42 protein-coding genes, 2 tRNA genes and 1 pseudogene (2 of these 45 only partly in view) are annotated in these 57,671 nt (G+C 32.7%); 18 read left to right on the top strand and 27 right to left on the bottom strand.

Features of this window, described 5'->3' with window-relative positions:
• The 4 genes from G5V56_RS00930 to G5V56_RS00915 all read right to left on the bottom strand — a co-directional run.
• Positions 1-513: the start of an ATP-binding protein gene (locus G5V56_RS00930; RefSeq protein WP_166959908.1), read on the bottom strand. Its footprint begins 1,155 nt before the window's first position; the window shows 513 of its 1,668 coding nt (coding positions 1-513); its start codon is at positions 511-513; its stop codon lies beyond the left edge, outside the window.
• Positions 514-545: 32 nt separating this feature from the next.
• Positions 546-1,709 (bottom strand): GNAT family N-acetyltransferase, encoded by a 1,164-nt coding sequence (locus G5V56_RS00925; protein ID WP_166959905.1) that lies wholly within the window; start codon positions 1,707-1,709, stop codon positions 546-548.
• 65 nt (positions 1,710-1,774) lie between these two features.
• Positions 1,775-2,257: a DUF1761 domain-containing protein gene (locus tag G5V56_RS00920; RefSeq protein WP_166959902.1), complete on the bottom strand. Its 483-nt coding sequence runs from the start codon at positions 2,255-2,257 to the stop codon at positions 1,775-1,777.
• A gap of 73 nt (positions 2,258-2,330) precedes the next feature.
• Positions 2,331-4,337 (bottom strand): glutamine--tRNA ligase/YqeY domain fusion protein, encoded by a 2,007-nt coding sequence (locus tag G5V56_RS00915; protein ID WP_166959899.1) that lies wholly within the window; start codon positions 4,335-4,337, stop codon positions 2,331-2,333.
• Between the two features lie 141 nt (positions 4,338-4,478).
• Between G5V56_RS00915 and G5V56_RS00910 the strand changes: the two genes are divergently transcribed.
• The 3 genes from G5V56_RS00910 to G5V56_RS00900 all read left to right on the top strand — a co-directional run bounded on the left by G5V56_RS00910 (position 4,479) and on the right by G5V56_RS00900 (position 5,172).
• Positions 4,479-4,688: a zinc ribbon domain-containing protein gene (locus G5V56_RS00910; RefSeq protein WP_166959895.1), complete on the top strand. Its 210-nt coding sequence runs from the start codon at positions 4,479-4,481 to the stop codon at positions 4,686-4,688.
• Positions 4,688-5,050, top strand: a complete 363-nt coding sequence (gene folB, locus G5V56_RS00905; RefSeq protein WP_166959892.1) for a dihydroneopterin aldolase — start codon at positions 4,688-4,690, stop codon at positions 5,048-5,050. Before G5V56_RS00910 ends, folB begins: the two co-directional genes overlap by 1 nt.
• Positions 5,051-5,101: 51 nt before the next feature.
• Positions 5,102-5,172, top strand: a tRNA-Cys gene (locus tag G5V56_RS00900).
• Between the two features lie 17 nt (positions 5,173-5,189).
• On the opposite strand, the gene G5V56_RS00895 is transcribed toward G5V56_RS00900, so the two are convergent.
• The 3 genes from G5V56_RS00895 to rnr all read right to left on the bottom strand — a co-directional run bounded on the left by G5V56_RS00895 (position 5,190) and on the right by rnr (position 8,955).
• Positions 5,190-5,885 carry a LysE family translocator gene (locus tag G5V56_RS00895; RefSeq protein ID WP_166959888.1) on the bottom strand — a complete coding sequence of 232 codons (696 nt, stop codon included), beginning with the start codon at positions 5,883-5,885 and terminating at the stop codon, positions 5,190-5,192.
• A gap of 166 nt (positions 5,886-6,051) precedes the next feature.
• Complete coding sequence (locus tag G5V56_RS00890; RefSeq protein WP_166959886.1) at positions 6,052-6,726, bottom strand: head GIN domain-containing protein; 675 nt, start codon at positions 6,724-6,726, stop codon at positions 6,052-6,054.
• A gap of 39 nt (positions 6,727-6,765) precedes the next feature.
• Positions 6,766-8,955: a ribonuclease R gene (gene rnr / locus G5V56_RS00885; protein ID WP_166959883.1), complete on the bottom strand. Its 2,190-nt coding sequence runs from the start codon at positions 8,953-8,955 to the stop codon at positions 6,766-6,768.
• A gap of 783 nt (positions 8,956-9,738) precedes the next feature.
• On the opposite strand from rnr, the gene G5V56_RS00880 reads away from it, so the two are divergent.
• The 4 genes from G5V56_RS00880 to G5V56_RS00865 all read left to right on the top strand — a co-directional run bounded on the left by G5V56_RS00880 (position 9,739) and on the right by G5V56_RS00865 (position 12,633).
• The gene (locus tag G5V56_RS00880) at positions 9,739-10,659 is read left to right on the top strand and encodes a leucine-rich repeat domain-containing protein (protein ID WP_166959880.1); all 921 of its coding nucleotides are present in this window, start codon (positions 9,739-9,741) and stop codon (positions 10,657-10,659) included.
• A gap of 125 nt (positions 10,660-10,784) precedes the next feature.
• Complete coding sequence (gene rpiB, locus G5V56_RS00875; RefSeq protein WP_166959877.1) at positions 10,785-11,219, top strand: ribose 5-phosphate isomerase B; 435 nt, start codon at positions 10,785-10,787, stop codon at positions 11,217-11,219.
• Positions 11,220-12,131, top strand: a complete 912-nt coding sequence (locus G5V56_RS00870; protein ID WP_166959874.1) for a cation diffusion facilitator family transporter — start codon at positions 11,220-11,222, stop codon at positions 12,129-12,131. It begins immediately after the preceding gene.
• 58 nt (positions 12,132-12,189) lie between these two features.
• Positions 12,190-12,633 (top strand): GNAT family N-acetyltransferase, encoded by a 444-nt coding sequence (locus tag G5V56_RS00865; RefSeq protein ID WP_166959871.1) that lies wholly within the window; start codon positions 12,190-12,192, stop codon positions 12,631-12,633.
• A gap of 4 nt (positions 12,634-12,637) precedes the next feature.
• Here the strand turns inward: G5V56_RS00865 and G5V56_RS00860 are convergent, their stop codons facing one another.
• The 10 genes from G5V56_RS00860 to G5V56_RS00815 form a co-directional block, all read right to left on the bottom strand.
• Complete coding sequence (locus G5V56_RS00860) at positions 12,638-14,038, bottom strand: T9SS type B sorting domain-containing protein (RefSeq protein ID WP_166959868.1); 1,401 nt, start codon at positions 14,036-14,038, stop codon at positions 12,638-12,640.
• Positions 14,039-14,072: 34 nt separating this feature from the next.
• Positions 14,073-14,921 carry an OmpA family protein gene (locus G5V56_RS00855; RefSeq protein WP_166959865.1) on the bottom strand — a complete coding sequence of 283 codons (849 nt, stop codon included), beginning with the start codon at positions 14,919-14,921 and terminating at the stop codon, positions 14,073-14,075.
• A gap of 68 nt (positions 14,922-14,989) precedes the next feature.
• Positions 14,990-16,624, bottom strand: coding sequence for a S41 family peptidase (locus G5V56_RS00850; RefSeq protein ID WP_166959862.1), 1,635 nt, complete (start codon positions 16,622-16,624; stop codon positions 14,990-14,992).
• Positions 16,625-16,636: 12 nt separating this feature from the next.
• Positions 16,637-17,014: a ribonuclease P protein component gene (gene rnpA, locus G5V56_RS00845; protein WP_166959856.1), complete on the bottom strand. Its 378-nt coding sequence runs from the start codon at positions 17,012-17,014 to the stop codon at positions 16,637-16,639.
• An 80-nt stretch (positions 17,015-17,094) separates the two neighbouring features.
• Positions 17,095-19,611: a beta-mannosidase gene (locus tag G5V56_RS00840; protein ID WP_240911188.1), complete on the bottom strand. Its 2,517-nt coding sequence runs from the start codon at positions 19,609-19,611 to the stop codon at positions 17,095-17,097.
• Positions 19,612-19,724: 113 nt separating this feature from the next.
• Positions 19,725-21,047 carry an aminotransferase class I/II-fold pyridoxal phosphate-dependent enzyme gene (locus G5V56_RS00835; RefSeq protein WP_166959844.1) on the bottom strand — a complete coding sequence of 441 codons (1,323 nt, stop codon included), beginning with the start codon at positions 21,045-21,047 and terminating at the stop codon, positions 19,725-19,727.
• Between the two features lie 241 nt (positions 21,048-21,288).
• The gene (locus tag G5V56_RS00830) at positions 21,289-23,496 is read right to left on the bottom strand and encodes a S41 family peptidase (protein ID WP_166959839.1); all 2,208 of its coding nucleotides are present in this window, start codon (positions 23,494-23,496) and stop codon (positions 21,289-21,291) included.
• 143 nt (positions 23,497-23,639) lie between these two features.
• On the bottom strand, positions 23,640-25,478 hold the full coding sequence (locus tag G5V56_RS00825) for a M1 family metallopeptidase (protein WP_166959832.1): 1,839 nt from the start codon (positions 25,476-25,478) through the stop codon (positions 23,640-23,642).
• A gap of 154 nt (positions 25,479-25,632) precedes the next feature.
• The gene (locus G5V56_RS00820; protein ID WP_166959827.1) at positions 25,633-27,240 is read right to left on the bottom strand and encodes a S8 family peptidase; all 1,608 of its coding nucleotides are present in this window, start codon (positions 27,238-27,240) and stop codon (positions 25,633-25,635) included.
• Positions 27,241-27,253: 13 nt separating this feature from the next.
• Positions 27,254-28,114, bottom strand: coding sequence for an MBL fold metallo-hydrolase (locus G5V56_RS00815; protein ID WP_166959820.1), 861 nt, complete (start codon positions 28,112-28,114; stop codon positions 27,254-27,256).
• A gap of 108 nt (positions 28,115-28,222) precedes the next feature.
• Between G5V56_RS00815 and G5V56_RS00810 the strand changes: the two genes are divergently transcribed.
• Positions 28,223-30,427 carry an amino acid permease gene (locus G5V56_RS00810; protein WP_166959814.1) on the top strand — a complete coding sequence of 735 codons (2,205 nt, stop codon included), beginning with the start codon at positions 28,223-28,225 and terminating at the stop codon, positions 30,425-30,427.
• Positions 30,428-30,481: 54 nt separating this feature from the next.
• Entirely contained in the window at positions 30,482-32,323 is a 1,842-nt protein-coding gene (locus G5V56_RS00805; protein WP_166959811.1) for a cation:proton antiporter, read from the top strand.
• A 24-nt stretch (positions 32,324-32,347) separates the two neighbouring features.
• Here the strand turns inward: G5V56_RS00805 and G5V56_RS00800 are convergent, their stop codons facing one another.
• The 7 genes from G5V56_RS00800 to lepA all read right to left on the bottom strand — a co-directional run bounded on the left by G5V56_RS00800 (position 32,348) and on the right by lepA (position 45,226).
• On the bottom strand, positions 32,348-34,744 hold the full coding sequence (locus G5V56_RS00800; protein ID WP_166959808.1) for a glycoside hydrolase family 31 protein: 2,397 nt from the start codon (positions 34,742-34,744) through the stop codon (positions 32,348-32,350).
• A gap of 137 nt (positions 34,745-34,881) precedes the next feature.
• On the bottom strand, positions 34,882-36,792 hold the full coding sequence (glgB, locus tag G5V56_RS00795) for a 1,4-alpha-glucan branching protein GlgB (protein ID WP_166959805.1): 1,911 nt from the start codon (positions 36,790-36,792) through the stop codon (positions 34,882-34,884).
• A 3-nt stretch (positions 36,793-36,795) separates the two neighbouring features.
• Positions 36,796-38,430, bottom strand: a complete 1,635-nt coding sequence (locus G5V56_RS00790; RefSeq protein ID WP_166959802.1) for a trehalose synthase — start codon at positions 38,428-38,430, stop codon at positions 36,796-36,798.
• A gap of 2 nt (positions 38,431-38,432) precedes the next feature.
• Positions 38,433-40,370: an alpha-1,4-glucan--maltose-1-phosphate maltosyltransferase gene (locus G5V56_RS00785; RefSeq protein WP_166959799.1), complete on the bottom strand. Its 1,938-nt coding sequence runs from the start codon at positions 40,368-40,370 to the stop codon at positions 38,433-38,435.
• 46 nt (positions 40,371-40,416) lie between these two features.
• A complete protein-coding gene (locus G5V56_RS00780; RefSeq protein WP_166959796.1) occupies positions 40,417-41,682 on the bottom strand; it encodes a glucose-1-phosphate adenylyltransferase in 1,266 nt (421 codons plus the stop codon).
• Positions 41,683-41,796: 114 nt separating this feature from the next.
• Positions 41,797-42,999, bottom strand: coding sequence for a glycogen synthase (glgA, locus tag G5V56_RS00775; RefSeq protein ID WP_166959793.1), 1,203 nt, complete (start codon positions 42,997-42,999; stop codon positions 41,797-41,799).
• Positions 43,000-43,429: 430 nt separating this feature from the next.
• Positions 43,430-45,226 carry a translation elongation factor 4 gene (lepA, locus tag G5V56_RS00770; RefSeq protein WP_166959790.1) on the bottom strand — a complete coding sequence of 599 codons (1,797 nt, stop codon included), beginning with the start codon at positions 45,224-45,226 and terminating at the stop codon, positions 43,430-43,432.
• A 122-nt stretch (positions 45,227-45,348) separates the two neighbouring features.
• Here lepA and G5V56_RS00765 point away from each other — a divergent pair, with 122 nt between their 5' ends.
• The 3 genes and pseudogenes from G5V56_RS00765 (at position 45,349) to dusB (ending at position 47,401) form a co-directional block, all read left to right on the top strand.
• The gene (locus G5V56_RS00765; protein WP_166959787.1) at positions 45,349-45,738 is read left to right on the top strand and encodes a DUF4345 domain-containing protein; all 390 of its coding nucleotides are present in this window, start codon (positions 45,349-45,351) and stop codon (positions 45,736-45,738) included.
• Positions 45,739-45,873: 135 nt separating this feature from the next.
• A pseudogene (locus G5V56_RS00760) lies at positions 45,874-46,353 on the top strand (SOUL family heme-binding protein); the annotation flags it as partial.
• Positions 46,354-46,405: 52 nt separating this feature from the next.
• Positions 46,406-47,401, top strand: coding sequence for a tRNA dihydrouridine synthase DusB (gene dusB, locus G5V56_RS00755; RefSeq protein ID WP_166959783.1), 996 nt, complete (start codon positions 46,406-46,408; stop codon positions 47,399-47,401).
• 410 nt (positions 47,402-47,811) lie between these two features.
• Here dusB and G5V56_RS00750 read toward each other — a convergent pair whose 3' ends face one another.
• Together G5V56_RS00750 and rbfA are read right to left on the bottom strand one after the other, a co-directional pair.
• The gene (locus G5V56_RS00750; protein ID WP_166959780.1) at positions 47,812-49,017 is read right to left on the bottom strand and encodes an ABC transporter permease; all 1,206 of its coding nucleotides are present in this window, start codon (positions 49,015-49,017) and stop codon (positions 47,812-47,814) included.
• Between the two features lie 38 nt (positions 49,018-49,055).
• Positions 49,056-49,460 carry a 30S ribosome-binding factor RbfA gene (rbfA, locus tag G5V56_RS00745; protein ID WP_166959777.1) on the bottom strand — a complete coding sequence of 135 codons (405 nt, stop codon included), beginning with the start codon at positions 49,458-49,460 and terminating at the stop codon, positions 49,056-49,058.
• Positions 49,461-49,758: 298 nt separating this feature from the next.
• On the opposite strand from rbfA, the gene G5V56_RS00735 reads away from it, so the two are divergent.
• A tRNA-Ile gene (locus G5V56_RS00735) sits at positions 49,759-49,832 on the top strand.
• A gap of 151 nt (positions 49,833-49,983) precedes the next feature.
• Here the strand turns inward: G5V56_RS00735 and G5V56_RS00730 are convergent.
• Complete coding sequence (locus G5V56_RS00730; RefSeq protein WP_166959774.1) at positions 49,984-50,907, bottom strand: LysR family transcriptional regulator; 924 nt, start codon at positions 50,905-50,907, stop codon at positions 49,984-49,986.
• A 111-nt stretch (positions 50,908-51,018) separates the two neighbouring features.
• On the opposite strand from G5V56_RS00730, the gene G5V56_RS00725 reads away from it, so the two are divergent.
• The 5 genes from G5V56_RS00725 to G5V56_RS00705 all read left to right on the top strand — a co-directional run.
• The gene (locus tag G5V56_RS00725; RefSeq protein ID WP_166959771.1) at positions 51,019-51,327 is read left to right on the top strand and encodes a hypothetical protein; all 309 of its coding nucleotides are present in this window, start codon (positions 51,019-51,021) and stop codon (positions 51,325-51,327) included.
• 60 nt (positions 51,328-51,387) lie between these two features.
• The gene (locus G5V56_RS00720; RefSeq protein ID WP_166959768.1) at positions 51,388-51,558 is read left to right on the top strand and encodes a hypothetical protein; all 171 of its coding nucleotides are present in this window, start codon (positions 51,388-51,390) and stop codon (positions 51,556-51,558) included.
• A 22-nt stretch (positions 51,559-51,580) separates the two neighbouring features.
• Entirely contained in the window at positions 51,581-53,035 is a 1,455-nt protein-coding gene (locus G5V56_RS00715) for a proton-conducting transporter transmembrane domain-containing protein (protein WP_166959766.1), read from the top strand.
• A gap of 12 nt (positions 53,036-53,047) precedes the next feature.
• On the top strand, positions 53,048-55,423 hold the full coding sequence (locus tag G5V56_RS00710) for a DUF2309 domain-containing protein (RefSeq protein WP_166959763.1): 2,376 nt from the start codon (positions 53,048-53,050) through the stop codon (positions 55,421-55,423).
• Positions 55,424-55,711: 288 nt separating this feature from the next.
• Positions 55,712-57,671, top strand: partial view of a M16 family metallopeptidase gene (locus G5V56_RS00705; protein WP_166959760.1) — the 5' portion only. The gene runs 854 nt beyond the window's last position; the window shows 1,960 of its 2,814 coding nt (coding positions 1-1,960); the start codon lies at positions 55,712-55,714; the stop codon falls past the right edge of the window.

Here is a 57,671-nt window from a genome sequence, read left to right as displayed (position 1 = left end):
ACCTTCCGTTTTTACTAATATGCTAAAAGGTGTCTTTTTTGGGAAAAATCGCGATTGCGATCTCATATTATAATCGTCGCCTACCAAATACGATTCACCAGTGTTCCCCATTCCTGTGCGTTCTAATAAAATACTTTTAATTTTATCGTATGGTATTACGTTTAATTTTATTTGGTTACTATCTACCAATACTAACCCAATCGACGTTTTATTTTGTTTATGGTATTTTGTTAAGTCATAAATTCCTGAAACCGGAAATTGTTTTTTTGACATAGAGATGTTCAAACTATCTCCAAAACATGTTGAAGTAGGATTTTCTGAAAAATTATGCCATTCTGTTTGAATTAAATTTTCTATCTGAATTTTTTTGAGCGTTTTAATAGAGTTTAATTGCTGAAGAATTCTGTCGTCTATTACATGAGAAAACTGATTGTAAAATGTAATAGACAAGATTACAACCACTAAAAAAACCAAACCATTTATAATTAATAATATAAGGCTTCTAAGACTCATAAAACACCTATAACTTTAAATTCTGTATAAATTTAATCTTTTTTAAACGGATGTCGTTGTTCCCAATCTTGCGACGGATTCATTAAACTAAAAATGGGTTTTAGTAGTGCATTTACAATTGGGTTTGTGTATTTTAAATACATAAACATAGCTTCTGGTTTAGCGCCTACAGAACTTTTTATTTCCATAGCAGTTCTTGCATATACCACAGTTTTAAAGTTATTTTCAATGGCATAAACTGCCATATCATACAACATGTTTAAATACAACTGATTGCTGTGTTGATGCTCAGCATCATAGCCTAAAAAGTAGGTTTCTAAACTATCGTTATTAAGAATTAATGAATAAAAGCCGATAAGTTCGTTATTTAAATAATATCCAAAAACCTTAAAGTTATGTTGTAAATGTTCTTTGAGACTTAAAAAATGATTTTCAGGCAAAATAAATGTATTAAACGACGCATTATTTGATACGTGCTTGTAAAGATTATAGATGGTATTTGATGATTCTTTTAAGGCGTTTAAGTCTAATTCTTTAGTCACAATACCATTTCTTTTTTTACGGGCGCGTTTGTATCGCGTTCTGTATTTAGTTGTCAAAGCATCCAAATAATCCTGTGGCTTTAACCAAATTTTTTGGGTTAGCATTATCATATTAGGTTGCACGTTTAACTTATGAAACTTGTTAGTATCAAAAAGATGTTTTTCTGAATGGATTATATCACCCTCAAAATAATCCTTGAATAGAATTAAACGGATGGTCTTATTATATTCCTTCTTAATCCTTATTTTAAGGGATTTTATAGCATTAAAAACAACGTTAAGAAATTCCCCTTCAGAAATCATTTCAGTATTAAAATAAATACCATGTTGCCCTGTATGAGTTAAGTTACCAACAACTAAAATATGTCCTTTTAAAACTTTTGAGAGTGCGTTTTGAACAACTTCTTTTATACAAGTTACATCATCGTGCCTAAACATATCTTTTAAATATAATTGCACATGCTGAATCACAGCTACACCAACTAACTGATGGTTTTTAAAAACAGCCACATAGCACATACCAATCGTTTTTGGTAAGGCTTTTGACGCCGCCTCTAAATAGGTTGTTTGTAAAAAAATATCATGACGCGTTAAAGCATTCCAAGACGCTTTTGGAAGTTCTGTGACCGATGTAAATAATTTAAATTCTATCAAGGCAAAAAAATAAAGACTGAAAACCTAATGTCATCAGTCTTTTATTATATTAAAAAATTACAAAATTATTTCCAACCACAAATAATAGCTCCCATAATGGTAAGTGTTACTATCCAATAGCCACTATTTACTAAAATATATTTAGCATTTTTCCTTTCAAACAACGCGTTGGTTCCTAAAATAGGTAATGCTATAAATATACCAGCAATAAAACCATGAAGTGCACCATGTTTAAATGTTCTGTAAGCATTTCCATAATCAGCCATAAAGGTCGCATAAGAAGGCAGTGCTTTTGTAGGATCGCCTCCTGTTAAACTCATAGCCCCCATTTGATGGATCACTATCGTGGGCATTATAAAAGCTAACATAAAGGCAAACAATAACGCTAAACCAAAAATTTTAGCCATATTTCCTCCTTTAATTTGTTCTTCGGTTATACTAGCAGCTTTCATCCAAGCTGTTCCGAATACTTTTGGGTTGTACCAAATAAACCCAACAACAAGTGCAGAAACCGCTGCAACAAGTATTGCTAAAAAATTCATTTCCATAAAATATTAGTTTTAGTTTGAAATTAAATATAACTAAAAATCTAATAGATTATATTTATAATCTAAAAATCAATTAAATAGCACTTGCCTCAGCTATTAAAAGCGGGTGATTATCCTCTAAACCTTTTTCAATAAAAGCATCTACATCTGCATTTTTTTGAAGTCCATTTTTAATTAAAACTCCAAGAGTTATCATCACCGCAATACGTGTTCCCACTTTTTTAGCGGCTGTGCCAAATAAAGGGGCTAACTCTTCATAACTTACATTATTAGCAAGTTCTTGAATCTCTGCTTTTACTTTTATTTGTTTTGCTTCGGGTAAGTTGGTGTATTTTTTTCCAAGCTGTTGAATCACATCAATCGCTTTACGTTGTGACTGCTGTTGTGGTTTTGGAGCTTGTTTTTGTGCTTCTAGTTTGGGTTTTTGTTTTGCCCAAGAATCTCTTAGACCTACCGTTTTATTAAATACTAAATGATTTGGAGAAGAATCATCATCTACATTAAAATAACCTAAGCGTTGAAATTGAAATCTATCTCCTACTCTAGCCTCTTGTAAACTTGGTTCTACAAAAGCCTCTACAAGTTTTAAAGACTCCGGATTTAAAAATTCCATAAAATCTTTATCCTGGTAACTATCTGGTGCTTCATCCATAAATAAGCGATCGTATTCTCTAACTTCAGCTTTTATGGCATGTTTTATAGACACCCAATGCAAGGTGCCTTTTACTTTTTTAGAAGTATCTTCAGAATAGGTACAATGAATTTCTGTAACCTCGCCGTTACTATCCTTAACAACACTTTCAGCCTTAACTATGTAAGCGTTTTTAAGACGCACTTCGCCTCCTAATTTTAATCTAAAAAACTTACTACTCGCCTCTTCTTTAAAGTCGTCTTTTTCAATATATAACTCTCTTGAGAATGGTACTTTTCTAAATCCTGCGCTTTCATCTTCTTGGTTATTTTCTGCTTCTAACCATTCTTCTTTACCTTCAGGATAATTAGTAATCACTAATTTAACCGGATTTAAAACCGCCATAACACGTGGTGCCGTTTTGTTTAAATCTTCACGAATGCAAAACTCTAAAAGCGATACATCAATTACGTTATCGCGTTTGGCAACCCCAGCGGTTTCCACAAATTTTCTAAGTGAATTAGGTGTATAACCTCTTCGGCGTAAGCCTGAAATAGTAGGCATTCGTGGGTCGTCCCAACCTTTTACAATACCATCTTGAACCAATTGAAGCAACTTACGTTTACTCATAATGGTGTAACTAAGATTTAAACGCGCAAACTCACGCTGTTTAGGTATTAAAGGATACGTATTTTTACTATAACTATACACTTGATGCTTAAACCAGTTATAAAGCTCTCTATGAGGCTTAAACTCAAGCGAACAAAGGGAGTGCGATATTTGTTCTATATAATCACTTTCTCCGTGTGTCCAGTCATACATAGGGTAAATACACCAATTATTTCCTGTTCTGTGATGATGTTTTTTTAATATGCGATACATAATCGGGTCGCGCATTAACATGTTGGTATGCCGCATGTCTATTTTAGCACGAAGAATGTGTGCGCCTTCATCAAATTCTCCTTCTTTCATCCGATAGAATAAATCGAGGTTTTCTTCTACACTCCTATTTCTGTAAGGGCCATCCACACCAGGTTGTGTAGGTGTTCCTTTTTGTTCGGCCATCGCATCAGACGATTGAGAATCTACATACGCTTTTCCGTCTTTAATCATTAAAACAGCCCAATCGTATAATTGCTGAAAATAGTCTGAAGAATACAATTCTTTATCCCAAGAATACCCCAGCCATGATACGTCCCTTTTTATAGAATCAACATATTCTTGTTCTTCCTTAGCTGGGTTTGTATCATCAAAACGAAGATTTACAGGCGCCTGATATTTTTCTCCTAAACCAAAACTAATACCAATCGCTTTGGTGTGCCCAATATGTAAATAACCATTGGGTTCTGGAGGAAAACGAAAACGTAAATTGTTTTTATTCATTCCATTAGCTAAATCTTCTTCAATGATTTGCTCTAAAAAATTAAGTGATTTTTTATCTTCAGACATGGTTTGTATTTATTTCGACTAAATAAGCTTCAAAATTACGGAAATTCAAGTTATTTTCGCTTATTCTATTTAAGAAGCGTAACAAATTTTAGTTGGTATTGACAAACCATTATAAAAACTATTAACTTATAATTATTTAAAATGGAAAACATCAATTACAAGTGTCCGAAATGTGGTAATACAGCATATAAATTAGATGAAATGCGAGCAACCGGCGGTACACTCTCTAAAATCTTTGATGTTCAAAATAAAAAATTTACTTCTGTTACTTGTACACGATGTACTTATACAGAATTTTATAAAGCTAAAACAAGTGCTTTGAGTAATATATTTGATTTATTTACAAACTAATGGGAATTATAAAAGTTGAAAACATACGCCTATTTGCGCATCATGGATGTCTTAAAGAAGAAACACAAATTGGAAGTGATTATTTGGTTGACTTAGAGGTAGAAGCTAATTTACAAACCTCTGCTAAAACAGATAAACTAAGTGATACGGTTGATTATGTTTTTTTAAATAAAATTGTAAGAGAAGAAATGAGTAAACCTTCTTACCTACTAGAAACTGTTGGAAAACGCATACTTAAAAGAATTTTTAAGGAAGATGTGCTAGTAAACAAAGCAACGGTTTGGGTAAGTAAATTAAACCCTCCGATTGGCGGCGATGTTGAAAAAGTAACGATTATTATGACCGATGAACGTAAAAAGTAATTTATAGTAAGAAAAAGTGTTATTTTTTTTTACATTTGCAAACAATTAAAAGGCGTTGTGGCCGAGTGGCTAGGCAGAGGTCTGCAAAACCTTCTACAGCGGTTCGAATCCGCTCGACGCCTCAAAAAAAACCTTCAGTTTATACTGAAGGTTTTTCTTTTATAATATTTATTTGTTCGAACTTATCCTTTAGCATTTTCTTTTCTTTTGGAAAAAAGGCCTGCACCAGCAGCAACACGCCAAACCCTAAAATAACTAAGGCAATTATTTTTTTAGTTTTAAAAATTAGTCGTGGTGTTAATTTATTTTTAAGTTTTTTTGAGATAGCAATTTTAATAAGATCTACTAAAAAATAGGTTGCTAGAATGGTAAATAAAAAAACAATAACCCCTTCTTTTGATTCTGATAAAGAATTAGCAATCACAATAAACCCAACCCAACCGAGCAACACGCCAATATTGATAAAATTGAGTAAAAAGCCTTTAAGAAATAGCTTTCCGTATTTTTTTTGAATATCGATTCTGTGATACTCCTTTACAATGTCTCTGAAAGATTTTGATGTTTTTATGAATGATATTAAGCCATACACTATTAACAATACGCCACCAAAGACTAAAAAATTTGGATCATCTTTTATTTTATCAAGTAATTTATTGGTACTATAAAAAGCCACTAAAATAAATAAGATATCTGCTAACATGACACCAAGATCGAATATTAAAGCACTCTTAAAACCTTTAGTTACACTAGTTTCTAGCAGTACAAAAAAAACAGGACCAATAGTAAAAGCAAGTAAAATACCAAACGGAATCGCTCTTAAAATATCTTCAAACATAAAAAAATATGACTTTTTACAAAGTAAAGAAATATTACAAACAATATTAATACAATCTATTTTGAATTAACAATATATAAACAAAAAACCTATGAAATTAGTTTCATAGGTTTTTTGAAATTAGTTATAAACGCAACCTTATTTTAAGATAGCCATATTAATAATATTAGTCCATTCGTTTTACTCGTCCACCAAACACTTTATTCTCGTTAACGGTTTCTGGATTACCATAAATAAATACATCACCACCAGCTCTAATTTTTATATCGACTACTTTTGAAGCGTTTACATACGCTTCGCCAGCAGCATTAATAGACACTTCAGATTTTTCTGTTTTTAAATCTTCACCCTCATAAACCCCACCTGTTAATAACACCACTTTTTGGTTTTTCGAAATTCCTGATGCCTTAATAATTCCTCCAGTAACAGCTTTAATATTTGTATAGGTAACATTGACGTTAGCATCTATTTCACCTCCTTCTTGTGCTTTTAAGTCTATTTCAAACTGCTTAATTTCATCTTTACAAACTATTTTTGCGCCTTCATTAACATCAAGAATATCAAACGATGTATAATACAAAGTTACTTTTGTATCATCTCCGTTAAATATTTTTTCTAGATTCATTTTTATTTTAAGCTTACCATTTTTATTGTTTACAAGAACATCTTCACTATTTTTTCCTGAAATAACTACTTTATTTATATCTGATTTAATTAATTCAACTTGTATTAAATCATACACTTTTAATTCTGTAAACTCCCCTATTGTTTTTTCTATAGGTTTTTGCGCTGAAAGTGTGAATGATATTAAGATTGTTAGTACTGTAAATAACTGTTTCATTTGTTGTATGTTTTTATAATAACGTAAAGTTATCAATAATTATTCCGCTTTTATACCTATTAAATTAAAATCTAAGTGTTTTTTAACCAAATCAGTATTTTTAACTTTTACAACCACTTCATCTCCAAGTTGGTACATATTTTTAGTATTTTTCCCAACTAAAGCATATTGTGCCTCATCAAATACATAATGATCGTCTTTTATATCTCTCACACTTACCATACCTTCACATTTATTATCAATTATCTCTACATAAATACCCCAATCTGTCACACCAGAAATAACACCTACAAATTCTTCGTTTTTATGATCTTCCATAAAACGTATTTGCATATATTTTATTGAGTCTCGTTCTGCTTTTGTGGCTAAATTTTCCATATTACTGGAGTGGTTACATTTATCTTCATAAGCATCTTCATTAACTGATTTTCCTCCATCTAAATATAATTGCAACAAACGATGCGCAATCACATCTGGATAACGACGAATTGGTGATGTAAAATGACTATAATAATCAAACGCTAAGCCATAATGACCAATATTATGTGTTGTATATTCAGCCTTACTCATGGTACGAATGGTTAAGGTATCAACTAAATTTTGCTCCTTTTTACCAACGACTTCCTGTAATAAATTATTTAACGACGCTGTTGTTGTTTTTCTATCTTTAAAATTAAGTTTATACCCAAATTTAGATACAATACCTTGTAAATTAGCTAGTTTACTAACATCTGGCTCATCATGAACACGATATATAAAGGTCTTTTTAGGAGATTGTTTACCAACAAATTCGGCTACTTTTTTATTAGCCAATAACATAAACTCTTCAATTAAATGATTAGCGTCTTTACTGGTTTTAAAAAATACACCTATAGGATTAGCATGTTCATCTAAATTAAACTTCACTTCTACTTTATCAAATGAAATTGCACCATCTCTCATACGCTTTCTACGCATAATTTTAGCTAATTCATCTAACTTTAAAACAGCTTGAGAAATTTCTGGTGTTGTTTCATACGCTTTACCAGTTAGCGATACCTCTTTAGGAATATTATTAGAACCAGATTCGATAATAGCCTGCGCTTCTTCGTAAGCAAAACGAGCATCAGAATACGTGACTGTTCTACCAAACCATTGGTTTTTTACTTCGGCTTTTTCATTAATTTGAAAGACTGCAGAAAACGTATATTTTTCTTCATGTGGCCTTAAAGAACACGCGTTATTTGATAACACTTCTGGTAACATAGGTACCACGCGATCTACTAAATATACAGAAGTAGCTCTTTCGTATGCTTCATCATCTAAAATAGTGCCTTCTTGCACGTAATGCGATACATCTGCAATATGAATTCCTATTTCGAATAATCCATTATTTAAAACTTGAAATGACAGGGCATCATCGAAATCTTTAGCATCTTTTGGATCAATCGTAAAAGTCAACACATCACGCATATCTCTACGCTTTGCAATTTCTTCTTTAGTGATTGAAGTATCTAATTTATTAGCGAATTCTTCAACTTCATGCGGAAATTCATACGGCAATCCATATTCTGCTAAAATAGCATGTATTTCGGTGTTATGTTCTCCTGGTTTTCCTAGAACCTGCAACACTTTTCCGTATGGAGAATCAGCATTTTCAGGCCAGTCTTCTAAAGATACTAATACCTTATCACCGTCTTCGGCTTTGTTAATTTTATTAATAGGAACAAAAATATCTTTGTACATTTTATTACTATCAGGTATTACAAATGCGTAATTACTATGCACTTGAATCACTCCAACATAATCGCTTTTAGCACGTTTTAAAACTTGGGTAATTTCACCTTCTATTTTTCCGCGCTTACGACGTTTGTACACATAAAATTCTACTTCGTCACCATTTAAAGCTCTGTTTATATTATTGGATGCAATAAACACATCATCTTCAAAATTATCACTTATAATGTAGCCAGATCCTTTATGCGATAAATCGAGAATTCCTGTATGATATTCAGCTGTTATAATAGCTTTAAATTTACCGCGTTCTACTTCTTCAATTTCTTTTTGAGCGGCTAAAGCGTGTAACTTTTTTATAATTTGATTTCTACTACTAGCGTCGTTAACACCTAATTTAGCAGCAATTTGTTTATAGTTAAAACTTTGGTTTCTTTCTTTTTTTAAAATACTAAGAATGGTATTTGTAAGGTTTGAAATCTTATTTGATGATTTCTTTTTTTTCTTTCTTGTCATGTAATATTTGTAATCATTTCTATTTCCTAAGATATTGGAAATTATATTATAAAATAGCTCTTTTTTTGAGAAGATTTGCTATTTATTTTTTACAAAGTTACGCTTTTAATATTAAAGCATATTTTCTTAATGTTATTTTAGTTAAATCAACTTATTAACCTTTATATATTATATATTCATTTTCTTTTAAAATTTAAAAAAATAAATGATGGTTATTATAGTGTGTTAATAGCGGTATAACTTTTTTAACTTTTATTTTGATTACAATTTATTTACGTTCTGTTAATAGTTAATTAACAACTTATATTATTTTAATAGGTTCATTTTTAACGATTTTAAATTTTATATAAACAGTTGTTAACAACTAAAACTAACCACTTTTTGGTTATAACTATTTTAAATTTTAGTGTTTGTATCTGTTAAAATATGTCTCATACTTTGTATAAAAAAAGTTGGTTAAAAATTAGGTAGTTTCAGTCGTGTTTTTGTTTGAAAAAAAAATTGAATTTTCAATAATTTAGTTTTAAAATATAATAACCAGTTATCAACAATAAAAAAATAATTTATACACATAATTTATAAATTTTGTACACAATTTTCCTTCTATAGTAACAATTTGGGCACTTCCATTTTTATTTTTAATTTGTATTTAAAATATTACATTATTAAATAAAAAAACGATGTAATGTAAAAAATAACGTTAATACGTCGAAAAAATATCCATTTATTCTTTTGTTTGATTAATCCTTCTTAATTTTTATTGAAATTTAAAAGAAGACTACTATGAAAACATCTTTACTTTTAATACTAAGTTTATTAAGTTTAAATTTTGCAACATCTCAAGTTTTTGACGTAGATGGCGTAAGCTATAATATAACCAATACAGAATCAAAAACTGTTGAAGTAACTACCACATGTTATACGGGTAATTTAACTATACCTAGTACAGTTGATAATTCAGGTAATACCTATACAGTAACTGCAATAGGAGCCTATGCTTTTAGATTATGTCCAAATATACAAGCTGTAACTATTCCATCCACAGTAACCTCTATAGGTATATATGCTTTTGCTAATAGTGAATTAACTGCTATTACCATACCAGATTCTGTTACTTATATTGGAAATTATGCATTTCAATATTGTGCTAGTTTAAGTTCTATTACTATACCAAATTCTATAGATACTATACATTCTTATACATTTGGTAATTCAGCGTTAACAACTGTAAGTATTCCAGATTCTGTAACCTCTATAGAAGCTAAGGCCTTTGAAAATTGTACGAAGCTTACATCGTTTTATATTGATATAGATACCCCTTTATTAATAAATGCAACTGTTTTTAATAATGTTAATTTATCGTCAATTGATTTAATCGTTCCTACAGGAAGTGAATCTGATTATCAAATAGCAAGTGTGTGGAAAAATTTTGGTTCCATAAACGGAACAACATTAGCAATAAATGATAGTACTTTAGCTAATATAGGTGTTAAAGTATATCCTAATCCTGTAAATAATACGTTGTTTGTTAAAGAAGATAGAGCTAATAGTTTACAAAATATTAGCATTTATAATATGCAGGGAAAAACTATAGTAACAAGCAGAGAAAATCAAATAGATGTGTCTAGTCTTCAAAAAGGTTTTTATTTAGCAAAAATAAAAAACAACCAAGGAGAGGCTATTTTAAAATTTATAAAAGATTAAATAATTTAAGATTGTTTTAATTTATTTTAAAACCTTGATATAGCTATATCAAGGTTTTTGCTTTATAACCACTTTTTATAACACTTAATTTTAGTACCTTTAACCCTTAAAAAAAATTAAGTAAAATGAATATTTCAATAGGAAATGATCATGCAGGCGTAGCATATAAATTTGCTGTTATAAAGCATTTAGAATCAAAAGGTTATACAGTTAAAAACTACGGAACAGACACAGAAGATAGTGTTGATTATCCAGATTTTATACATCCAGTTGCTAATGATGTAGAAGATAAAAAAGTCGACTTTGGCATTATTATTTGTGGTAGTGGTAATGGTGCTAATATGACGGCTAATAAACATCAAGGTGTACGTTCTGCCTTATGTTGGAATAAAGAGATTGTTACTCTTGCTCGTCAACACAATAATGCTAATATTTTAAGTATTCCAGCTCGGTTTACAGCGCAACAACAGGTTATTGAAATGGTTGATACATTTTTAGAAACCGCTTTTGAAGGTGGTCGTCATCAAAACCGTATTGATAAAATACCCGTTTCTTGCTAAATGGGACATTCACATTCTCATAGTCATACTCATTCAGATTTAAAAGGGCGTAATCTTGTTATATCAATAATATTAAACATTGTTATAACCATTGCTCAAGTTATAGGTGGTTTATTGTCTGGAAGTTTGTCTTTATTAAGTGATGCATTACATAATTTTAGTGATGTTATATCTCTTGTCGTAAGTTATATTGCTAATAAGTTATCAGGTCAAGCAGCCTCATTACAAAAAACATTTGGCTACAAACGCGCTGAAATACTAGCAGCATTTGTAAATGCTGCTGCTTTAATCATCGTAGCAATTTACTTAATAAAGGAAGCTATTATTCGTTTTCAGGACCCTCAAGTCATAGAATCAGGTTTAGTTATTTGGCTGTCATTAGTCGCAATTATAGGAAATGGTTTTAGTGTGCTATTACTAAAAAAGGCATCTGAATCTAATATGAACATGAAAAGTGCCTATCTTCATTTATTAACCGATATGATGGCAAGTGTAGCGGTTTTAATTGGTGGGTTGTTAATGAAATATTATCAGATTTTTTGGGTAGATAGTGTTTTAACATTTGCTATTGCACTCTATTTAATTGTCATGGGATTTGACTTATTAAAAGACTCTTTTAGAGTTTTAATGTTATTTACACCAAATACGATTCAGATTAAAGAAATAGTAGACGATATTCAAGGAATTGAAGAAATTAAAAATGTACACCACGTACATATATGGCAATTGAATGAAGATGAAATTCATTTAGAAGCTCATATCGATTTTAAAAATGATATTTCTTTGTCTCAATTTGACAAAATTTTACATACTGTTGAAGATTTGGTTCATGATAATTATGGTATTAACCATATAAATATTCAACCAGAATTTGGTAAATGTGATAAAAAAGATGTGATTGTTCAAGATTAACAGTTATAATTAATACTCGTGAAACTAGGCAAACTGTTTAATTTTATATAGAAATGCTATGATAAATATTCAAATCAAATCATTTTCTGAATTATCCACGCAAGAATTATATGATCTTTTACAATTGCGTAGTGAGGTTTTTGTTGTTGAACAAGATTGTGTGTATCAAGATGTTGATGGAAAAGATCAAAAAGCATTGCATGTTTTAGGCACTAAAGATCATAAACTTGTAGCGTATACACGATTATTTAAACCAGGTGATTATTTTGAAGAAGCCAGTATTGGTCGTGTAGTCGTAGCAAAAAATCAACGCCAATTTAAATATGGTTATGATATAATGAAAGCGTCTATTGAAGCGATAAACACCAATTATAATGAAACCACTATTAAAATTTCAGCTCAGTTTTATTTAAAGACATTTTATAATAATCTTGGTTTTATTGAAGTTGGAAACACTTATTTAGAAGACGATATTCCGCATATCGCGATGTTTAAAAAATAGCCAATCATCGTTTTAAAGTAAAATGACCTCTTAACGTTTCGCCTGTTTTAAAAGTAATCATATACCAATAATCATTAGATTCCATAAGGTTTCCATTAAACGTTCCGTTCCAACTTGTATGGGGTTGCAGATATTTTAAAAACTTTCCATAACGATCAAATATCTCTATACTTTTAATGGTATTTTCAAAATCGTTAACCATCCAAACATCGTGGGTTCCATCATTATTTGGGGTAAAGTATTTCGGAATGTAGTAATCATTATTGGTTATAAACACATTAAAACTAGTTTCATTGCTATTACAAACAGTTTCATTATAAATATATATAGTTTGTGATGTGGTAATAACATCTCCAGCATTTAAAAGGCTTCCGTTTCCGCCTGTGGCTGTATAATAGTTGCCATAAGTAAGTATTGGAAGCGTAAAACTGTTTGTAATAACATCACTTAAAGTGTCAATAGCAACAAAAGCGCTACAATCGGATTGTGATGTTACATAATTAGAAAAAGAGGACGGAGACCAAGTTGTATGATTACCAGAAGGATTATCAACAACGACACAATTTAAATTAGTATTATTTATAAAATCGAAAGCACTAAAATTAGCATTATTTCCGTTTTTAACATTTAATGAACATAAGTTATTATAACCACAGTAAATATCGGTTAAAATGGGGTTTTGTGATAGATCAAGGGCTGTTAAAGCATTAAATTGAGTGTATAACTCAATCAATTTATTATTTTTTGAAAGATCTAAAACAGTTAACTGATTTGTATTGCAATTAAGAGTTGACAAATTGGTGTTCTTGGTAACATCTAAATTGGTGAGTAAATTATTTCTACAACTTAAAAAACTTAGGGTGCTGTTATTACTAATATCTATGGTGCTAATTTGATTGTCTTCAAAAGACAACACATTTAAAGAGTTATTATTACTAACATCTAAACTAGTGAGTAAATTATTTCCACAAACTAAAGAAATTAATTTAGGGTTATTGACTACATTGATGTTCGTTAGCTTGTTATTTAAACACCAAAAAATTTGTAAGTCAGGCAACATAGAAACATCAATAGTTGTTAAGTTATTTCCAGAACAAAATAGTTGCGTTAAACTTGTGTTGTTACTTATATCTAAACTCGTTAACAGATTGTCTTGACAATTAAGACTTTGTAAGTTTATGAAATCTTCTATTCCTGTAAGATTCGCTATATTTTTTGTATTAATGTCTAAATCGGTTACAGCAGTAATATTTGCTGTTGGCACCATATCATCTAAAGGCCCAGAGTCGTAGCCTAAATTAATTAAAGCCTGCTCAAAGTTATCATCGGGTACAAAGGTTTGAGATAAGCTGTTATAGCTTAAAGAAAGGAAACAAAAAACACATAGAATGACTTTGATATTCAAATGAGCGTGCGTTATGTTAATTAAAACGGTTCAATCAATTTTTTACATAAGTAATTAATATCTCAACACGTCTATCTAATTTTGGGTCGCCACCTAACGGAAATAATCGTCTTAAACCAGCGTATTTCATTCGTTTTTTGTCAACACCTTTTTTTGCAAAATAGTCATACACATATTTAGCTCTGGCTACCGATAGGTTTCTTTTTTTTGTTTTTCTGTCAACCGCATCACGACTATATTGTGTGCAACAAACATGTCCTTGAATGGTAAAATAAATATCTTTTCTTTCAACCAGCGATTTGGCTATGTTTTCCAGTGTTTTTTTAGATTCTGGCATAACCGTACTATAACCGGTTTTAAATAGAATATTGTCAAAAACTATTTTATCACCTACTTTTAAATCTCCTTTAATAATTTCAGGAACATCTTTTTTCTTCTCCTCAACTTTTTCTTCAAAAGTTTTAACAATGTCTACTTTTGGTGGTTTTGGTTTTACGATAATTTCCACTTTTCTGTTGAGCCCTCGTATTTTTAAAACATCTTTTTCGTCAACTATTTTTAACAAAATTTCTCCTTTTCCGTCAACATTTGATATTAACGATTCGCTAATTTCATTATTAGAAAAAATGGCTTTTATAGCATTGGCGCGCTGTTGAGATAGTGTTAAATTGTAATCTGAGGCTCCTCTATCATCACAAAAACCAAATATAGAGATGGATTCTATATCCATATCAGCAAGAGTAGATATAAATAATAATAGCCTGTTTTCTTCAGTTACAGGAACTTCATATTTGTCCGTTTCAAAATAAACTTCATGCGTTAATTTTTCTTGAGAGAATCCCAAATAGCAAGCAAATAGTATTAGGACTAATAATTTTTTCATTACAGAGGCATATAATAAATAATATATAAATATACTATTTTTAATTATTTGGAAAAAAAAGAGAAAATTTATCTTAAATATTCCAAGTAGGCAGATGGACTACTAACAATCTCTGTGGCTTTTTTTATTTCAGGATCATGAGTTTTTAAATAGTCAAATAAACCTTCTCGGTATACATATCTTTTCACAATTTCTTCAGTTAACAAGTCTAATAAATACGTTTTGTTTTCATCTAAAGCTTTGATTTTTGATTGGTTTAAATTTGAAACAAGTGTGTCATAATCTGTTTTAATATCATCATCAAAAGATTCCCTTTTTGCTACTTCAAAAGCTGTTTTAAGGGCCTTTTCTGTGTTAGTTACAAACGAAAACTGGTTTTTATTTAAATACTTTTTAAAATCATTAAAATCAGCATCAGTCAATTTAAAATTGTCGATATTATTAATTTTGTGTTTGTAATAAAAGTCTGTGGCATAGTCAAAAATAAGGTTATCATTAACAATAGCAGTTGTTAAAGCAGAATTTTGTGAGCCACTCATAACTTCATCAGGAAAAATACCGCCACCATCAAACACTTTTCGTCCGTTTTTGGTTTTATATTCGTTATAGTTTTCTTGTTTAACACGTACAGCCTCCCCTTTTTCGTTTCTATGCCAGTAATCTAAAGCTTGAATACAACGTCCTGAAGGCGTGTAGTATCTTGAAATGGTAATTTTTACTTGAGTTCCGTACGTTAGTAGTTTAGGGCGTTGCACCAAGCCTTTTCCAAAGCTTCTAGTCCCAACAACGACGGCGCGATCTAAATCTTGTAAAGAACCTGTTACAATTTCGCTGGCCGATGCGCTGCCACCATCGATTAAAATAACTAACGGAATTTCGGTATCAATAGGATCTTTCTGTGTATAATAAGTGCGGTTGTATTTTTTAACTTTTGATTTTGTAGTTACTACCAATTGCCCTTTTGGAACAAAAATATTTACAATATCAATAGCCTCATTTACTAAGCCACCTGGGTTACCTCGTAAGTCTAAAATAAGACGTTTAGCGCCTTGTGCTTTTAAATCGCGCACAGCGTAATTGGTTTGTGCTGATGCTTTTTCGCTAAACTGACTTAAAACAATATAGCCTGTTTTGTCATTAATCATTGAAAAATAAGGGACGGCATCAATAGCTACTTCTGCCCTATTAATGGTAGCCGTTTTTGTTTGTCCTTGGCGTTTAAAAGTCACTTCTACAGAAGTTCCTGGAGACCCTTTTAGCAAATCACCAGCATCGTCTTTATAGTTTACCACCGATGTGTTTCCTACTTTAATAATTTCATCGCCAGCCTTTAAACCTGCTTTGTCTGCTGGATAATCTTTATAAGGCTCTACAATGACCAACTTATCTTTAAGAGTTCTTACTTTAGCACCAATACCAATATAATCGCCCGTGTTGTTAATTCTAGCCGCTTCAACATCTTGCTCATTCATAAAGTTGGTATACGGATCTAAATCCTTGAGCATACTTTTTATGGCGGTATCCATTAACTCAGCAGGATTAGTTTCATCAACATAATTCATGTTGATTTCTTTGAACAAATCGGTGAAAATTTCAATTTGTTTCGCTATTTCAAAAAAATCACTTCTAAAGGCCGTTCCTGTAAAAAAAACAGTTAACACCAATAACGGTATAATAATTTTCTTTTTGAAGATATGTTTCATTGCCTGTATTTTTTAATTTGGGGACACCTTGTTTGAAAATTTTTCAAACAAAAGAGTCATTTTACTTTCAACTTGATCAAATGAGGGTTTTTCTTTACCAATATACAAAATCATAAACGCATACGGCACAGACATATTGTTAATATAATCATGCTTGTGCAAGCGAAAAGATTCTCGCATTAGACGTTTAATACGATTTCTGTCAACAGCCCGTTTAAAGTTACGTTTACTAACAGAAACACCTGTTTTAAATAGGGCATCATCTTTTAAATCTGCGGGCATATAAACTAAACGCAACGGATAAGCACTTACAGATTTACCTTCTGTAAACAATTGTTCAATGAGTATTTTGCTTTTAAGCTTCTCTTTTTTACTAAACGTAAGTTTCAATAGAATTGCTTTTAAAAACTCAAAGGTAATGAAATAAAAAAATCACTTAATACTTACGAGATTTTAAAAAACAAAAATCTTTAGTCTTTATAAGTGTCAATCAAGGTCATAATGTTTAGTCTATTCTTGAACGATTTAAGATTATCAAAGGCTGTTTTTTTAATGGTTACTACTTTCTGTGTATTTGGTAACATATCAAAATAATTATCAGAAAAATTGAAGTTCGAATCTGATGACAAATAAACATTTTTAGCTAGTTTTTTAGTGTTTAATATCACCTCAAAATAATTATAATGTTCTTTAATAGTATATGTTAGTTCAGGCTCAGGAAAGCTTAAATCCTTATAAGGAGATAAATAAAACGTGTTTTCAGAAAGAGTTCTAGTATCCGTTTCACTTATTAATTCGGCATGTAATACAACATTGTGAGCATCCACTTCATTTAAAGCATCATTTTTATCTAAACTAAAATATTTTTTTGATGTATTAGCCTCTACGAGAATGGGTTGTTGCCACTGTTTTAAAATAGTTCCGTTAAAATCAAGCAAGCTTATTTGAAGGTTCGCAGTTGTATTTTTTAACAAGTCTGAAACTACAAAAAAATGGATGCTATCTTTGGAGTTTTCAGTACTTATTAAGAGGTTTTGAAATGCTTTTTTAGCGGTATACTGTAGTGCTTTCCATTTACCATAATAGTCTATGCTCGACCAAGAGGCTACCGGCCAACAATCATTAAGTTGCCAATACAGACTTCCCATACATCGATCTCTATGCCTTCTGTGAGCTTCCATTCCTACTTGTATGCCATGAGCTTGCAACAATTGACTCACATAGAGAAAGCTTTCAAAATCTTTTGGTTTTTTATAATGCCTTAGCATGTATTCATCAATGGTTCCGTTGCCGATACTAGATCTTTGATGTGATTTCATGACCTCCGAAAAGATATCATAATCTTTTGGAAGTGCATATTTTTCAACAGTTGATAATTCCGGAAAAGACTGAAACCCATATTCCGACATAAAACGAGGTATTTCAGTGTTATATTTATCAAAAGGTTCTTTACCCCACCAAACCATCCAATAATGTTTATCTCCTTGTTCATTAGATTCTGTTTTACCAAATGCGCTGCCAGGAGACGATGGCCAGTAAGCACGAGAACCATCGTAAGTATTAACCACGTTGGGCAGTATGTTATGGAAAATGTCGTCATATGCTTTCCAAATAGTATCAGCAATTGCTTTAGATTGCTCATTGGTTACTTTTTTTCTCCAACCCCAGTTTTCCCAGGCTGAAAGCACTTCATTATTACCGCACCAAAGCGCTATGGAGGTATGATTTCGTAAGCGTTTAACATTCTCTATAGCTTCTTGTTTTACATTATCAAGAAAAGAGGAGTCTCCAGGAAACATCGCGCAAGCAAACATAAAATCTTGCCAAACTAACAACCCTTTTTCATCACATAATTGATAAAATTCATCGTTTTCATAAATACCACCACCCCAAACGCGAAGCATATTCATATTGGCTTCTTGAGCAGAGGATAAAATATGTTCATATTTCTCCTCTGTAACGCGAGGCAAGAATATATCTTGTGGAATATAGTTGGCGCCTTTCATAAATACAGGATGTCCATTTACTTTAAAATAAAAAGAGGTTCCAATACTGTCTGGTTCTTGAACTAATTCTATGGTTCTTAAACCTATTTTATGTGCTTTTGAGTCAACATAAGAGCCAGAAGTCAGTTTTACATTTACATCATACAACATCTGTTCTCCCATTCCGTTTGGCCACCATAATTGTGGATTGTCTATTTCAAAAGGAATATTAAGAGTGTTTTTACCATTGGTTAGTTGTACGTTAACTGTTTTTACGGATTTATTATTTACAATGATATCGACGGTTGAATGTTCTTCAGTCCCGTTTGAGGTCACTTCAATAAGCGCAGACATGTTCGCTTTTGCTCCCAGACTATCTTGTTTTATAAATACATCATCAATTTTATGATGATTCCAACTTCTTAGTTTTATTGGCCGCCAAATGCCCGATGTAACAAGTCTTGGACCCCAATCCCATCCAAAATGATAGCCCGCTTTTCTGGTATAAATACTTACTTGCTTATTATCTTCTACCTTTCCTATTTCTGAAAGATCATTATCCGACACCGGTATTTTATAACCTTGAGCATCATATTTTTCAATGCCTTTTTTGATGGGTGACTGAAATATAATATGAAGTTTATTATCTCCTGCTTTGAGTAATTCTTTTACGTCTGCAGTATAATTTCTAAACATATTGTCTGTTTGAAGTATTAAAGAGTCGTTCAAATAAACGCTGCTGTAGGTATCAAGACCTTCAAAATCTAATTCTATATGTTGTTTTGAAAGATCTTTTTTTGAAAGGTTAAAATTGGTTTTATATTCCCAATCCAGCTTGTCAATCCATTGTAAATGGTGTTCGTTTAATCGATAGAAAGGATCATCTATTGTACCGTTAGATAACAAATCGGTATGAACAGTTCCTGGCACCGTCGCAGCATTCCATACGGAATCTGTTGAATTTTTAAAACTCCAATTTTTATGCAATTCGATTTCTGACATAGACGATTTTTTTTTACAACCAGATAAGGAAAGTATCGTAATCAACAATAATAACTGCGCATAGTTTTTAAGTTTGTACATAGTTTCAATTTGTATACTAACACTATTAGTTATCAGTCTTTTGGGTTATTAAGATAGGTTATTAATCTGTCCATAGCAACCTTTAAATAATCTCGTTCTACAGCGGTAAACACCATTCTGAAAAGTCCCTTTTTTTGATGCTGAAAACCTGCTCCTGGTGTTAAAAGAATGCCTGTATTATTGTAAATATCTAACCAGAGTTGTTCTTGTCCGTCATCACTATCTTCTTTAAGAAACCGCGATAAATCAACCCATACAAATAAACTTCCTCGACTAGGAATATAAGGCACGTTAATGTTATTAAACGCTTCTATCACCAGTTTATAGCTAGCGTTTAACAATGCTTTATTGGTTTTAATATAGTGTTCAATAAATGCAGAATCCTTGAGCATTTCAGCTATCATCCATTGTGTGATATTAGACACCATATGCGGAATATTTGCATTATCATACGCTTTTAAAAGTTTTGTATTTAAGGTGTGTAGCATACCAAAACGCAAACCAGACATCGAAAAATCTTTAGAAAACGCATACCAAAGGTGCAGGTAATCACTGTTTAGCTCATTCATTATTTTTGCAAAAGACGCATAATCTCCGTAGTCTTGGTAAGCATCTTTAATCAAAGGATCTTGAGTGTCTATTAACGAAAGTCCGTAAATTTCATTAACAATCATATGCACTTTATGCTGAATGCACCAATTAGCAAGTTCCTTGAGTTGTTCTTTAGTATACCTGCAACCTGTTGGGTTATCAGGAGAGGTAATGAGTAATATTTTAAAACATTTGTTTTGCGCATTTAATTCAGCAAATGTTTTGTCTAATAGGGTAATATCTACAGGAGCTTTTGACTCAATCTCTTCTAAATTAAAGTGCGTTTGCAAATCATAGCGCTCAACACCACTTTTTGTACCCATGTCTTTGGTGTACATAGGGTAAGAAGGCGCAGGAATTACTGCGACATCACCCGGGTTTGCGAGAATAAAAGATGTTACTTCAATAACAGCAGAAGCTCCCGCCGACAAAGCTAGAGTGTCAGGATCAATAGGGCATTTACAAAGATATTGTTCCATAAGGTTAGCCAACTCAGCTCTTACTTCGGGGTGACCTAATGAATCGGTGTATTTTAACACCCAATCGGGCATTTCCTTTTGTTTAAGAATGGATGTTAATTTATCTTTTATAATGGATGCTGTTAAGCTATTTTCTGCAACGTTTAACAAAAAAGTTCCTGATGGATTACTGTCTGGGCAATACAGATTTTGAGCGGCTTCCATAAATAACTCCATATCTATTCTTGCCGGATTTTCTGCTAAATCAGTTCCTCTTTTTGATAAGGTTGTGTTGTAGGATTCCATGTTATATAATTAGCTTAAATATTCTTAAATTGTTTTAAAACTCAAAGGTAATGAATTAAAAAAATCAGGTAATGGTTAAGTGATTTTTTAAGAGTCGTTGTTTTAACGATTACGATATGAAATCGTTTTAATGTTTTATATCATATATTGTTAAACGAAGTTAGTTAAAATTCTTACAAAATTGATATAGCATATCATTTAAAGACAACAAAAAAGCCTCTTTGTTTTTAGTAATAGGATTTTATTCATTTATTATCTCAATAGCTTTTTCTAATAATTCATCTTTACCTTGCTTAATACCTTCTATAGTAGGTTTGACCTCAACATCAGGAATGATTCCTACTCTTTGGGTTTCTGTACCATCAGGATAATAAACACCAATGCCTGAAATATTGGTCAATAAACCACCAGGTAAATATATTGAAGAAATATTTCCATCTGCTCCAGCGGTAGTACTACCAACAATAGTGGTGTTATCTCCTGCTCTAAATGCCATACTAGTATATTCTGCCTGACTTTGTGAAATTTCGTTAACTAAAACTACTAACTTGCCTTTATAGATTTCTTCTCCTTTTGGAATCTTTAAGGGCTCTGTAAAAGTAAACTCACCTGGATTATCTAAATTGAAATTGGTAAATTTTACGAATGGTGTTGAGGATGAAAAAAAATAAGATCCCAGGGAAAAAGGCACAAATGTTGAAGGATAATTACGGATATCTATAATAATTCCTTTTGTGTTTTTAAAGACTTCTTTAATTACTGGAATATCTTCTTTCTTGATAAATTCTAAAGTAATATAACCTATATTCCCTTCAAGAAGTTTGTAGCATTTATCATCTGTCCATTTATACCAGTTTATATTTAAACTACTTTTTTTATAAAGTGGCAAACGATGTTGATGCTTTTGATTATTTGACATATAATCAATTCTAATTTCTTCTTTATTTGAACGTAAAATATCATTGGCAATATCTCTCATTTTGGCAGCGTTATTGGATGCAGGATAATATGGGCTAATACTATCAAGTATGGATTTGATTGGTTTTCCATTGATGTGTGTAATAATATCTCCAACTTCAACTTCAGAAACTTCTTTTAATTCGGGATTGTAATAATCAGTAACCACTAATTTATCATCTATAAATCGAGTGACAAATGGTGGGTAAAACTGCCCTCTAATGTTTTGTACAGTATTAAAACCGACTGATGTAGTTGCGTGTGTATCATTTATCTCACCGATTAGCTCAATACAAGCTAATTCATATTCCAATTTGTTTTTTGAATTTATAAACTTTGGAATATATTCTTTTAAAACATCGTTCCAATTTTTATCGGTTAAGTACTTGTTTGGATAAAAATAATTAATCATATTCCAATACCTGTAAAGTGCCAATAGTTTAAATCCTTCATCATCGAAAGACATAGAGTAATATTTTCTTTCATTCAAAAAATCGGGATTACCAGCTGGGGCTCTACCGATATAAAAATGCTTCCCTTCATACCTGTTTTGATAGATATACTCCAATTTGTTTTTCAATTCTGAATTGAGATCAAATTCATTAAACCAAGATAGGTCTGGTTTCAAAAATGCTTCAGAAGAAGTCGCCTTACAATCGAGGCATTTATCTATGTCCCCATATTTAGAAATCCATTGAAGGAGGATTTGGTCTCTTTCTAGATTACTCTTGGTTTTTAAATATTTTGGAAGCATCCTAAAAAGTTCAAAATCCCAATTATAATTTCCTTTACAAACTTCGGGATGATTATATTTTAAAAACCCCCAAATTTTACCTAATAATTCTAGATTACTTGTTAACTCTTCGTTAAGTTCTGGAACTTCAATTTTAGAACCTAAATCAAATTCTTTATCTAAAGTAGCCTTGTAAATTGGTTTTTCTATCTCTTTCAAAGTTTGAACATCCTTACCATCAATTGTTAGAACAAAATCATCAAACCATGCTTCACCTGTACCAGTCATTACGCCTCCAATGAAAATAGTTTCTGCATCTTCAGGGTAGGGCAGTTTAATCGAATATTTACACCAATCTTTTGTGCTATTAATATTTTGGTCTTCCATATTATCAAAGGCTAACACCTTATCATTGCAGTCGTCAACCCTAAGTAATAGACCACCAAACCCATTCTCAACATTTTTAATTTTCATATAGCCTTCGAGCTGAATGGATTTTCCTTTATAGTTGGCAGGAATTTTATAGGCTATAGACCCAAAAGAGCCACCTTTCTTAGTTGATTTAATTTTTCCTGAAAATTTCCCTGAATGGACGTAAATAGTATCTGCACTTAAATTATAATCTCCCCATTCAAACCAGTCTTTTGGAAATTTATAAGTTGAATCGTATGTTTCAAAATCTAAATTGAATTTCTTTTCTGTTTGAGATGAGCAACTAAAGAAGAAAAGAGATAGAATAATTAGAATTAATTGTTTCATGGTTGTCAAGATATTATATCAGTCGCAAACGAAGTTAGTTAAAAATTCTTACAAAATAAATACGGGATGTTATTTAAAAACAACAAAAAAGCCTCTTTGTTTTAGCAAAAAGGCTTTTAAAATTATTTAAAACTTTGTAAGGTTTACATTTTATTGTTTTCCTTATTAACATCAGCCATTAATTCTTTAGGGTCTATTTGTACACTGCTTACTGGCTTTGATGTTTTAAAGGTATACGTAGGGTAGGCCCAAGCCCAATCGCCAATAATAGTTGCTGAGGTTGGTTTTTCGCCACGCATCATTTGTAGTGGGATATAAAAATCTTCCGTAGAACCATCGGTATAAGTAACTGTAAGATCTATAGGCATAGGCATTAAACCAATGCGCTCTAAAGTCACCGAGTTGCCATCTATGGCTTTCACACCATAATCAATAGTATTGGTAGTTTCAGCAAAATCTATGAGATACCAATCCAATTCTAATCCTGATACTTTTTCTGCGCTTCTAATAATATCAATCGGTCTTGGGTGCGTAAATTTAAAGTCGTTAAAATATTTTTTAATGGCTTTTTTAAGATTGTCTTGCCCTATTACGTATCCTAACTGTGCTAAAAACACGTCGCCTTTTGAGTATGAAGAAATACTATAGGCTCTATTATATTCAAATCTATCGGCTTGTGTAGTAAGTGGCTGCTCCATTCCCGATTTTGCTAAATAAATATAAGATTGGTAAGCGCCTTTGTTAGGGTTGGCGAGGTTTTTATGTAAAATATCATTTTTAGACCATTCGTCGATATAACTTGTAAAGCCTTCATCCATCCAGGCATGTTCTAATTCGTTGGTGGCCAATACAAACTGAAACCATGAGTGTGCCATTTCGTGAGCCGTAACGCTAAATAAGCCGTTAAAGTCTCCTTTACCCACAATTAAGGTACACATGCCATATTCCATACCGCCATCACCACCTTGAATAATTGAATATTGTTGATAAGGATATTTTCCAATATGCTCACTGTAATATTGCATAAGCTCGACCGCTTTTGGCTGCAATTTTTTCCAGTTTTCTAAATTATCTTTTGGCATATCTTTTTTGTAGAAGAAATGTAATAAAGGGCCGTCTGGTACTTGCATGGTATCGTGTGCATAAGCAGGATCGGCCGCCCACGTAAAGTCGTGAACATTAGGCGCTTTAAAATGCCATGATAGCTTATCGCCTTTGGTCTTTTTTACTTTTTCTGTTGTGTAGCCATGACCAATATCTTCTGGGTTTTGTAAATAGCCTGTTCCTCCAATAGTATAGTTTTTATCAATGTTAATAGTCACATCAAAATCGCCCCAAACGCCTAAAAATTCTCTTCCAATATACGGGTCGGCATGCCAACCTTCAAAATCATATTCTGCTAATTTAGGATACCATTGCGCCATGGACAGCGCAACACCTTCAGAATTATTCCGTCCAGAACGACGAATTTGAACAGGTACTTGTGCATCAAAAAGCATATCAAAAGTAACTTGCTCTCCTGGTTGAATAGGTTTGGCTAAATCAACTTCTAAAACCGTTCCGACGGTGTTATATGTTATATTTTCGCCATTTTGTTTGAGTGAGTTTACGTGAATATACCCAATTTCTTCAGGACTTAATTTACTAATTCTGTCTCTAACGCGTCCATCTGGGTCTGCTATAGTACGAGACCGTACATCCATTTCACTACCTGGTTGAAAGGCATTAAAATACAAGTGATAATACACATGGTTTAAAACGTCTGGTGAGTTATTTGTATAGACTAAGGTTTGAGTTCCTTTGTATTGATAGGTGTTAACATCCATATCTATACTCATCGTATAGTCCACATGTTGTTGCCAATATCCAGGATTCTGTAGGTTAGCGTTATCAAGATTTGATGACGACTTTACAGTAGGGTTAGTTGCAGCAAATGAGAATGCTACGGTTAAGAAAAAAATTGAAAAAAGAGACTGTTTCATGTGTTTATATGTATTGTTTTTCAGAGGTCACATGCTGTTCGCAAATAATCATTCCCTTAGGTGATAATGCTTTTAGTATGCTCGTTTCATAAAAATAATTTTAAAAAGCAAAAAGGGGAAGAGTCCCCTTTTTACACTATCAATTGATACTATTTTATTTGGTTGCCATACGAGAGGCTACAATTAATGCATTAAAAGCATTAACCATTTTGCCAGACTTACTCAAATCTGCAAATGGTTTTACATTATCTGCATCACCACCTACAATAACATTTGTTTTAGCAGCTAAGCCTGAACTCATTAAAACTTGCTTAACTTGACCAGCAGTTAGGTCAGGGTAGTAGGAACGAACTAAAGCAGCAACTCCAGCAACAGCAGGTGCTGCCATTGATGTACCATTATAAGACTCATATTCATTTTCAGGAGTTGTAGAATAAATTTCAGAACCTGGAGCAAACAAATCAACATTTATTTTACCGTAGTTTGAATAACCAGCAACCATGTCTGGACCATATTTTGGAGCTAATGCACCAACAGTAATAAAATTGTTAGAAACTTCAGGACCATTATCTACTTGGTCGTTTGGATAAATAGCAACTTTATCTAAATCTTTACCTTCATTACCCGCTGCATTTACAAACAATACATCGTGTTCTCCTGCGTAAGCAATAGCTTCTCTTACCCAGTCACTATGGGTTGAGTAATATTTACCAAAACTTCCGTTAATAACTTTGGCACCATTATCTACAGCATAACGAATAGCTAAAGCGACATCTTTATCGTATTCATCACCATTAGGCACTGTTCGAACAGGCATGATTAAAACATTGTTCGCAACGCCATCGACACCTATACCATTGTTACGTTCTGCAGCAATAATACCAGCAACATGGGTTCCATGACTTTCACTTTTCTTTACAGGTCTAACATTGCCATTACCGTAATATTTGGTAGACATATCATCTGGGTTATCTCCGGTAACACGTCCTTTTAAGTTTTTATTTAAATTAATGTTTAAACGATCATTAATACTTTCTAAACTATGTTTAAATGATTTAACTAAAGCAGGCCCATATTTTGTTCCTTTTCCATAATATTCAACAATTTGAATTGCTTCATTTACTTTAGGATCTGTGCTTTTTATTGCATCAATATCTTCTTTTGTATAGTCTTTTTTGTTTAAAAGGTTAGAAAGCGTTTCATCTGCACTTGTTATTTGAGCATAAATTTGATCGTAAAGGGTTTTTCTTCCCATCCAAAGTTGATATTCTTTATCATATTCAGCTTTGGCTTTTTCATAATCTGGATTACTGGTATCTCCACTAGCTAGTATTCTTACATATTCTAATTGTTCATCATAGCCATCACCTAAAAAGTTCCAGCCATGTACATCATCTACATAACCATTTTTGTCATCATCAATACCATTGTTTGGAATTTCTCCTTCGTTGGTCCAGATGACATCTCTTAAGTCTTCATGATCAATATCAATACCTGAATCAACCACGGCTACAATAACTTTTTTGCCTTTTTTGTTTTTAATAATTTCAGAATACAATTTGTCAACACTCATACCTGGTACGGTGTCTTTTACAAGGTCTAAATGACTCCAGTGGTGTAGTTGGGCTTTGGTTAAATCAGCCGTTTTTATTGGGGTATTATCTATTGATTCTATGGGAGTAGAAATAATAGCAGAACTTCCACAGCCGTAAAACATAGATGCTACAAATGCAGCAATAAATAAAGATTTGAATGTTTTCATTTGAGTTAAAATATTAATTAAAAATTTCAGAAACTGTAAAAATCTCTTTAAGTCTAACGCCTTTTTCGGTATGCTGAACAGTAATAATTTCATTGTGAGCATCATGCTCTAAAAACAGGTAATAGTTATTATCTGCTGCAAGGTTTAAAAAAAGCTCTTTTTCATCAAGAGACAATAATGGTCTGGTGTCATAACCCATAACGAATGGTAGAGGTAAATGACCTACGGTTGGAAGTAAATCTGCCATAAAGCAGATGGTTTTATTTTTATATTGAATCATTGGAATCATTTGTTTATCTGTATGCCCATCGGCAAAAAAGATATCGAAACCAAGTTCAGAATTTTTAAGTGTGTTACCGTTTGGTAAAGATGTAAATTTAAGTTGACCACAATCTTGCATAGGTAGAATATTCTCTTTTAAGAAAGAGGCTTTTTCTCTCCTATTGGGTTTTGTTGCCCATTGCCAATGATCTTCATTACTCCAAAAATGAGCATTTTTAAAAGCAGGCTCATATCCTGTTTGGTCCTTGTTCCATTGAATACTACCGCCACAATGATCGAAATGCAAATGTGTTAAAAAAACATCAGTAATATCATTTGGATGAAAACCATAATTTTTCAATGATTTTTCTAGAGAATCGTTTCCCCACAAGTAATAATAACCAAAAAATTTATCAGACTGTTTGTTTCCCATTCCAGTATCAATTAAAATAAGTTTATTGCTGTCTTCAATTAGTAAACAACGAGACGCAATATCTATCATATTGTTGGCGTTGGAAGGATTAGTTTTGTGCCAAATTGATTTAGGTACAACACCAAACATTGCACCACCATCTAGTTTAAAGTTTCCTGAATTAATGGGGAATAAATTCATATCCTACAAAATTACAAAAACCAATATAATAATAGTGAAATGTTAAGAAATTATTAAGATATTTAGTCTTATTAAAAAAAGCCTATTTTAGGAGATAAATAATACGATTTGAAGAAATTAGAACGTAGCTTGTCATTAATCTCAGTTATCGCCATAAGTATTGGCGGAATGCTTGGTAGCGGAATTTTTGTTTTACCAGGTTTAGCCGCTGCAAAAACAGGCTCTTCTGTTTGGTTAGCGTATTTAATTGCGTCGCTTTGTATTTTACCTGCGGCACTTTCTAAATCTGAATTAGCGACTGCAATGCCTTCTTCTGGAGGCACTTATGTTTATATTGAACGCGCTTTTGGACCTATTTTAGGAACAGTTGCTGGGATTGGCTTGTGGCTTTCGTTGTTACTCAAGAGTTCTTTTGCATTGGTTGGTTTTGGAGCTTATCTATCAATTTTAATTAGTATCGACCCCAACCTTACCCGAATTGTTGCTGTTTTTTTTCTTGGAATTATTCTCTTTTTAAATGTTTTGGGTGTTAAAAAAGTGGGCAAGGTGCAAATAGTTATTGTTGCATTGAGTCTTATTTGCCTTACGTTGATTCTTATTTTCGGACTTCCAGAAATCAATAAAGCCTTTTTAAAGCCATTTTTAACCAATGGGAGCATGGGGCTAATGTCTACGGTAGCTTTTGTATATATTTCTTATGCAGGTGTAACCAAGGTAGCAGCCATTGCTGGCGAAATTAAAAATCCAGACAAAAACTTACCCTTGGCAATGATTTTATCGTTGTTCATTATGACAACCATTTACGTGTCTATAACCTTTGTTTTAGTTGGAAATATTCCTTTAGAAGCTTTAGAAGAAGATTTAAAGCCTATCTATACAATATCAAACATGTTAGGTGGTGAATATGTAGGCTATGCAGCTGCAATTATAGGGGTTATAACCCTTATTTCTATGGCAAATTCTGGAGTTTTGGCAGCGTCCAGGTTTCCATTTGCTATGGCCAGACACAAGCTTCTCCCGACATTTATGAGCAAGTTACATTCTAGGTACTTAACGCCTACAGTAACCATTATAATTACGTGTGGGGTGATGGCTATAGTCATCTTATTTTTAGATGTTGAAAAAATAGCAAAACTAGCAAGTGCTTTTATGGTGATGATGTTTATGGTAGTAAATGCTGCCGTAATTGTTTTAAGAGAAACCTCGGCGCAGTGGTATAACCCACCTTTTAAATCGCCTTTATATCCTTATGTTCAAATCTTTGGAATTATTAGTGGTATTGTACTATTGGTTTTATTGGGTTTAATGCCTTTTTTATCTATTGTCGCTATTTTTATACTAGGGATTACTATCTATTTTAACTTTGGAAATAAAACACGCCGAACAGGTGTTTTAAGAAAGTATGGTCACCGTCCGGCATTATATTTATTGTACAAAAAGAAGAATAAAGAGAAAAAAGGGTTTACACCAAAAGTGGCTATTAATGATAATGTTTTAGACGGCCAATTCGTATCAAATGCTGGTGTTGTTGTGCCGTTGTTGGGTAACGAAAACTCACCAGAAATGCTTGTAGAAATAGGTGCTGCCATTAATAGGAGAGAACAGATACAGGCCATAAATATTACCGAAGTGCCTAATCAAACTTATTTGGATGCCTTTTCAGACGATAGCCCCATCATTCATTCTTTAGCAAGGAGAATTTCGGGTTTAGCTAATGCTAAAAATTTAGATATAGATTTTGAAGCTGTTGTAACACATGATATTTCTGAAACCATTGATGAATTAAGTAATCAAACAAATTGCGATTGGTTGGTAATGGGTTGGAATGGTAAAGCACATAATGGTATATTGGTTAGAAACCCCATTGGTTGGTTAGTGACTAATATAAATTCTGATTTTGCACTATTTAAAGATAATGGCGTGAGGCATATTGGTAAAGTGTTATTAGCACTTCGCCCAGGAAGAAAAGATAAAAATTTTGTGGCAATTGCCGATCGTATTTGTCAGTTTTACGATGCCTCTTTAACACTCCTGCATGTTGTTCCGTCACGTTTTTCAAAAGATATTATTGAAGATATGGAAGCTACCTCATCTGCTATTATTGCTAAGGCTTCAAGTAAAAGTGAGGTTATTATTATAAAATCAGACGACCCTATTGATGCTATTTCGAAAATTTCAGCTAGTTACGACTTGTTAATTTTAGGAACGCCTCAAAAAGACAATTGGATTAATGTTCTTTTTGGAACCGGAAAAGATAAATTTACACAGAAATCGGCTTGTTCAGTTTTACGTCTTACAATGAGAGATAACTAATCTTTATATTTACCTTTTTCTTATTAACTTTACTCCAAACGTAAAAAATACTGCATGTTAGAGCTTTCAGGAATCATTATTTTAGGAATTCTAGCCCAATGGGTGGCATGGAAATTTAAAATTCCCGCTATTTTACCCCTAATTTTAATAGGTTTATTAGTAGGGCCTATAGCCGCTACTTTTTTTAGCGAAGATGGCAGCAAGTGGATAGAACCTGTTTGGAATGGCACGAAGGGTTTATTTCCCGGTGATGGTTTGTTCTACTTTGTGTCTTTAGCAATTAGTATTATTCTGTTTGAAGGCGGTTTAACGCTTAAACGTTCCGAAATTAAGCATGTTGGTCCAGTTATTACAAAACTTATAACGCTGGGGTCTGCCATTACTTTTTTTGGTGCTGGTTTTCTAGTTAGGTTTATTTTTAATTTAAGTTGGGAAATTTCATTTTTGGTTTCAGGCTTAATCATTGTTACAGGACCTACTGTAATTACACCTATTCTTAGAAATATACCACTAAAAAAAGATGTATCCGCTGTTTTAAAATGGGAAGGTATTTTAATCGATCCTATTGGAGCTTTGGTAGCTGTATTGGTTTTTGAATTTATTAGTGTAGAAGGGGATAGCGGCTTTACAAAAACTGCTTTAATCGAGTTTGGAAAGATTATTCTTTTTGGAACCACATTCGGTTTTACGTTTGCCCACGCTTTAATTTTTGCTATTAACAAAAATTTTGTTCCACACTATTTATTAAATGTGGTGTCACTTTCTACGGTATTATTGGTTTTTGTTGAGTCAGAAATTTTCGCTCATGAGTCCGGACTATTAGCTGTTGTGGTTATGGGAATGGTTGTAGGTAATGGAAAATTAGAGAATATGAAAGAGCTTCTTTACTTTAAGGAGTCTTTAAGTGTTTTATTAATCTCCATACTTTTTATCCTGTTAGCGGCCAATATTAATATGGAAGATTTAATGTTGCTATACAGATGGGAAACCGTAGCTCTTTTTGCCTTGGTTGTATTTGTTATAAGGCCCTTAGCTGTATTTTTATCTACGGCTGGCTCAAAGCTAAAGTTTAATGAAAAACTATTTATAAGCTGGGTAGGGCCTCGAGGAATTGTGGCTGCCGGTATTGCCTCTCTTTTTGGGAGCAAACTCTTAAAAGACGGTGTTCCTGGGGCAGAATACATTACTCCGTTAGTCTTTATGATTGTTTTAGGAACCGTTTTACTTAATGCAACTACAGCTAGAATTTTTGCTAAGTTAGTAGGCGTGTTTTTAAAGCGTTCGGAGGGTATTTTAATAGTTGGAGCGTCGCAAGTATCAAGACTTATTGGAAGTTATTTAGAAGATAATGATAGGCATGTAGTGTTAATTGATAGTAACCAAACAAATATACAATTAGCGCAAGAATTAGGACTGGAAGCCTTTAATACAGATATATATTCTGAAAGTTTAAACGATAATATTGAATTAAATGATATTGGGTTTTTAATGGCTTTAACAGGAAGTGAAAACATTAATAAATATGCTATTAATAAATTTGGAGAGCAGTTTGGTGAAAACGGAACGTTTAGGCTTATTTCAGTTGATGAAATGAATCACCCTGAAAAAAATCCTAAAGAGGGTTTATTTTCTCAAACAGACGATTTTATTCAACTCACCGAAGTAGCTAGAAAATATCCAAAAATTCATGAAATTGAAATTTTGGATAGAGACCATTACGAAAAGCTTATTGAAGTCACCAATAAAGATGAAGATATGATTCCGTTGTTGGTAAAAGATAAAAAAGGCGTCTTAGAGATTATTTCATCTCATAATAAAGCCATTAAAAATGTTGAAAAGGGGTATAAACTAGTGTATTTAGGAAAACCTATGGTCTATAAAAAAGACCCCAAATAAAAGCTATCTGAGGTCTTTAGTTAGTTATGCTATTATTTGAAGGTTTGTAAATTCTTTTGTTAAAACTAAACTGTTGTTATTAAATTTCAAATCTTTCAAGTCAACCTCCTCATTATCAACTTTTATAGATGTAACTTCAAAAGGCAAACCAATCAAGTTAATTTTAAAATTTGAATAAGATGTAATATATTGACCTCTTTTATGAATTCTTATAACTAATTTTTCCTCGTTTCCAGCTAAGTTAAATTTCATTAAACTATAACGTCCTTTTGTGTAATCATAGCCATCATTAGCATCTTCATATAGTTCAGAATCTTCTTTACCATTTTTATAATAGACATCTAATGTAACTTCATCAAATGTTTTCTCACCTACATATTGCTGAATAGGGTATTTAGGAATAACAGCTCCTGCTTTTACAAAAACAGGCATATCATCTAAATCAGAATCTACCCAGGTTTCTCGTCCTCCAACGACTAGCTCTTGAGTCCAGAAATTATACCACTCTCCTCTAGGAATATACATTCTTCTGCCTTTAGAATTTGGCTCGTTAATAGGGCAAACTAAAATTTGATTGCCGTAAACAAACTCATCTGTTCTATAATGTGTTTGAGGATCTTCTTGATCAAATAATACCAGAGATTTTAATATGGGAACATTTTCATGAGTATATTGATAAAACGCTGTGTATAAATAAGGCAGTAATTGGTATCGTATTTCAATAAATTTCCTAACAACATCGGTAATATCTTCATCAAAAGCCCAAGGTTCTTGATCGCCGTGATCGCCAGAAGAATGTGTTCTACAGAATGGGTGAAAAGTTCCTAACTGAATCCATCTTGCATACAATTCGCCGTTAGGTTGCTCTGCAAACCCTCCAATATCTGAACCAGCAAAAGAGAATCCAGATAGTGCTAAACGCTGTGCTTGAATATTTGCTATTTGTAAATGTTCCCAAGAGGCTACATTATCTCCCATCCAAGTTGAAGTGTAACGTTGTGTGCCAGAATAGGCAGATCGCGTAATTACAAATGGGCGCTTAGGATAGTTAAAACGCTTTACACCGTGATACGTGGCTCGAGCCATTTGCATACCATAAATGTTATGCGCTTTTTGATGGCTACAAGGGTTTCCATCGTAATCATGACGCACATCTGGAGGAAAGGTTTTACCAGGAACATCCATAACTGCTGGCTCATTCATATCATTCCAAACCCCTTTTACACCAATATCTTCAATTAATTCTTTAAACAAGCCAGCCCACCATTCTCTTACTTCACGTCTAGTAAAATCTGGAAAATAACATTCGCCAGGCCATACTTTACCTTTCATATAGGGGCCGTCGGCACGTTTGCAGAAATAATCTTTTTCTAAGCCTTCTTTAAAAACACTGTATTCTTTGTCTATTTTAATGCCTGGATCTATGATAACAACAGTTTTAAAGCCATCATCAGCTAATTCTTTTACCATCCTTTTGGGATCTGGAAAATAGTCTTTGCTCCAGGTAAAACATCTAAAGCCTTCCATATAATCTATATCTAAATAGATGGCATCACATGGGATTTTTAATTCTCTAAATTTTGAGGTTATTTCTTTTACTTTGTTTTCTGGGTAGTAACTCCATTTACATTGGTGATAGCCAAGTGCCCATAATGGTGGTAATTCTGGCGTTCCGGTTAAATCGGTATAACTGGTTACCACGTCTTGCATTTTAGGCCCGTAGATAAAGTAGTAATTCATCTCACCACCTTGTGCCCAAAAACTGGTTACATTTCTGCGTTCATGGCAGAAATCGAAATAAGTTCTAAACGAGTTATCAAAGAAAATACCGTAAGATTTACCGTTGTGTAAACCAGTATAAAACGGAATGGCTTTGTAAATAGGGTCTGTATCTTTTCCAAAGGCATAACTATCGGTCGCCCAGTTTTCAAAACGTCTTCCTTTTAAATTAATGTGTTGTGGCTTATCGCCTAAACCGTAAAAACTCTCTCCTGTTTGAGACGCCTTGCTCATTTTTACAATATCGCCTCCAAGATGATAACTTTCTTCCCAATGAAACCCTAACTCGTCTTCACAGATGACGCTTTTATCATTGGCATCATAAATAGAAATTCTTAAATCGGTCTTATGAATTTCGCAAATTAATTTAGCTGTGGTAACTAAATAGTTATCTTTTTCTTCAGAAATTTCCAAATGATTATAACCTCTGCTGGCATCTTTGTCAATAGCATAAGAAAAATCTTTATCAAATTTACCTACCGTAGTATATCTAAATCGGAGTACACTATCTCTTAAAACGGTTAATTGTAGAATTATATTATTTTCTGTAGTAAAATGAAGGATATCTACATCTTTTGAGTAGCTTATTATGTTGGTTGGAAATAAATTCCCTTTGTATTCTAATTCGGTATTCAGTATCATTATCAAGCAAATTTATAGAACGGCAAAATACTAAATTAAAAAACTTTAGCCCTCACATTTTTTGTAAAAAGATGGGGGCTAAATTGTGTAATTTGCAATCTATAAGTATTTAAATTAAATATACGCTAACTAGCTGATTAATATTTAAATTGGAAGATAGAAATTCCTAGTGGAGGCAGAATAATCTCCGCAGAAAAATCTTTTCCGTTCCATGGTTGTTTTTTTATGGTAATTTCTTTTTTGTTTGAAACACCACTTCCTCCAAAATCAATGGCATCACTATTAAATAGTTCGACGAGTTTTCCTTTGTGAGGAACACCAATACGGTATTTTTGATGAATAGTAGGCGTTAAATTACAAACAACTACCACATCGTTTTCACTTTTATACCCTTTTCTTATATATGATATGACCGAATTTTCGTGGTCATCATAACTTATCCACTCAAATCCTTCACCACTAAAGGCTTTTTCATAAAGTGCCGGCGTTGTTTTATAAACGGTATTTAATGCTTTAAAATAGTTTTGAAGATTTTTGTGAGGTTCAAATTCTAATAAATTCCACTCTAAACTTCCTTGAAAATTCCATTCATTATATTGTCCAAACTCGCCTCCCATAAATAATAACTTGGTGCCAGGATGCGTAAACATGTAACCATACAGCAACCTTAAATTTGCAAAACGCTGCCATTCATCACCTGGCATTCTTCCAATAAGTGAATTTTTACCGTAAACAACCTCATCATGCGATAGTGGTAACATAAAATTCTCTGTGAAGGCATATGCTAAACTAAAAGTGATTTCATTGTGATGATATTTTCTATACACAGGATCTTTAGCAAAATATTCAAGTGTATCGTGCATCCATCCCATCATCCATTTCATTCCAAAACCTAAACCACCCAAAAATGTTGGCTTAGACACCATTGGAAATGCTGTAGATTCTTCGGCAATGGTTTGTACATCAGGAAATGAACTATATACTTCTTCATTGAGCTCTTTAAGAAAATCAATTACTTCCAGATTTTCACGTCCGCCAAAAATATTGGGCTCCCATTCGCCATCTTCTCTAGAATAATCTAAAAATAGCATAGATGCTACGGCATCAACACGCAAGCCATCGGCATGATATTGGTCTAACCAAAATAAGGCATTACTAATTAAAAAGGATTTTACTTCGTTACGGCCATAATTAAAAATTAAACTTTTCCAATCTTGGTGATAGCCTTTTTTTCTATCGGGATGTTCGTATAAACAAGAGCCATCAAAAAAGCCTAAACCATGAGCGTCTTCAGGAAAATGCGATGGTACCCAATCTAAAATAATTCCGATATCGTTTTGATGTAATTTATCAACCAAATACTTAAACTCTTCGGGATATCCAAATCTTGAGGTTGGCGCAAAATATCCTGTTACTTGATATCCCCAAGACGGATCGTAAGGAAATTCCATAATAGGCATAAGCTCTACATGCGTAAAGTTCATGTCTTTAACATAATTAACTAAGTCGTCTGCCAGCTCAAAATAGGATAGAAAGCGATCTTCTTCAATTTGACGTTTCCAAGATCCTAAGTGAACTTCATACACAGAATAAGGCGCATCTAAAGCGTTGTACTTTTTACGCTTTTTCATCCATTTGGTATCTTTCCATTTGTAGTCATCATCCCAAACAATAGAAGCTGTTTTGGGTGGATGCTCACATCGGCGGGCATACGGATCTGCTTTTTCGGTTTTTATATCGTTATGATGACTGTGGATTTTGTATTTGTAAATATTTCCTTTTCCAACAGCAGGAATAAAGCCTTCCCAAATACCACTTCCATCCCAACGTACATTTAATTGATGTTCGCCTTCAATCCAGAAATTAAAATCACCAATAACAGAAACAGTTTTTGCACTAGGTGCCCAAACAGAAAAATAGGTGCCTTCAACACCATCTAAGGTTATGATGTGAGAACCAAATTTTTCATAAAGTCGATAATGTTTACCTGCCTTAAAAAGATTAATATCGAAGTCTGTAAAAAGACTGTGTACTTTTACTTGTGCCATTAATTAATGATTTATAATGTTAGAAATTCCCTTTAAAGGAATAACAGCCCATTTTGGGCGAGAATTGAGTTCGTAACCCAATTCGTAAACTGCTTTTTCAAGCAAACAATATTTTAATATAAAAATGCGCTCTTGATTATAGCCTAAATTTAAATTAGCGTTTTGCGTTTCTGTAACATACGTCCCTAAAAACAAACCTGTTAAATATCGGTACAAAATCTCTCCTGCTTTAAATAAGTCTTCTTGAGGTGCTTTGTAATGCTGTTCTATATTGTTAAGAATAGTTGCATAAATAGCATAATGAAAGGATCTAAAAAGTCCTGCTACATCTTTTAACGGCGGCTGTTTTACTTTTCTATCTCTAATGGTGCTTTCGGGCTCGCCTTCAAAATCTAAAATATAAAAATCATCATCTTTTACCAATACCTGACCTAAATGATAATCTCCATGAACACGAATACGTTCTCCTTTAAGTTTGGTCCAATCAAATGTTATAAACCGTTTTCTAATTAGATTCTTTTTATCAAGAAATTCATTTGCTAAATCTAGGGCTAATCCATCTAATTTATTCAAATTATTCTCAATAGTATTTAATCTGTTTTGAAACTGGTATAGCATTCTGTTTTTTAACCAAACCGTATAGTCGTCGTTAAAATGAGTAGGAGTGAAGGCTGTTTCTTCAAATTCTGAACCGAGAGCAATATGCATTTCGGCAGTGCGTTTAGCCAAGGTTTTAATTTTTGTAAAAATGTTTAGCCCTGCCCAATCAATGATTTGCGGAGGAATATCCCGAATAGTTAAACGCTGAAATAGTTCTGTATTTGGTAAGGAGTCGATTTTAATTTGTTTATATTCAATATTACAAAATACCTTATGTAGTTCCTTTAACATATAGTCCCAAGCATCTCCTTCGTTGGGTACCATTTCCTGCATGAGTCCTATGGTGATATTTACATCGTCAGAATCTACAATATTGATACTTCCAAGGTAAACGGGTGTATTTTTAAAATCTTTTTTTTCTGATAAAAACCGACTCATTTCGTAATCAGGATTTTTATCGGCATAAATACGCCTGAAAAATTTTAAAACGTATTTATCATTATAAATGAGCGAGGTGTTGCTTTGCTCTAATCCCATAAATCGCGATGATTCGTAGGAAACATTATTTAAAAGATGACTTTTATGATATTGTACTTTAGTAGTGTCTTTTGGTAATGCTGTAAGAATCCGTTCAAAAACCAATTTTCTAAAGGATTCTAGGTTTGTGGCATCAATAATGAATCCTTTATTGCCATGAATACTTATGGGTAGAATTCTATCTTTATGTGCAAAATCTTCATCAGTTACAAAAGCTATAGGTAGGAAGTAATGTTGATAAAAAGCTTCAACAAAATTGACTTCAAGAATTAAACCATAATAGACTTCACCAAATTGTTGAATTCTAAAATATTCAGATAATTCAATATATTTCATCGTACTGGCTTTACCACCGTACCAGCGCTGTTTTGAAATATAATCTCCTAAAACATCACAAAGGAATGTTTTAACAAACTCTTTATTTTCTAATAAATCCTCCCAATTATCATCAAAATTAAAGGACTGCGCGGGAGCTGTTTTTATTTCCTTTTTTTGAGACATGGTTATTTGGTTATTTTAAAAATATGGAATGGTAATGTAGGGTGTAACTCTATATAATTCCATTCGCTATACCAGTTATAAACACTTCCTGTAACTAAATCATGCATTTGTAATTGATGTCCATGAGAAACACCTAAATCGCTTAAAGGAACCTGAACAGATCCTTGTTGCGCATAATAAGGGTCTAAATTAATAATAATTAAAAGTTCGTTGGTTTTGGTATCATTCCATTTGTAAAACGCCATTAAATTATTGTTTTCAATATGGCAGAATTTAATGTTATTTGTTTGCTGAAGCGCCTCTTGTTCTTGACGAATTTGATTAATTTTTGAAATAATGGTTGTTAACTTATTTTGTTTATTCCAATCGTAATGGCATATTTGAAACTTTTCCGAATTCAAATATTCTTCTCTTCCAGGAATGGCATCGTCAATCATATATTCAAAAACAGGGCCGTATATTCCAATATTAGAACTTAAGGTAGCTGCTAACACATAACGTTGCATATATTTAGGTTCGTTGGCGCCCTGCAAATGCATGGGGTTAATATCTGGTGTATTAGGCCAGAAATTAGGTCGCATGTACTCCTTTTGGTCGGTTTTTGTCAATTCCTCCATGTATTCAGTAAGTTCATGTTTATTGTTTCGCCATGTAAAATAGGTGTAAGATTGTGTATATCCTTGTTTGCCTAATTGTTGCATTACTTTTGGTTTTGTAAAAGCTTCGGCTAAAAATAATACATCAGGATGTTTGGCTTTAACTTGAGTAATAATCCAATTCCAAAAATAAAAAGGTTTAGTATGCGGATTGTCAACTCTAAAGATATTGATACCACAATCTATCCAATAGAATAAGGTATCTAAGCATTCTTGCCATAGGTTTTTGTAATCCTCATTTTCCCAGTAAATTGGCAAAATATCTTGATATTTTTTAGGTGGATTTTCAGCATATTGCACAGAACCGTCTGGGCGCCATTTAAACCATTGCGGATGTTCTTTAACCCATGGATGGTCTGGTGCCGCCTGAAGTGCATAATCCATAGCAATTTCAATATTATAGTCTTTTGCTTTTTGGATTAATGCTTTAAAGTCATCTAAAGATCCTAATTGTGGATGAATTGCTTTATGACCTCCTAAATGAGAGCCGACGCCCCATGTTGAACCTACATCACCATCTTGAGCCGTAGTTGTGTTGTTCTTACCTTTTCTATTAACTTCTCCTATGGGATGTATAGGCGGAAAATACAAGGTATCAAAGCCCATTTTTGATACCCTGGGAAGCAAGCGTTCGCAATCTTTAAACGTTCCATGGACCCCATCATGTTCTGAGGCTGAACGAGGGAAAAACTCATACCATGTGCTAAACCGTGCTTTTAGCCTATCAACATAAACTTGATAGTCTTTAGATGTATTAGCTAATATTTTTTGAGGATGGTTGGTGAAAATTTCATGCAACCTTTGGCTGGTTGCTTCTCGTATTGCTTCGTCGTAATTATTTTTGTCTGAAAAAATATTGATAAGATGATCAAGATAAAACGAATCATCTTGTGCTGTTTTTGTTTTGATTTGTTTAATAAGTTCAATCCCTTCAAGTAATTCAGACGATACATGCTGATTATCCTGAATTTTCCTTTCAATACCGTGCTGCCAATTGAGTGCGTAATCAACCCAACCTTGCACTTTATAGGTATAGTAGCCTTGTTTTGTAACGGTAAAAGACGCTTTCCATTCGTCATTTACAACATGATACATTCGAGTTTCATGCCACTTTTTGTCATTTTCATGTTTGTATAAAACAGAAGCAGCTATTAAATCGTGACCATCTGAAAGCACATGAGCATCAACATGAACAATTTCATTTACAACTCGTTTAATATAAAAGTCACCGTTATTTATTTTAGGGTATACATAATCAATTACAACCCTCTTTTGGTTTTGCATTTTTTAGCTAGTTTATAGAAATAAATAAATTGTTTAAACGAGAGGATTATATAACGAATCCAACAGGAATTACAGCTCCTTTTTTAAGAACTACAATACCGTCTCGAATTACGTATAAGTCGTTTTCTGTGTCTTCCAAATGTTTTCCTCCGTTGATTCTTACATCATCTCCAATACAGCAGTTTTTGTCTATTATAGTATTTTTAATAAAGCAGCGTTCGCCAATTCCCATTAGAATTTTTATATTCTTATTTTCTATATCTTCTAAAGTTTGATAATAATCACTTCCCATCATATAGGTATTTATAACTGTACTTTCTTTACCTATTCTTGATCGAATACCAATAACAGATTGTTCAATTTTGGCAGCACTAATAATACAACCTTCGGCAATAATTGTTTTTTCTAAAATAGTACCAGATATTTTTGTGGTAGGCAACATTCTTGCTCTGGTGTAAATCCGCTTTGTTTTATCATATAAGTCGAATTTTGGAATATTTTCTGTAAGCCCTAGGTTAGCTTCAAAAAACGAATCGATGTTTCCAATATCTGTCCAATACCCTTCATATTGATAACTCAATGTTTTGTGTTTATCAATAGATTGCGGAATGATTTCTTTACCAAAATCATTGGTCAAAGGATCACTCATCAATTCCTCAAGCAGATTTCTATTAAAAATATAAATACCCATTGAAGCTAAATAATGTCGTTCTTGAGACTTCATCTCACTACTAACTTCTGAAGTCCATTCTGGTAACAAGCTAGCATCTGGTTTTTCAATAAATGAGGTAATCACGTTTTGATCATTGGCTTTTAAAATACCAAAAGAGGTGGCATCTTTACTATTAACAGGAATGGTAGCGATGGAAATTTTCGCGTTATTTTTCTCGTGAGCTTCAACCATTAATTCATAATCCATTTGATATAATTGATCACCAGAAAGAATAAGAAAATAATCAAAATCGTGTCTTAAAAAATGATGCATACTTTGTCTTACGGCATCTGCTGTACCTTGAAACCAAGTTTTATTATTTGGTGTTTGCTCTGCCGCTAAAACATCAACAAAAGCTGTGCTAAAAAAACTAAAGTGATACGTATTTTTAATATGCCTGTTTAAGGAAGCGGAGTTGAATTGTGTTAAAACAAACATCCGTTTAATATCAGAATTGATACAATTTGAAATAGGAATATCAACCAATCTATACTTACCCGCTATTGGAACTGCTGGTTTAGATCGTTGTTCTGTTAATGGATGTAGTCTTGAACCTTGGCCACCTCCTAGAATGATGGCTAAAACTTTTTTATTAATCATGTTTTTTAGTTTAAGAAATTAATAGCTCTCAGGCATTTTAAATATCAAATTTGTATAGAGAATGTTACTTTGTTAATTTACGATTTAATTTTCAAAAAGACAATATTACTGTGCTTAGATTAACGACTTGTATAAATCTTTTACTTGCTTGGCTATTGCTATCCAATCGAAATAATCTTCAACGCGTTTTCTGCCATTTTTAGACATTTTGTCTCTAAGATCTTTATTATCTATTAATTTATTGATGCCATTGGCAAGATCTTGAGAAAATTTATCTGGATTTACAGGCTCAAAAGGCGCTGAGGTTTGTTGCTCTAAAGGAACTAAAATGCCTGTTTCACCCTGAACAACCACTTCTTTAATCCCTCCAACAGCACTAGCAACAACAGCTGTTTCGCAAGCCATAGCCTCAATATTTATAATACCAAAAGGTTCGTAAATAGAAGGACAACAAAATACATCGGCATGAGAATACAATTGAATGACTTCTTTTTTGTCAAGCATTTTATCTATCCAAATAACATTGTTTCTTGTTTTTTTAACCTCCTTAACACTGTCTTCCATTTCTTTGGCAATGTCTGGTGTATCTGGCGCTCCTGCACATAATACTATTTGGGTTTCTGAGTCAATGTATTTGATAGCGTTAACCAAATGAATAATTCCTTTTTGTCTTGTTATTCTTCCAACAAATAATACAAAAGGCTTCGTTTTATCAATACCGTATTCATCTAAAGTTGAAGTATCTGAAGTTATATTATATTGTTGAAGGTTAATACCATTGTAAATAACTTTTACTTTACTTTCATCAACATTAAAATGTTTTAAAACATCATCTTTTGTTTCTTTTGAAACCGCAATAATGGCGTCAGCCATTTCAATCGCTGTTTTTTCAACCCAGGAAGAGGCATCGTACCCTCTGCCTAATTGTTCGCGTTTCCATGGCCTTAAAGGTTCTAAGGAATGCGTTGTAATCACTAAAGGAATGCCGTAGCATAATTTAGCTATAATACCTGCAAATTGAGCATACCATGTGTGGCAGTGAACAATATCCGCACCCGAATCTTCAGCATTCATCTGAACACATGTACTTAAGGTTTGAAAAACGGCCTTAAGTTGAGAATTACTGTCATTAAAAATGGGATTATCGTAAGGGAATCCTTTGACAGTTAAATTGCCATTTTTTTGATCTTGATCACCAAAACATCGCACATCAACCTGCATAAGTTTGGAGAGTTCATCTGCCAAATATTCTACATGCACACCCGCACCACCATAAACATACGGAGGAAATTCTCTGGTATAAAAAAGTACCTTCATTTGATAAATTAAAAAATTAATATAAATCAGTTAACTTTTTTATCAACTGATTTTCCGATTTTAAATTTCCGAAAAAATGATAAAGACTAGACCATAGATTATTAGAAGTCTTTACGCTTAAAAATTTATAATCGATATGTCCATAAACTTAAAAATATTATTTCAGATTATGGTAAAAAAACCGCACTATTATTGATAATTTCTTAAAAAGCAAAAAGAGATAGGAATATTTCAATCAAAATGATTTTTTTAAACATTCTATTTGGAAGTTTTCAATATTTTTTTAGCAGGTACTTGATTATATAGCCAGTAAGAAGATTATTCTTTTGAATTAAAAGTATTTTAAAAAGAAAGAGCTTCTTAAATATTTGAAGCTCTTTTGTAAATTATATTTTGCTTTAGTTGAAACTTAAAACCATATAAATAAAGGTTAATCATTTAGTTTTAAAACAGCCATAAACGCTTCCTGCGGAATTTCAACATTCCCAACTTGGCGCATACGCTTTTTACCTTTTTTCTGTTTTTCCAATAATTTACGTTTTCGCGAAATATCTCCACCGTAACATTTAGCCGTCACATCTTTACGAAGCGCTTTGATGGTTTCACGAGATATAATTTTAGCACCAATAGCGGCTTGAATAGGAATATCAAATTGTTGACGTGGAATCAGTTCTCTTAACTTTTCGCACATTTTTTTACCAATATTTTGGGCGTTGTCTGCATGTATTAAAGCAGAAAGAGCATCAACAGGTTGTGAGTTTAATAAGATGTCTACACGAACCAATTTTGATGTTTTCATACCAATAGGATGATAATCAAACGATGCATATCCTTTTGAGACTGTTTTTAATCGGTCGTAAAAATCAAATACAATTTCTGCCAGCGGCATATCAAAATTAAGCTCTACACGCTCTGGTGTTAAATAAGTTTGATTGGTAATCATACCACGTTTTTCAATACATAGCGACATCACATTTCCCACAAAATCGGCTTTTGTAATAATCGTTGCTTTAATATATGGTTCTTCAACACGATCTAAACCAGAGGGGTCTGGTAAATCGCTTGGATTGTTTACAATAACAATTTGGTCAGGATGTTTTCTTGTAAAAGCATGATACGACACGTTAGGAACGGTAGTAATCACCGTCATATCAAACTCGCGCTCTAAACGCTCCTGTATAATTTCCATGTGCAGCATTCCTAAGAATCCACAACGGAAACCAAAACCTAAAGCCGCAGAACTTTCAGGTATAAAAATCAATGAGGCATCATTCAATTGCAATTTTTCCATGGAGGCACGAAGCTCTTCGTAATCTTCGGTGTCAACAGGATAAATACCAGCAAACACCATCGGTTTTACGTCTTCAAATCCTGCAATAGCATTGGTTGTTGGTACTTTTGCATCGGTAATAGTATCACCAACTTTTACTTCTTTTGCTTCTTTTATACCTGTAATTAAATACCCAACATCGCCTGCTTTAATTTCTGCTCGTGGAAATTGTTTTAATCTTAAGGTGCCAACTTCATCAGCATTATAGGTTTTTCCAGTCGCAATAAATTTTACGAGCTGATTCTTTTTTATGGAACCATTAATAACCCTAAAATACGTTTCAACACCTCTAAATGGGTTGTATACAGAATCGAAAATTAAAGCTTGTAAAGGCTCATCAATGTTTCCTTTAGGCGCTGGGATACGCTCAATAACGGCGGCTAAAATGTCTTCAACCCCGAAACCAGTTTTTCCACTGGCATGAATAACATCTGATGGATCGCAACCTAGTAACTCGACAATATCATCGGTTACTTCTTCAGGATTAGCACTTGGTAAATCTACTTTATTAAGAACTGGAATAATTTCTAAATCATGCTCTAAAGCCAGATATAAATTTGAAATGGTTTGCGCCTGAATACTTTGAGCAGCATCAACAATTAGAAGTGCGCCTTCGCAAGCCGCAATAGATCGAGACACTTCATAAGAGAAATCTACGTGACCTGGTGTGTCTATTAAATTTAAAACATACTGCTCTCCTTTATAAACGTAATCCATTTGAATAGCGTGCGATTTGATAGTGATACCACGTTCACGCTCTAAATCCATACTATCTAAAAGCTGATCTTGTTTTTCTCTGTCGGTTACAGAACCTGTAGAATCCAATAAACGGTCTGCAAGCGTACTTTTACCATGATCTATATGTGCAATAATGCAAAAATTTCTAATATTCTTCATACAACAATCTATACCTAGCTTTAATTTGCAAATATAGATGAATTTTTATTGAATTTAAGAAGCTTTTCATGAGCTGCGAAATCTTTACTACTTTTGATTAAAACAAAAAAAGGTAGTGATAAATGAATAAAGAAAACTTTATTAAAAAAGTGCACTTAATTATTTCATTAATAATTGTAATTCCTGTGTCTTTGATATATGGTTTTAAACCCTCTTTTCAATTTGATATTCATTTAAATACAACCGACGAGCTTACTTTTTTTAAGGCGATGATGGGTTTGTATTTGGGTTTTTCATTATTATGGATTTTAGGACTTTTAAAGAAGAATTACCTATTCGTTGCCATAGTTTCTAATGTCGTTTTTATGCTAGGTTTAGGTGTGGGAAGGCTTATTAGTTTTATTATAGATGGCGAACCTTCCTTTATATTTATTTTTGGAATCTTTGGCGAGCTATTTTTAGGATGTTATGGACTTTGGGTTTTAAAAAAATTCAAACACATATCAATATAATTTAAAACTGTGAAAATGAAAATTACTTTAATCGTACTCGGTATTTTAGTTTTAGGCTTTGTGATTGTTCAAATTTATGCCATGAAAAGTCAAAGTGGTATTGAGAATTATCCGTATTAAGTAGTAAAACGTTTTCCTAGATTTGAAATCAGAAATTATGAAGCTACCTTATTTACATCGGTTAAGCTATCAACGAATAACTATAAAGAAGCTTCGGGCAAAGGGTTTTCAATATTGGCAGGCTATATTTTTGGAGGAAACGAGACGAATGAAAAAATAGCAATGACGTCTCCTGTTTCCATGTCTTTAGAAGACTCAATGACTATAATGTTTATGGTGCCAAAAAAATTCAATAAAGAGAATCTTCCAAAGCCCAATCAATCAGATATAGAGTTTAAAGAGGAGCCTTCAAAAACAATGGCGGCAATCACATTTGGAGGTTGGGCGAATTCTAAAAAAATTGAGGCCTATAAAAATAAATTGAAGACCGCTTTAGACGAAGAAGGGATTTCGTATTCAAATAAATTCTACTTTTTTGGATATAATCCACCATTTGAAATTTTAAATAGAAAAAACGAAGTTTTGGTTGAGCTACAAGATATTTCAAAAAATTAAGAAGTAGTTCTTCTAAGTAAAAAATAGTAATTTTGCGCCAAAATAAAATCCCTTGGTGAAAATTGACCACATAGAATTACCAGATTTTCCGCTGCTTTTGGCACCTATGGAAGATGTTAGCGATCCACCATTTCGTGCCTTATGTAAAGAACAAGGCGCCGATGTTGTGTATACCGAGTTTGTGTCTAGCGAAGGGTTAATTCGTAATGCCGCTAAAAGCGTTATGAAACTCGATATCTACGAAAAAGAACGTCCGGTTGGAATTCAAATATTTGGAGCTAATTTAGAGAGCATGCTTCGAACCATTGATATTGTTTCGGCCTCAAATCCTGATATTATTGATATTAATTTTGGGTGTCCGGTAAAAAAAGTAGTGAGTAAAGGTGCAGGTGCAGGCATTTTAAAAGATGTGTGTTTAATGGAACAACTCACTGCCGAAATGGTGAAGCGCACCAATATTCCTATTACCGTAAAAACACGTTTAGGGTGGGATCACGATTCTATACGCATTGTAGAAGTAGCTGAAAGGCTCCAAGATGTGGGATGTAAAGCCATAGCCATTCATGGCAGAACACGCGCTCAAATGTATAAAGGCAGTGCCGACTGGAAACCTATTGCCGACGTTAAAAACAACCCAAGAATGCACATTCCGGTGTTTGGAAATGGCGATGTCGATACACCCGAAAAAGCCATGGAAATGCGAGATAGTTACGGACTTGATGGCGCCATGATAGGTCGTGCCAGTATAGGAAACCCTTGGTTTTTTAAACAAGTAAAACACTTTTTTACAACCGGTGAACATTTAGCACCCATTTCGTTAGAAGAGCGTGTTGAAGCGGCTCGTAGGCATTTGCAAATGTCTATCGATTGGAAAGGTGAAATTCTTGGCGTTTTCGAAACCAGACGCCATTATACCAACTATTTTAAAGGTATTCCGCATTTTAAAGAATACCGCACCAAAATGGTTACCAGTGATAAACCAGAAGACGTTTTTGCAGCGTTCGATGAGGTGCTTGAAAACTTTTCCGGCTATACGTTTACGGAGTAATTGTTTGTTTAGCTATGTTTAAAAAAGGACTTGGTTTAATTTTTCTTTTAATAGGTCTAGTTTTAACAATTCATTTAATTTACGAAATCTTTATATATCCTCATTGGCTTGCCTTTTTTAAAGAACTATTTAGCGGTTCTTTTGGTGTTAATGGGATTGTTTTTATTCTTTTTTTAATGGCGGATATATAGCCGTTCTATTCGTTTTGATCAAATTTGGATTAAAATGGACTAATCTTTCATGCTTCCGAAAGTAGAATTGGTCTTGAATATCATTTAATAAGTAATACGTTTATGTCAGGTTGAGCGCAGTCGAAACCTATAAAACCTTTCGACTGCGCTCAAGGTGACAACTTACTATAATAATAGTTTGTAATTAAATGAGGTTTCTCTAACGGTAACTTGCCAGAATTAATGCAAATTCACCAGAGATTTTGTAATTCTTACAGAGGCTATTTTAGAGGCTAAAACACCAAGAATAGAAATAGTTAAAAACACAATAATAAAGTTTTCAGCCTTAATAGTTACTGGATACGCTAGGCTTGGCGTTATCATAACCAAGTCAAAACTTTTTTGCAGAATTACTATTATTAAGCCAATAAGGATGCCAATAACACCTCCAAAAATGGTCATTAAACTTCCTTGTAAAAAGAAAATGCGTCTAATATCCTTTATGGTAGCTCCCAAATTAAACAAGGTATTTAAGGTTTTTTTCTTATCAAGAATCATCATGATGATGGAACCAATCACATTAAATAAGGCAATGATTAATACTAAGGTAAATATTAAATAAACGGCTAAATATTCGGTATTCAACATTTTATAGAGGGCATCATTGAGTTGCGCTCTGTTTTTTATAAGGACTCTATTTCCTAAAACAGCTTTGATTTTACTTCTAACAGCATCTTCATCGGCACCTTTTACTAATCTGAATTCTAAACCAGTAATTTGGTTAGGAGTATAATTTAAAAGTCGTTGTGCTAACGCTATAGATGAAAAAATATAGGTATCATTCATTTTTTCATTAATATCAAAAACGCCAACATTGACTGCTTTTACAGAATTAAAGGCATTTTTTGTGGAGGTAATTTGCCCTTTACCAGGCTTAGGAACATAAATGCTAAGCGTTTTAGAATAATCTAAAACACCAAGAGATAGGTTGTTTGAAATCCCCCATCCAACCACTACTTGTGGCGTATCTTGAGCAATCCAGCTACCTTGAACAATTACAGAATCAATCGTTGTGACACTCGCAAAAGATTCATCAACGCCTTTCAACGTTACAATATCATTTTTGTCATCTAAAGCTATAGCAACCCGTTCCTCAATAATTTTTGAGTAAAGGGCAATGTCCTTAATTTCTTTTAATTTTTGAGTGTCGTCGTCTGTTAAAACAAATGATTTTCCTATGGCTGTTTCAGCCTTTAAATCGGGATCAACCACACTTGTAAACTCAAGCGTAAAATCTTTTAAACCTGCAAAACCAGCCATTACAATAAATAACGAAGCAGCACCTAAAACAATACCTATAGCCGCTACAATCGTGATGATATTAATAGCATTGTTACTGCTTTTTGAGCGTAAATAACGTTTGGCTATATAAAGTGTAAAATTCATATGTTGAATATGAAACGGACAATAGGGTTAAAAAAGAATTAAGATTTTTTACGTTTATCTAAAATACTTGGGTCTTTAATAGGGTTTTCTTCTCCTTTTAAGGACTTATCAATTTGGTCCATATATTCCAAGGAGTCGTCAATAAAAAACTCTAACCTAGGCATACGGCGTAATTGATGTTTGGTACGCTGAGCTATTTCATGCTTTATTAAAGGCGAATTTGATTTGATGCCTTCCATTAGTTCAGCTCCTTTATTATTAGGAAAAATACTTAAATATACTTTTGCAACAGATAAATCTACAGTTACTTTTACTTTAGAAACCGATATAAGAATGCCTTGCATACCACCTTGCGTAGCGGCACTTTGTAACACATCTACTAAATCGCGTTGTAATACTGATGCTATTTTTTTTTGTCTTTGACTTTCCTCTACGTTACTCATTTTTTAACATCATTGGTTTAAGTAGCAAAAATACAGGATATTTAAAGATTATCTCACTTTTGATTTATAAAATTTGAACATGCATGAATAGCAGTAAAAAGTTTAACTAAAAATAAATTAAAGAAGGATTTAGTGTTTTAAACAAAAATCTGTAAAAAGTGATCTAAGAATAAGCTAGTTATTTTTTTACATCCAAAGACTATTAATGGAGTACTTATAGAGCTTTGTTAAGAAATGATTTAAAAGAATAAATTTCTTGTAGAGTTATAAAAATAGTATTAAATTCGCAGCCAATTTCGGTCCTATAGCTCAGTTGGTTAGAGCACCTGACTCATAATCAGGTGGTCCCTGGTTCGAGCCCAGGTGGGACCACGTTGAGGGATTGCAAAGCCTTGTAAATTATTTACAAGGCTTATTTGTTTGTAGACTTATACAATTCCATATAATGTAATAACACATCAATGGTTTAAAATACCTGTTTTATAGCAAGTTGAACTTCTTATTTGTTAATGATAAAACTGTATTAGTAATCAATAAACCAATCAAATTTTTCTTTGATAATTCTATCTTTTTCAGAAGAAAGAAAATCAAGATAGGCTAATGCTGCAGGAGATAATTTTTTAGATTTTAACCATATTATATTCCATGTAGTATTTATAGGTAGTCCTTTAACGGGTATAATTTGAAGTTCCTTATTTTTTAATTCATTTTTTATACCTATTAGCGGCATAATAGAGCAGCCTAAACCTGAAATTACAGCTTGTTTAACAGCTTCGTTTGAGGTTAACTCAATCTTTTTATGTTCCGAAAACTGATTGTTAGAAATAAAAGTTTCCATAGCATTTTTGGTTGCCGATCCTTCTTCTCTGTATATTAAAGGAAGCTCCTCAAATAATCTTTTCTTGCTTGGAACTTTTGAAAATTTTAGCATCGTACTCGCAACAAAAAAAAGACGATTTTCCATAAGAACAACGTTATTAACCTTAAGATTTTCTGGTAACACTGAAACTAAGGCAAAATCTACCTCATTTAATTCAAGACTTTTTATAACTTTTAATTTGTTGGTAACATCTATATTTAATTCCACCCCTTGGTGTTGCTTTATAAAGTCAGACAAAAAATAAGGCATAACATATTTTCCTGTTGATACCACCGATATTTTAAGTCTACCAGAAAGCTCACCTTGAAAAGCTAACGTTTTATAGTTAATAGCGTGAACCTCGTCAAGTATTTTTTCGGCAGCAATAGCAATTTCTTTACCAAAATCTGTAACATAAAGTTGTCTTCCTACAACTTCTGTTAAAGAAATAGGAAACTGATCTTGAAAGTTTTTTAATTGAATAGACACAGCTGGCTGTGTTAAATGAAGTTCTTCTGAAGCCTTAGTAATGCTCTTTAACTGAGATATTTTTAAAAAAATTTGTAGCTGATGTAATGTGTAGTTCATAAAAAATATTTATGTATATCATAACAAATATAAATAAAAATTAATGATTAAAATGTATAATATTTGCTTCAGATTTTTTTTGAAGTGAACATTAACACAAAAAATAAAAACATGAAAACACAAGAATTAGACAAGGCAAAAGTATCAACACAAAAAATTCAATTAGTTAAAGGAGAGTTTACACCATCTGAAGCTTTAGATATTGTAAGATCGCTTATAGATGAAAAAATTAATTTTCATAAAATTCAAAGGCTACAGATTTGGGAAGGAAACCATGCTTGCAACACAAATCAATTAGACGGACGTATAAAAGAGCTTGAATTGGAGAAGGAAAAGACAAGAGAATTTATTGCAGAAATGAGAACGCAAGGTAAAAACCTTATGATAAATGGTGTTTTAGAAATTAAAATAGCCAATTAGGTATCTATTAGAAAAACACAAAATGTTTTAACGAAGAAGTTTAAATATTATAAGCAAATTATGAATCATTCAAAATCAACCATTTTACCAATAGCAGGAATGGGATTATTATTTTTCTTTATGGCATTGTCTTACTTTAATAACTCTATCTTTTTGAAAGAGTTATTTGTCTGTAGCTTTATTTTAGGACTGGTTTTTATAGGTAAAATGAGAGAAAATATCCAAGATTAAAATCTTTATAAAAAGTATTAAAATGAATATTGAAAAAAACGTAAACACCACTATAATCCAACAAAATCAGTCGCCTTTATCTTTTTACAGGGCACTATCAATTATATTATGGTTATTATTTTTTGGTAATGTTGCTATTCTTGTTTTTAATTTTCCTAAGATGCCAGAATGGTCTTTAGGACATATTTTTAAGTTAAATGGTTTTACATTTTTAATTTGGTCTACGGTAACATTTTTTAGCGCCATAGTTAGTAGCTATAGCGAGAATTATTTAAAAGGATTTAAATATCACACTCGATTTATGATATTATGTCTTGGGTTTACCTTATCTGTTATGGTATTGGTTGCGTCAAACCACATAATACCATTTCTTCTTTCTTGGTTTGCAATGGGTGTTTTTATGTCTAAATTAATTGGTGTTAATACCAATTGGAAAGAATCTAGAGAAGCTGCAAAATTTACACAAAAGTATTTTTTAGCAGGATCTATTTTTTTAACTATTGGAGTGCTTATTGCTGCCTTTCAAAGTAATGCTTTTACACTATCAGGACTCACAGCAAACTGGAGTAGTATGCCTTTTTATATTCTACTACTATCTAGTTTATGTATTATTATTGCAGCTATTATCCAATCTGCTATATATCCTTTTCATAAATGGTTACTTTCTGCCATGACCGCACCAACACCAGCATCTGCATTAATGCATGCCGGTTTTGTAAATGGTTCTGGAATTTTATTAGCGTTATTTTCAACCTTATTATTTGAATCAAACACCTTAAATATATTATTTGTTATCGGAGGTTTAACAGCTATTATAGCTCAGTTTACCAAACTGCTTCAAGTTAATGTAAAACAAAAATTAGCGTGTTCAACCATTGCTCAAATGGGTTTTATGGTAATGCAGTGTGGTTTAGGCTTTTTTAATGCAGCTGTTGTTCACCTTATTCTCCACGGATTTTATAAAGCTTATTTATTCCTTTCTTCAGGAGAAGTTATCGAACATTCTAACCCTCAAAAGTCAATAAAAATTAAAATTAATCCAATACAAGCAATAACGGTTTTGTTTTTTGGTATTCTAGGAGCTCTTCTTTTTACAAGCTTAACTGGCAAAGGAACATCTTTAGATAGTGGTATTTTTCTAACCTTAATAGTGGCTATTACAGTAGGGCAGTTAACTTATAATATCGTGAAGCAAAAAAGCTTATCAGTTATACAAAAAGTTATTTTTCCACCAGTGTTTTTTATTGCTGGGATAGGAGTTTATGCCTTAATGTACAATGCGGTAACTGTGCTTATGGCAGATATGATTACAATACCAGAGCCCTTGCCTCTTTCAACAGTACAGATTGTTTTTGGCATTGTGTTTTTAGTTGGATTTTTTATTATGAAACTAGGTATTTATCGCCAAGTACCATGGTTATATATAAAATTATTAAATGCATCTCAACCATACAAAAAAACAGTTTTTAACTCATAAATAACAGTTATAATGAATCATCAAACACATATTGATACGTGCATTAATGAAGCGTCAAAAGTTATAGGGAAAACATGGCCACTATATTCTTTTGTAACTTCAAACCCATTATCAGGTTATGAGAAAATGCCTTTTCAAAAAGCAGTTAAATATGCAGAACGGGTGTTAGGCGCAAAGGTTTTTCCTGAAGCTTCAATGTATCGTCAAGCTTGGAATCAAGGAGAAATTGATGAAAATGAGCTCATCGATTTACTCTTAGAAAATGGTTTTATGAATACTCCAGAATATTATCTAAGAGAATTAGAAACTCAAAAAAAGAGTATCACAAAACAACCAAGTCGTGATTTAGATAGAATTATGGCTAAGTGGTTAGCTGCATTTATGGACGAAGGATTGGCAGAATGGGAAATGCCAAATAAAAAACAAGGGTTTTACAAAGCTTGGAGAAAATTGGTAAAATATGATAGTGATATAAAACCATCCTTTTTAACTAAAATACCTAAGACTAGCGAAGAAACACTTTCTATAATACTTAAAGACTATCAAGAAGAAGATTATACAAAATTATTTACATCTCATCTTGCGGCGTTGCCAGGATGGACGGGATATATTAATTACAGAACAGAAGCCAACTCGCTTTGGCAACAAAAATATCCTATCAGTTTAAAAGATTATTTAGCAGTTCGATTATGGGTTGCTAAAAACATTAACGTAGACATTTTTCCAAAGGAAGATAAAATTGAAGAAAATCTTAGCCTATTAAAATTGCAATACATTTGGTTAAAAGCTTGGGAAAACACAAGTCAAAATCAGATTATGGCCAAATTGAAAGACTCAAAAAATGCAAATAGCAACCATAGTCAAAGTGTTCCTGATGCTCAAATGGTTTTCTGTATTGATACACGATCTGAATCTATAAGACGGCATGTTGAGGCTAGCGGAAATTACGAAACCTATGGTTACGCAGGATTTTTTGGGATTGCCATGGATTATGAAAGTTTAAATGATGGATTAACCAAAAAGGCATGTCCGCCAATCGTTGCTTCTGCCTATAAAACTTCAGAAATTGCACAAAAGCATCAAGACAAAAAGAAAGTTGTCTACGAAAAGAAAAGAAAGCTTTTAAAATTTAGAAACTATGTTCTTAAGCGTATGAAAAATATGCTGCCATCTGCTTTTGGATTTGTAGAAGGGGCTGGTTTTTATTATGGACTTTCAATTCTTGGAAGAACACTAACGCCAGGTTTTCTTTATAGTTTTAAAAAGACATCCATGTCGAGCTACGAGAGTATTTGCGAGCCAGAAATTAATAAAAATGTAATAGCTAAAGATGAGGGACACGCAGGAATTCCTTTAACCGAAAAAGTAGCAATTGTTAAATCTGCTTTCGATCTTATGGGTTGGAAACAATTTTCACCATTGGTCTTATTTGTTGGACACGGAAGTCATACTGCAAATAACCCTTTTGGTTCAAGTTTAGATTGTGGCGCGTGTGCAGCTAGCCCGGGAAGGCATAATGCTCGTATGCTTGCTAAATTGGCAAACCTAAAAGAAGTTAGAGAAAGTCTAGCATCAAATTTTAACATAATGATTCCCGAAGACACTATTTTTATTGGAGCAGAACATAATACAACCACAGACGATATTGAAATTTTTGATTCAGCAGTACCAGCTTCACATAAAGAAAGGCTTGAAAATTTAAAGTTAAATTTATTACAAGCACAACAAACAGCCACTAAAGAAAGATTATATAACGATAAAAGTGTGACGTTGGCAAATAAAAAAGCAAACGATTGGAGCGATACCAGACCAGAATGGGGCTTAGCAAAAAATGCTGGATTTATTATTGGGCCTCGAACACTTACTCAAGGCGCACATTTAGACGGACGATGTTTTCTTCATTCATATCAATGGGAGCAAGATGACAATGGAAAAGCTTTAGAAGGTATTATGCAGGGACCTATGGTAGTTACACAATGGATTAACAATCATTACTATTTTTCAACGGTTGATAATGATACTTTTGGAGGTGGTTCTAAAATAACCCATAATATTACTGGCAAGTTTGGTGTTTTACAGGGTAACGGTGGCGATCTTAAAATGGGTTTACCACTTCAATCTTTAAAACAAACAGATCAAGAGATGTATCACCAACCACTTCGCTTAGCAGTGTTTATTCAAGCTCCTGTAGATTGGGTAAATACTATTTTATCAAGAAATGAAAACCTTAAAAACTTACTTGATAATGAATGGATATATTTAACGGTTATGGATCCAGAAAAAGACAATGCATTTAAGCGTTATAGACAAGATATGCAATGGATTTCAACAACAGAAAAGGAAGTCAATATAGAGGAGTACTTGATAAAAGAAGAAGCAGAAGTTTAAAAGGCTAAGGCATTATGTCGCGAATTGGATAGAATTCGTGCTATATATGGAAAGGATTATATTACTAATTAATTAAAAAGAAAAGCTTTGCGATACCGCAAAGCTTTTCTTTTTAATTGTTAATTTTAGCAACAAAACATGATAAGACAAACAAACTACAACAAATACTTGTACTTTATTTAGATTAATATTAATAAAAAAACAATTTCAAATACTTAAATTTGACAGAAATTATCTTCAACGTTATAAACAAGTAGCCATTTTTGGCCTTAAACACATATGATTTTTATGAAACGCACTTTAATTTTTCTTTTTACTCTATTTGTGGCTTTTACGTTTAAAGCTGTAGCCCAACCATTAAACTATGAAAGTCCATTACCTGTAGATCAAACCATTAAAAAAGGTGTTTTGCCCAACGGAATGACCTACTATATAAAAAGTACAGATGTTGTAAAAGATGCCGCTAGTTATTATATTATTCAAAATGTAGGTTCTATTTTAGAAAATGAGGATCAACGTGGATTAGCCCATTTCTTAGAACACATGGCTTTTAACGGAACCGAACATTTTCCAGGTAAAGGCATTTTAAATACGCTTCAAAAACATGGAGCTGTTTTTGGTAAAGACATTAATGCTTATACTGGTTTTGATGAAACCGTTTATAATTTAGACAATATACCAACGAAGGATGGGTTGATAGACACCTGTTTAACGGTATTGAATGATTGGTCCAATTATCTTCTGTTAACGGATGAAGAAATTGATGCAGAGCGAGGTGTTATAAAAGAGGAATGGCGTTCTGGTCAAAATGGGCGTAGACGTTTATTTGAAAAAGCTTTGCCTATTACATTTAACCATTCAAAATATGCCGATAGATTACCAATAGGCTTAATGTCTGTGGTTGAAGGTTTTGATTATAAAGCGTTACGCGATTTTTATCACGACTGGTATCGTACAGATTTACAAGCTATCGCTGTTATTGGTGATGTAAATGTGGATGAGATAGAGCAAAAAATTAAAGAGAAATTTTCTAATATTCCACCTGTTAAAAATCCAAAAGAGCGAGTTATAGTAGATATTCCAGATAATAAAGAAATGGGATATACTTTGGGTACGGATCCAGAGGTTTCAACAGCATCTATTACGTTTGGAATTCGTCATAAAAAATCACTAAAACCAGAAACGGTTGCCGATTTAAAACGTTCTTTGTTAGAATCTATGGCAACCAGTATGTTGTCTGCAAGAATTTCTGAACTGTCTCAAAAGCCCGATGCTAGCTTTTTAGCGGCTTTTGTTGGATATGGTCAATTTACTAGATCTTCTAATGTTTTTAGTATCCAAATATATCCAAAGCCTAACAAAGAAAAAGAAGCATTTAAAGAGGTGTTAACTGAAGTAGAACGATCTGTAAAATTTGGATTCACACCTTCAGAAATTGATAGATCTATTGCCGATATTAAAAGTTCTTATGAAAATCAAATTGCGCAAAAAAACGATATCAGCCATGATAAAATAGAGAACGTTATCCAAAGCAACTTTTTATCAAATAGTACAATGACGGATGTTGAAAAGGAATATGAGTTAGCAAAGCAAATTTTTAAAGAAATCACACCACAACAACTCCATGAAACGATTAAGCGACTATATTCCAAAGAAAATAGATATCTTAATGTCACAGGCGTAGAGGGTAAAGATAATTTAACAGAAGACCAGGCTAAAGATATTATATCAACTGTTGAAAATGATTCGTCAATTCAGCCGTATTCAGAGTCATTGGATGGAAAAACGTTGGTGTCAGATTTAAATATTCAAGATGGTAAGGTCTTAAAAACAACACCTAATAAAGAAACTGGAGCAACAACATTTGTCTTGAGTAACGGTATAAAAGTACATTATAAGTTTGTTGATAAAGAAAAGGATAAGGTCTCTTTGAATGCTGTTAGCTATGGAGGAACCTCGCTTTTAAGTGATGATGAGTTGCCTTCTGCAAACTTGTTAGGTAATTTAATTTCAATGTCTGGTTTAGGTGATTTTAATGCAACTGATTTGCAAAAAATATTAGCAGGAAAAACTGCTAATGTAAGAATTGGTCTTGATGATATTACAGAGTCACTTTCAGGATCTTCGAACACAAAAGATGTAGAAACCATGTTACAAATGGTATATGTTTACTTTGTAAAACCTCGTTTTGATGCCGATGCGTTTCAAGTTTTAGAGAGTAATATAGACGATTATGTCGTTAGAAGAA

The organism is Yeosuana marina, assembly GCF_011762485.1.
Classification (GTDB): Bacteria; Bacteroidota; Bacteroidia; order Flavobacteriales; family Flavobacteriaceae; genus Yeosuana; species Yeosuana marina.
The sequence above is the reverse complement of the archived record's forward strand: the minus strand, read 5'-3'. Positions and strand labels throughout refer to the sequence as shown.

Bases quoted from the DNA above. Each gene is read 5' to 3' on its own strand.
- G5V56_RS00920 (WP_166959902.1), bottom strand. From the start codon at position 2,257: ATGGAAATGAATTTTTTAGCAATACTTGTTGCAGCGGTTTCTGCACTT.
- G5V56_RS00915 (WP_166959899.1), bottom strand. From the start codon at position 4,337: ATGTCTGAAGATAAAAAATCACTTAATTTTTTAGAGCAAATCATTGAA.
- G5V56_RS00910 (WP_166959895.1), top strand. From the start codon at position 4,479: ATGGAAAACATCAATTACAAGTGTCCGAAATGTGGTAATACAGCATAT.
- folB (WP_166959892.1), top strand. From the start codon at position 4,688: ATGGGAATTATAAAAGTTGAAAACATACGCCTATTTGCGCATCATGGA.
- G5V56_RS00895 (WP_166959888.1), bottom strand. From the start codon at position 5,885: ATGTTTGAAGATATTTTAAGAGCGATTCCGTTTGGTATTTTACTTGCT.
- G5V56_RS00890 (WP_166959886.1), bottom strand. From the start codon at position 6,726: ATGAAACAGTTATTTACAGTACTAACAATCTTAATATCATTCACACTT.
- rnr (WP_166959883.1), bottom strand. From the start codon at position 8,955: ATGACAAGAAAGAAAAAAAAGAAATCATCAAATAAGATTTCAAACCTT.
- G5V56_RS00880 (WP_166959880.1), top strand. From the start codon at position 9,739: ATGAAAACATCTTTACTTTTAATACTAAGTTTATTAAGTTTAAATTTT.
- rpiB (WP_166959877.1), top strand. From the start codon at position 10,785: ATGAATATTTCAATAGGAAATGATCATGCAGGCGTAGCATATAAATTT.
- G5V56_RS00870 (WP_166959874.1), top strand. From the start codon at position 11,220: ATGGGACATTCACATTCTCATAGTCATACTCATTCAGATTTAAAAGGG.
- G5V56_RS00865 (WP_166959871.1), top strand. From the start codon at position 12,190: ATGATAAATATTCAAATCAAATCATTTTCTGAATTATCCACGCAAGAA.
- G5V56_RS00855 (WP_166959865.1), bottom strand. From the start codon at position 14,921: ATGAAAAAATTATTAGTCCTAATACTATTTGCTTGCTATTTGGGATTC.
- G5V56_RS00850 (WP_166959862.1), bottom strand. From the start codon at position 16,624: ATGAAACATATCTTCAAAAAGAAAATTATTATACCGTTATTGGTGTTA.
- G5V56_RS00840 (WP_240911188.1), bottom strand. From the start codon at position 19,611: ATGTCAGAAATCGAATTGCATAAAAATTGGAGTTTTAAAAATTCAACA.
- G5V56_RS00835 (WP_166959844.1), bottom strand. From the start codon at position 21,047: ATGGAATCCTACAACACAACCTTATCAAAAAGAGGAACTGATTTAGCA.
- G5V56_RS00830 (WP_166959839.1), bottom strand. From the start codon at position 23,496: ATGAAACAATTAATTCTAATTATTCTATCTCTTTTCTTCTTTAGTTGC.
- G5V56_RS00825 (WP_166959832.1), bottom strand. From the start codon at position 25,478: ATGAAACAGTCTCTTTTTTCAATTTTTTTCTTAACCGTAGCATTCTCA.
- G5V56_RS00820 (WP_166959827.1), bottom strand. From the start codon at position 27,240: ATGAAAACATTCAAATCTTTATTTATTGCTGCATTTGTAGCATCTATG.
- G5V56_RS00815 (WP_166959820.1), bottom strand. From the start codon at position 28,114: ATGAATTTATTCCCCATTAATTCAGGAAACTTTAAACTAGATGGTGGT.
- G5V56_RS00805 (WP_166959811.1), top strand. From the start codon at position 30,482: ATGTTAGAGCTTTCAGGAATCATTATTTTAGGAATTCTAGCCCAATGG.
- G5V56_RS00800 (WP_166959808.1), bottom strand. From the start codon at position 34,744: ATGATACTGAATACCGAATTAGAATACAAAGGGAATTTATTTCCAACC.
- glgB (WP_166959805.1), bottom strand. From the start codon at position 36,792: ATGGCACAAGTAAAAGTACACAGTCTTTTTACAGACTTCGATATTAAT.
- G5V56_RS00790 (WP_166959802.1), bottom strand. From the start codon at position 38,430: ATGTCTCAAAAAAAGGAAATAAAAACAGCTCCCGCGCAGTCCTTTAAT.
- G5V56_RS00785 (WP_166959799.1), bottom strand. From the start codon at position 40,370: ATGCAAAACCAAAAGAGGGTTGTAATTGATTATGTATACCCTAAAATA.
- G5V56_RS00780 (WP_166959796.1), bottom strand. From the start codon at position 41,682: ATGATTAATAAAAAAGTTTTAGCCATCATTCTAGGAGGTGGCCAAGGT.
- glgA (WP_166959793.1), bottom strand. From the start codon at position 42,999: ATGAAGGTACTTTTTTATACCAGAGAATTTCCTCCGTATGTTTATGGT.
- lepA (WP_166959790.1), bottom strand. From the start codon at position 45,226: ATGAAGAATATTAGAAATTTTTGCATTATTGCACATATAGATCATGGT.
- G5V56_RS00765 (WP_166959787.1), top strand. From the start codon at position 45,349: ATGAATAAAGAAAACTTTATTAAAAAAGTGCACTTAATTATTTCATTA.
- G5V56_RS00750 (WP_166959780.1), bottom strand. From the start codon at position 49,017: ATGAATTTTACACTTTATATAGCCAAACGTTATTTACGCTCAAAAAGC.
- rbfA (WP_166959777.1), bottom strand. From the start codon at position 49,460: ATGAGTAACGTAGAGGAAAGTCAAAGACAAAAAAAAATAGCATCAGTA.
- G5V56_RS00730 (WP_166959774.1), bottom strand. From the start codon at position 50,907: ATGAACTACACATTACATCAGCTACAAATTTTTTTAAAAATATCTCAG.
- G5V56_RS00725 (WP_166959771.1), top strand. From the start codon at position 51,019: ATGAAAACACAAGAATTAGACAAGGCAAAAGTATCAACACAAAAAATT.
- G5V56_RS00720 (WP_166959768.1), top strand. From the start codon at position 51,388: ATGAATCATTCAAAATCAACCATTTTACCAATAGCAGGAATGGGATTA.
- G5V56_RS00715 (WP_166959766.1), top strand. From the start codon at position 51,581: ATGAATATTGAAAAAAACGTAAACACCACTATAATCCAACAAAATCAG.
- G5V56_RS00710 (WP_166959763.1), top strand. From the start codon at position 53,048: ATGAATCATCAAACACATATTGATACGTGCATTAATGAAGCGTCAAAA.